Genomic DNA, 57,671 nt, shown 5'->3' on the forward strand with positions numbered 1-57,671 from the left:
CGGCTGGAATGACGCCATCAAAACCTAGCTTGGCCAAGTCAAGTTCATCGACGAAAACGTCAACCACCCGAACCGGATTGGTATCGCTGACATAGTCGTCGAGGCTTTCGGGAAGTAAGGTGCTTTGACCTCGGTGTTCACCCTGGATAAACCGTTTCATGGGCGTCCCTTGCGATGAGATTCTCGGAAATCATAGCAAGGGTTTACCGGGACGTTTTTACACACTCTGGGCCGATAACAGCCCCCCCCTTCACTCCATCCCCCAACCATGACTCACCATCAACGATTGCCCGGTGAGTGCATTACTCGGGAAGGCGGCAAACATTAGCGCGACGCGGGCTACGTCTTCGGTGCTGGTGAATTCGCCGTCTACGGTGTCTTTGAGCATGACCTTTTGGATGACGTCTTCTTCGCTAATGCCCAGCTCCTTGGCTTGCTCGGGAATCTGTTTATCGACCAGTGGCGTGCGGACGAAGCCGGGGCAGATCACGTTGGCGTGAATACCAGCGGAGCCGCCTTCTTTGGCGACTGTTTTGGCAAGGCCGAGTAAGCCATGTTTGGCGGTTACGTAAGGCGCTTTGAGTTTTGAGGCTTCTTTGGAGTGCACCGAGCCCATGTAGATAATGCTGCCGCCACGGCCCTGTGCGTACATGTGTTTGAGGCACGCTTTGGTGGTTAAGAAGGCACCGTCCAGGTGGATGGCGAGCATCTTTTTCCAGTCGGCGTAACTCAGGTCTTGTACCGGCTGAATGATCTGTATCCCCGCATTGCTGACCAGAATATCAATGCCGCCGAAGGCTTTAACCGCCTCCTCAACGCCAGCGTTTACCTGGTCTTCGTCGGTCACGTCGACTTCAATCGCCAACGCCTGCGCGCCGCTGGCTGTGATTTGCGCGGCGGCTTGTTGGGCGGCGTGCAGATTAAGGTCGGCGATGACCACGCTGGCGCCTTCGGCGGCAAACAGTTCAGCGATTTGTTTGCCGATGCCGCTGGCGGCGCCGGTGATAAAAGCAACTTTGCCGGATAATTGCACGGTGTGCCTCCTGCTTTATTGGCGCGAGAGGCCGCTAGCCTGGGCAGCAGCGGCCTGAGTGGGTTGGCAAACAGACGAGGGTTTAAGCGCTCGCAACGACCGCGCGAATATCGCTGGCCAGTTCGCGTACGCGCTGTTCTTCGATGTCCCATGAACACATGAAGCGTGCGCCGCCCGCACCAATAAAGGTGTAGAAGCGCCAGCCTTTGTCGCGCAAGGTTTGCAGTGCCGGCTCGGGCATCTGCAAGAACACGCCGTTGGCTTGCACGGGAAACATCAGGCTGACGCCCGGCACATCGCTGACCAGTTCGGCCAGCAGGCGTGCGCAGCGGTTGGCGTGTTGAGCGTAGTGCAGCCACGCGCCGTCTTGCAGGATGCCGACCCAGGGCGCCGATAAGTAGCGCATCTTCGACGCCAATTGGCCGGCTTGTTTGCAGCGGTAGTCGAAATCTTCGGCCAGGTCTTTGTTGAAGAACAGGATGGCTTCACCCACGGCCATGCCGTTTTTGGTGCCGCCAAAGCACAGCACATCGACGCCGGCTTTCCACGTCAGCTCAGCCGGTGTGCAGCCAAGAAACGCGCAGGCATTGGAGAAGCGCGCGCCGTCCATGTGCAAGTTCAGCCCCAGATCGCGGCAGGTTTCGCTGATGGCGCGCACTTCATCCGGGGTGTACACGGTGCCGACTTCGGTGGCTTGAGTCAGCGTAACAACGCGCGGCTTGGGGTAGTGAATATCCTGACGCTTGAGCGCCACTTCGCGGATCGACTCGGGCGTCATCTTGCCGTTTTCGCTGCTGGCCACCAGCAGTTTCGAGCCGTTGGAGAAAAACTCCGGCGCGCCACACTCGTCGGTCTCAACGTGGGCCGTCTCCGAGCAGATCACGCTGTGGTAACTCTGGCAAAGCGCGGCCAGTGCTAATGAGTTGGCGGCGGTGCCGTTAAAGGCAAAAAACACTTCGCAGTCGGTTTCGAACAATTTGCGGAAGTGGTCGGAGGCGAGTGCCGTCCAGTGGTCGTCGCCGTAAGCGCGCTCGTGGCCGTGGTTGGCCTCGGCCATTGCTGCCCATGCTTCAGGGCAGATGCCGGAATAGTTGTCGCTGGCGAACTGTTGCGTTTTATCGGTCATGCGGGGGTCCTTCAAGCCGTTGCCTATGCGCCCCTCGTGAGGGCCGGCGGGTGCGCTGATTTTACGCGAGGTTGGCGCCTGCAGAACATGTTTGATTGCCCTGTTGGCGATGAATGACTGTTAAGTCAGATTTTAATGGATTCCCTGAATACCTGCGTTACCGCCAGATATCGCAATGGGTTGATGGCTTTTGCAGTGCTGATAGCCGAGCAGGATTTTGCTGAGTGGCTTTGCAAAACAACGTCGCCTGCGCAGTGCGTTGGTGTTTTCAGACATGCGGCGCAGCCGCCACCTCAGCAGACGCGCCACTTAGGCTGATTTACGACATGAGCATGTCGTAAACGAAGTTACCCATGACGTACATAGGCATCTCGCGGGCAGAGCCGAGTCATACCATCGCTGCAAACGGCAACTCGCCGCATCTAACAATAGGCTGCACCGCAGGAGATCAGTGATGTTCAGCAAAAATGACCAAATACAGGGTTACGACGACGAGTTGCTCAGTGCAATGAATCAAGAAGAGCAGCGTCAGGAGCATCATATCGAGCTGATCGCCTCGGAGAACTACACCAGCAAGCGGGTGATGGAAGCTCAAGGCAGCGGGCTTACTAACAAGTACGCGGAAGGCTATCCGGGCAAGCGCTATTACGGCGGTTGTGAGCACGTCGACAAGGTTGAACAATTGGCGATTGATCGCGCCAAGCAGCTGTTCGGCGCCGACTACGCCAACGTGCAGCCACACTCGGGCTCGTCTGCCAACTCGGCGGTGTATCTGGCGCTGCTGCAAGCGGGCGACACCATTCTGGGCATGAGCCTGGCGCACGGTGGCCACCTGACCCATGGCGCTAAAGTCAGCTCATCCGGCAAGCTGTACAACGCGGTGCAATACGGCATTGATACCAGCACCGGCCTGATTGATTACGACGAAGTCGAGCGGTTGGCGCTGGAGCACAAGCCAAAGATGATTGTGGCGGGCTTCTCGGCTTACTCGAAAACCCTCGACTTCCCGCGTTTCCGTGAAATTGCCGACAAGGTTGGTGCTTACCTGTTTGTCGACATGGCGCACGTGGCGGGTCTGGTGGCGGCGGGTCTGTACCCGAATCCGTTGCCATACGCCGATGTGGTCACCACCACGACTCACAAAACCCTGCGCGGCCCTCGCGGCGGTTTGATTCTGGCCAAGGCCAACGAAGAGATTGAGAAAAAGCTCAACTCGGCAGTCTTCCCTGGCGCTCAGGGCGGGCCACTGATGCACGTAATTGCCGGTAAGGCGGTGTGCTTTAAAGAGGCGCTGGAGCCGAGCTTTGTTGAGTATCAGCAGCAGGTGATCAAAAACGCTCAGGCGATGGCCAAGGTGTTTATTGATAACGGTTTTGATGTGGTGTCCGGCGGCACCGACAACCACCTGTTTTTGCTCAGCCTGATCAAGCAAGGCATTACCGGCAAAGACGCTGATGCGGCGCTGGGCCGTGCGGGTATCACGGTTAACAAGAATGCGGTGCCGAACGATCCGCAATCGCCGTTTGTGACCTCTGGCCTGCGCATTGGTACGCCAGCGGTGACCACGCGCGGCTTCAAAGAACCTCAGTGCATTGAGTTGGCGGGCTGGATTTGTGAGTTGTTACAGAACCTCGGCGATGCCGATGTTGAAGCGCAAATCGCGGGACTGGCTGCTGGGCTGTGCGCGGATTACCCCGTTTACCGCTGATGGTTGGAGGCGGCCGCTGAGTCGGCCGCCTGAATCGTCTCGGCTGCAAATTTAGGAGCATCACATGCAACGATATTCTGGCTTTGGCCTGTTCAAACATGCCTTCAGTCATCATGAGAACTGGCAGCGCATGTGGCGCAACCCGACCCCTAAGCCGGTCTACGACGTGATCATCGTCGGCGGCGGCGGTCATGGCTTGGCAACCGCTTACTACCTCGCCAAAGTGTTTGGCGTGAAGAACGTCGCAGTGGTTGAGAAGGGCTGGTTAGGCGGCGGTAATACGGCGCGTAATACCACGATTGTGCGTTCCAACTACCTGTGGGACGAGTCGGCGCAGCTCTATGAGCATGCGATGAAACTGTGGGAAGGGCTCTCGCAAGACCTCAACTACAACGTGATGTTTTCGCAGCGCGGCGTTTATAACCTGTGCCATACGCTGCAAGACATGCGTGACTCTGAGCGTCGCGTCAGTGCCAACCGCCTCAATGGCGTGGATGGCGAATTGCTCGATGCGCGTCAGGTCGCTGAAGAGATTCCGTATCTGGATTGCAGCAAAAACACCCGCTATCCGATCATGGGCTCGACTGTGCAGCGCCGTGGTGGTGTGGCGCGTCACGACGCCGTGGCCTGGGGCTATGCGCGCGCGGCGGATGCCTTGGGCGTGGATTTGTTGCAGCAGACCGAAGTGACTGGTTTCCGTAAGGAAAACGGCGTGGTGATTGGCGTTGAAACCAATCGCGGCTTTATCGGTGGCAAGCGTGTCGGCGTGGTTACTGCGGGTAACTCCGGGCACATGGCCAAGTTGGCGGGCTTCCGTTTGCCGCTGGAGTCACACCCGCTGCAAGCGTTGGTGTCTGAGCCGATCAAACCGGTGATCGACAGCGTCATCATGTCCAACGCCGTGCACGGTTACATCAGCCAGTCGGACAAAGGCGACCTGGTAATTGGCGCCGGTATCGACGGTTGGAACGGCTACGGTCAGCGTGGCTCGTATCCGACAATCGAGCACACGCTGCAAGCCATCGTCGAGATGTTCCCGGTGTTGTCACGCGTACGCATGAACCGTCAGTGGGGCGGTATTGTGGATACCAGCCCGGACGCCTGCCCGATTATCTCGAAAACCCCAGTCCCAAATCTGTTCTTCAACTGTGGTTGGGGCACGGGTGGTTTCAAGGCCACGCCGGGCTCGGGCCACGTGTTTGCCGCTAGTTTGGCCAAAGGTGAAATGCACCCACTGGCAAAACCGTTTGCGATGGATCGTTTCCATACCGGCGCACTGATCGACGAGCACGGCGCTGCTGCCGTGGCTCACTAAGAGGGCTCAGACCATGCTTAATATTTATTGCCCTCACTGCGGTGAAACGCGCTCTGAAGAAGAGTTTCACGCACACGGCCAGGCGCACATTGTGCGGCCGGAAAATCCAGCCGAGTGCAGTGATGAAGAGTGGGGCGACTACATCTTCTTCCGCGATAACCCGCGCGGCATTCATCACGAATTGTGGGTGCACTCAGGCGGTTGCCGTAAGTTTTTCAACGCCACGCGACACACCGTGACGTACGAGATTTATGAAACTTACAAGATCGGTGAGAAGCCCAGCGTTACCGAGACCAGCGTTGCTGCCGCTAAAGCGAGCGCTCAAGGAGTCACGGCATGAGCCAAGTTAATCGTCTAACCAATGGCGGCCGGATTGACCGCAGCCAGCCTTTGAATTTCAGCTTCAATGGCCAGTCGTATCAAGGCTTCGCCGGTGACTCACTGGCCGCTGCGTTACTGGCCAATGGCGTGGATATTGTCGGGCGTAGTTTCAAGTATTCCCGGCCTCGCGGAATTGTTGCGGCGGGCAGCGAAGAGCCAAACGCCATCCTGCAAATCGGTTCGACCGAAGAGGCGCAAATCCCTAACGTGCGAGCGACTCAGCAAGCGCTTTACTCCGGTTTGGTGGCGACCAGCACCAACGGCTGGCCAAGCGTTAATACCGACATGATGGGAATTCTCGGTAAGGTCGGCGGCAAGATGATGCCCCCCGGTTTTTACTACAAAACCTTCATGTATCCGCAGAACCTGTGGCTGACCTACGAGAAGTACATTCGTAAAGCTGCAGGGCTGGGCCGCGCGCCGACAGAAGTTGACCCCGACAGTTACGACTACCTCAATCAGCATTGTGATGTGTTGGTGGTAGGCGCGGGGCCTGCGGGTTTGGCTGCTGCACTGGCGGCGGGGCGCAGTGGCGCGCGGGTGATTCTGGCGGACGAGCAGGAAGAATTTGGCGGCAGCTTGCTCGACACGCGTGAACTGCTCGACGGCAAGCCTGCAGCCGAGTGGGCAGCCGAGGCGCTGGCTGAGCTGCAAGGCATGCCAGAAGTCACCTTGTTGCTGCGCGCGACAGTAAATGGCTATCACGACCATAACTTCTTGACGATTCATCAGCGCATGACCGATCACATTGGTGAAGTCGCGCCGATGGGCATGGTGCGTCAGCGCATGCACCGGGTACGTGCCAAGCGTGTGGTGCTGGCAACCGGTGCGCATGAGCGCCCGCTGGTGTACGCCAACAACGATGTGCCTGGCAATATGCTAGCGGGCGCTGTGTCGACCTATGTGCGCCGTTACGCGGTGCTGCCCGGTCGCAAGCTGGCGCTTTCAACCAACAACGATTACGCCTACCGCGTGGTGCTGGACTGGCTCGATGCTGGCCAGCAAGTGGTTGCCGTGGCAGATGCGCGGTCTAACCCGCGTGGCACTTGGGTTGAGCAGGCGCGCGCACGCGGTGTGCGGATTTTAACCGGCAGCGCCGTGGTTGAAGCGCGCGGCAGCAAGCGTGTTGATGCGGCGCGGATCTGTGCGATCGATGTGGCCAAGCATAAAGTCACCAGCCCGGGTGAAGTTCTTGATTGCGATTTGATCGTCAGCTCCGGGGGCTACAGCCCAGTGGTTCATCTGGCATCGCATCTGGGTGGGCGACCAACATGGCAGGCCGACTTGCTGGCATTTGTGCCGGGCGAAGGCTTGCAAAAGCGTGTGTGCGCCGGGGCGGTAAAAGGCGTTTTTGCATTGGGCGACACGCTGGCAGATGGTTTTGAAGCGGGTGTGATGGCTGCTGCCGAAGTCGGCTTTGACGCCGCTGTTGGCACGCTGCCAAGCGTTGAGCAACTCAACGAGGAAGCGACGCTTGCGCTGTTCCAAGTGCCGCACGATAAATCGACCGCGCGTGCACCCAAGCAGTTTGTCGACTTCCAGAACGACGTCACCGCCGCCGGTATCGAGCTGGCAACCCGTGAAGGCTTTGAGTCGGTTGAACACGTTAAGCGCTACACCGCGCTCGGCTTTGGTACCGATCAAGGCAAGCTCGGCAATATCAATGGCCTGGCGATTGCTGCACGCTCACTGGGCATCAGCATCGAGCAAATGGGCACCACCATGTTCCGGCCCAACTACACGCCGGTTACATTCGGCGCGGTTGCTGGCCGCCATTGCGGTGCGTTGTTTGAGCCAAAGCGTTACACCGCGATGCATGCGTGGCACGTTGCAAACGGCGCTGAGTTTGAAGATGTCGGCCAGTGGAAGCGGCCGTGGTATTTCCCGAAAAATGGCGAAGACCTGCACGCGGCTGTCGCACGTGAATGCCTGGCGGTGCGCAATGCAGTGGGCATTCTGGACGCCTCGACGCTGGGCAAGATCGATATTCAGGGCCCTGATGCCCGTGAGTTTCTCAATCGTGTGTACACCAACGCGTGGACCAAACTGGATGTCGGCAAAGCCCGTTACGGTTTGATGTGCAAAGAAGACGGCATGGTCTTCGACGACGGTGTAACGGCGTGTCTGGCAGACAACCACTTCCTGATGACCACCACCACCGGTGGCGCGGCGCGGGTTCTCGACTGGCTGGAGCTTTATCACCAGACCGAATGGCCGGATCTGAAAGTGTATTTCACCTCAGTGACCGATCACTGGGCGACCATGACGCTGTCCGGCCCGAACAGCCGCAAGCTGCTGGCGGAAGTCACGGATATCGACCTCGATAAAGACGCGTTCCCTTTCATGGCGTGGAAAGAAGGCGAAGCCGGTGGTGTACCGGCGCGGGTTTTCCGGATCTCCTTCACTGGCGAGTTGAGCTACGAGGTCAACGTGCAGGCGGATTACGCCATGGGCGTTTGGCAGAAGATTATCGAAGCAGGCAAAAAGCACGGTCTGACGCCTTACGGCACTGAAACCATGCACGTTTTGCGGGCCGAGAAAGGCTTCATCATTGTTGGCCAGGATACCGATGGTTCGGTTACGCCGGACGACCTCAACATGAGCTGGTGTGTGGGCCGCAACAAGCCGTTTTCATGGATCGGTTTGCGCGGTATGAATCGCCAGGATTGCGTGCGCGAGCAGCGTAAACAACTGGTGGGGTTAAAGCCGGTTAATCCTCAGCAGGTATTGCCGGAAGGTGCGCAGCTGGTCTTTGACCCGAAGCAGGCGATACCGATGACCATGGTCGGCCACGTCACCTCCAGCTACATGAGTGCTGCGTTGGGCTACTCGTTTGCAATGGCGATGGTTAAAGGCGGTTTGCAACGCATTGGCGAGCGGGTGTTTGCGCCCCTGGTCGATGGCAGCGTGATTGAAGCCGAAATTGTCAGCTCCGTATTTTATGACCCGAAAGGGGAACGCCAGAATGTCTAACGTCAATGTCTACCAACAGCGCCCGGCAGATGCCAAGGCCGAGTCGCCGCTGTTTCACGCCAGCCTGCATGAGTTGGTCGGCAAAGGGCCGACCGATGCCGGTGTAACGCTGACTGAGAAAAAACTGCTGGGCCATCTCACCCTGCGTGGCGATGGCAAAGATCCGGCTTTTGCCGAGGCCGTGCACAGTGCTCTGGGTATAGAGTTGCCGGGTGCGCTGAGCGTGGTCAGCCACGGCGGGGCGTCCTTGCAATGGCTGTCTCCGGATGAGTGGCTGCTGATTGTGCCGAGCGGTGAAGAGTTCGCCGCCGAGCAGAAACTGCGTGAGGCGTTGGCGGGGCAACACATCTCGATCATCAATGTCAGCGGCGGCCAAACCTTGCTGGAGCTTCGCGGCAAGAACGTGCGCGAAGTGTTGATGAAGTCGACTTCGTACGACGTCCATCCGGGCAACTTCCCCGTGGGTAAAGCCGTGGCTACACACTTCGCCAAAGCGCAGTTGGTGATTCGTCACAGCGCTGAAGATACCTGGGAGTTGGTCATTCGCCGCAGCTTCTCTGACTACTTCTGGCTTTGGCTGCAAGATGCCAGCGCTGAGTACGGTCTGAGTATCGTCGAATAATCAGTTGTATTGATGCTGTGAGTAATACGCCCTTGCAGGGCCGCCCTAACCGGGTGTGTGCCTTGCAGGGAGTGCTGTTTAGCGCAGGGAGAGTGTAATGAGCCGAACCCCGGATACATGGATTTTGACAGCGCAGTGCCCGAGTGTGCTCGGCACGGTGGACGCGCTGACACGGTTCTTGTTTGAGCAAGGTTGTTATGTCACCGAACACCATTCGTTCGATGACCGGTTGTCGTCGCGGTTTTTTATTCGCATCGAGTTTCGCCAGCCCGATGGTTTTGACGAGCAGGCGTTTCGTGCTGATTTGGCGCAACGCAGTGCCGCCTTCGAGATGCAAACCGAGCTGACTCCGCCCGCGTATCGGGCCAAGGTTGTGCTGATGGTGTCCAAATCGGATCACTGCCTGAATGACTTGCTCTATCGTCAGCGCATTGGCCATTTGTCGATGGATGTGGTGGCGGTGATTTCCAATCACCCAGATTTGGAACCGCTGGCACGCTGGCATGAGATTCCGTATTACCACTTCCCGCTGGACCCCAACGATAAACCTGCGCAAGAGCGCAAAGTGCTGGAGGTTATCGAGCAAACCGGTGCTGAGTTGGTGGTGCTTGCGCGCTATATGCAGGTGCTGTCGCCGGAGTTATGCCGCAAGCTCGATGGCTGGGCGATCAATATTCATCACTCGCTGCTGCCCGGCTTCAAGGGCGCCAAGCCTTATCATCAGGCGTATCAGAAGGGGGTGAAGTTGGTCGGTGCGACCGCGCATTACATCAACAACGACCTCGACGAAGGCCCGATCATTGCGCAAGGCGTTGAGACCGTTGATCACGCGCATTATCCCGAAGATTTGGTTGCCAAAGGCCGTGATATTGAATGCCTGACGTTGGCCAAGGCGATTGGTTATCACCTTGAGCGCCGTGTTTTTCTTAATCAAAACCGCACAGTCGTGCTTTAACGCGGCTGGCACTGTATGGCCCTGCATAAGCAGGTTTCACACTGCCCAGAGGTTCATGTGATGGCACGCTGCGTCGTTACCTGACCTCTTTGTGAATGCTTCATCACCTTAAAGGAGCCTCTGAAAAGCCAGCGACAGGCGCCAAGCCCTTAGATGCGCAATCTCTGGCCGGTAGTTTTTTAGACGTTCCGTAAATGCTCCAGTGCAAGGCTGCGTGGCCGCCGGCTGCGCCTTTGTTCCGACAACAACAAGGAGAGCAAGCGATGTCTGATAATCGTGGTGTGGTGTATCTCGGTGCTGGCAAGGTCGAGGTGCAGAATATCGATTACCCGAAAATGCAGGACCCGCGCGGCAAGAAGATCGAGCACGGGGTCATCCTCAAAGTGGTATCCACCAACATTTGCGGCTCCGACCAGCACATGGTGCGCGGCCGCACTACGGCGCAGGTCGGTCTGGTGTTGGGCCACGAGATTACCGGTGAGGTGATCGAGAAAGGGCGCGATGTTGAGCATTTGAAAATTGGCGATCTGGTGTCTGTGCCGTTCAACGTCGCGTGTGGCCGTTGCCGCAGCTGTAAAGAGCAACACACCGGTGTTTGTTTAACGGTGAATCCGGCGCGTGCGGGTGGCGCATACGGCTATGTCGACATGGGCGACTGGACCGGTGGTCAGGCGAATTACGTGCTGGTGCCTTACGCCGACTTCAACCTGCTGAAACTTCCGGATCGCGACAAGGCGATGGAGAAAATCCGCGATCTGACCTGTCTTTCAGACATTCTGCCGACGGGCTATCACGGTGCTGTTACCGCAGGCGTTGGCCCCGGCAGTACGGTCTATGTTGCCGGTGCGGGGCCTGTGGGCCTGGCGGCTGCGGCGTCTGCGCGTTTGCTGGGTGCTGCGGTGGTGATTGTTGGTGATGTGAATCCGGTGCGGTTGGCTCACGCCAAGGCGCAGGGTTTCGAGATTGCCGACTTGTCCAAAGACACCCCGTTGCACGAGCAAATTGCCGACCTGCTCGGTGAGCCGGAAGTGGATTGCGCAGTCGATGCGGTTGGCTTCGAAGCGCGTGGTCACGGCCATGCCGGCGCGCAGCAGGAGGCACCGGCAACGGTACTCAACTCGCTGATGGGGGTTGTTCGGGTTGCCGGTAAAATTGGTATTCCCGGCCTGTATGTCACCGAAGATCCGGGTGCGGTGGACGCCGCGGCCAAAATTGGCAGCTTGAGCATTCGCTTCGGTCTGGGCTGGGCCAAGTCGCACAGTTTCCACACCGGGCAAACGCCGGTGATGAAGTACAACCGCCAACTGATGCAGGCAATTATGTGGGACCGCATTAACATCGCCGAAGTGGTGGGCGTGCAAGTAATCAGCCTCGATCAGGCGCCACAGGGTTATGGCGAATTCGATGCCGGTGTGCCGAAGAAATTCGTGATTGATCCGCATCGCATGTTCAGCGCTGGCTGATTCAACCCGTAAGCGAACGTAGCTTTTGCAAAGCTCACCCGTGCACACTGCGTGTGAGCTTTGCTTTTTTTAGCGCGGTTGCAGCCCATCACGAATCACGTGAATCCGCGCATCCTTATCGCGCCACAGTTGTGACACCCACTCCTGCATCCATTGGCGAAATTGCTCGTCGTTCTGGTAGTCGCCCTGCCACAAGGCCGGATCCAGTGGATAAGTCTGAATATCGACAATCACCCGTGGCACCTGGCCGCTGATCAACGCCCAGAAGCCCGGCACTTTATCGCCCGGGTAAACCACGGTCACATCCAGCACCGCATCCAGTTGCTCACCCAGTGCGGCGAGTACAAAGGCCATGCCGCCGGCTTTGGGCTTGAGCAGGTATTTATAGGGCGACTGCTGCTGAATCTGTTTGGCGCGGGTGCAGCGCGTGCCTTCCAGATAATTGACGATGGTCACCGGCAGGTCTTTGAACTTCTCGCAGGCACGGCGGGTAATGGCCAGGTCTTCGCCTTTGCGCTCCGGGTGTTTTTCCAGATAAGCCTTGGAGTAACGCCGCATGAACGGATAGTCGAGCGCCCAGAAGGCCAGCCCGAGAAAGGGAATCCAGATGAGTTGCTGCTTGAGGAAGAACTTGAAGTAGGGCGTCTTGCGGTTGAACGCCTGAATCAACGCCGGAATGTCGACCCACGACTGATGGTTACTGATGACCAGATACGAGGTGGTTTTGCGCAGCTCAACCGGGCAACGGATATCCCATTGGGTCGGCAGAATGCAGGCGAATATGATTTTGTTGATCTCCGCCCATGTTTCTGCAACCCACATCACACCGCGCGAGCATGCAGCTTTCAGCGCTGTGCCGGGCAGGAGAAACTTGCCCATGGCGATCAACAGCAACGGGCCAATCAGAATCAAGGTGTTCAGCAGTAACAGCAGGGTGACGGTCAGGCCGGTCAGTAGTCGGCGCATGATGGCTCCTCAAGTGCGGGACCTGTGCATATTAAGCAGACGATTGGCTTCGTCCAAGTTATGCTGAACTATCGGTTAATTGTCGGACGAGCCGTTGGGCATTGCTCCGCTTCAGTCTGTATAAAGTGGTCTACAAAAAACGCTGTTTCGAGAACAGGCAATTATGTTGAAGCGCATATCGGTAGCGGACGTGCGTGTCGGTATGTACATCCAGGCCTTCTGTGGCAGTTGGGTTGACCATCCGTTCTGGAAGAAAAGTTTCTTACTGGAATCCGACAAGGATCTGCAACGTATCTACGCCAGTAAAGTTGAGGAATTGCTGATTGATATCAGCAAGGGACTCGACTGTGCCGCTGCACCTGTCGAAACGCCGCTGCAACAACCCGAACCAGTTGCACTGGCGCCTGTAGCCAAGACCGAGGCAGAAGCAGCACCGGCTACGCAAGACAACGAAGACTACAGCCCGGCGCCGTTCTCCGACGAGATCAGGCGTGCCGCCCTGATCTGTGAGCGTTCCAAGCAGGCGGTTATCGACATGTTCGCCGATGTGCGGATGGGCCGCGCCCTGCAAGCGGAGCAGGCCGATAACCTGGTCAAGGAAATTACCGCCTCGGTTATTCGCCATCCCGGCGCCATTATCAGTTTGGCGCGGCTGAAAAATGCTGACGAATACACCTACATGCACTCCGTTGCCGTGTGTGCGCTGATGGTCGCGTTGGCGCGTCAGCTGAATTTTGAGCTGGATCAGATTCGCGAAGCCGGGCTTGCCGGATTGCTTCACGACATCGGCAAAATGGCGGTCGCGCAAAACGTCCTCAACAAACCGGGAAAACTTTCCGAAGAAGAGTTTGAGGCCGTTAAAGCGCACCCGATTCTGGGCGGCCAGATACTGTTGGAGAACAAGCAGATCAGTGCGCTGGCGCTGGATGTTTGCATGCATCACCACGAGAAATACGACGGCACGGGTTATCCACACGGGTTACAAGGTGAGCAGATCAGTGTAATGGCGCGGATGGGCGCAATCTGCGATGTGTATGACGCCGTCACCTCTAATCGTGCCTACAAAAAGGCATGGGACCCGGCTACCTCAATCAGCCGCATGGCCAGCTGGAAAGGTCACTTCGACGAGATGATGTTCCACGCCTTCGTCAAAGCGGTGGGGATTTATCCGATCGGCTCGCTGGTGCGTTTGCAGAGTGGTCGTCTTGGCGTGGTGCTGGAGCAGGGCGAGGGTTCGCTGCTGGCGCCCAAGGTCAAGGTTTTCTACTCAGCGGAAACCCGGATGCCGATTATCCAGCAAACCATTGATCTGGCTGAGACCCCGGCGCGCGATAAAATTATTAGCCGTGAAGCCCCCGAGAAATGGGGCTTTCGCAACCTTGAAGCACTCTGGTTGGATCTTCCTGCCACTCCTGTCTGAGGCAAAAAAGCTGAACCAATCGAATCGAGACGAGTCCGAAACCGTGAATTTAAGGAGGAGTACTTGGTTTGAGAAGTTTAATTGCATTGATCGCGTTAGTTGCACTGCCAGTGATGGCGAACGAGCCAGCCAGTGACCCAACTTTGTACGGCCGTTACGAGTATGTTGCTGTGCCTCAGGTTGGCCAGACCTTTAAAGCCAAAATGGATACCGGCGCGATGACATCATCGCTCTCGGCCAAGGACATCGAGCGCTTCAAGCGCGATGGCGATGATTGGGTGCGTTTTCGTCTGGCAACAAAAGATGCTGATCCAACCCTTTTCGAGCAACCGCTGACGCGCGTCGCGCTGATCAAGAACCGTGCAGAAGAAGGTGATGAACCCAACAGCAGCCCGACCATGGCTGAGCGGCCGGTGATTGATATGGAAATTTGCGTGGGCAACGAGTCGCGCACCATTGAGGTCAATCTGGCGGATCGCAGTCACTTCGATTATCCGCTGCTGATTGGTGCGGCCGCTATGCGCAAGCTCGGCGCCGCGGTGAATCCTGCGCAGCGCTATACCGCCGAGCGCCCAGAGTGCTGAGTTGAGCGGAGCATTCGATTGGCTTGATCTATTCGGGGCGCTGTCTGATGACCGCGCCCCGATTGTATCCACGGCATTTATGCACGCCGTGAGTGAACTGCTCGCCTGCACGGGTGCCGGATTATTGCTAGGCTCAGATTGATGTTTTGGCATACAAGGATGCTGTGCATGCAATTGGGGTGGCGTATTCACGGCTGGACTAATGGGGGTTGAGTCCGGGCAGGCAGATTGCCTGCGAATCATCTGCTGGCTCCGACTGGCTATTTTGAGTGCTGTGGCAGGTGGCTTGCTCGCATGCACCAATCAGGAAGTCTCACTGCATAAAGTCGCCAAGACCGACATCGACATGGTGCATGACCTGCATTGGAAGACTGTCGATCAGCGGCTCACAGTATTAATGGGTAAGCTCTATGAGCGTAATCCGGATGAGCTGCATAAAACCCCGAACGCGACGATTCTTTCACGGCAAAAACTGCTCTGGAGCACGCCGCTAAATCGTCAGACCTCCTACCTCGGTGTCGATGAACTCAGGGCGATGGATCTGGCGCTTGATCCCAATTTCCCAGGCGACCGCGTGTATGCGGTGATGGCCGGGCTGCGCGGCATGCTCAGCCGTTCCTACGACTATAAAGACGACTTCTACCTTTTCGACACGCTCGACCAACAGGCGCTTTACAACAGCGCGCGTAATGTCGAAATTCTGGTGTGGCGGCTCAAGCACCGGCTGGATGCCAAGGGTGCTCGCCTTCTGTTCACCAACGGTTTTGACAAACCACCTTATAACCTCAGTTATGAGCGTCTTTTCGGCAAGATCATCGCTTATCAGGACATGATGGCAATCATCACCTCCGAGCGTACCCAGCGCGGAATAAATTATGCGACGCACAGCATATTGCGCATGGCTTTCCTGCCGATATAAATCCTAGCGGGCTTTATCCGCGCTGATCAGTGCGGGTCAGCAGGTGGCCGCGTAGCTTTTGTTAGAACCTAACCTATGCCGCGCATGCGTTAAAACATGCATTAAAGTGTTTTGAGGTATCCCCATGACCGCAGTACTCAAGCCGGGTGTGAACCTGCTCGAACGATTTAGCTTTGCCCGGAAGTTTCAATTATTAGCCGTGCTGTTCATTCTGCCGCTGGCCTACGCCTCATGGACGCTCTGGGACGAGTACCGGGCAGGGCAGCAACTGATGGACCGGCAGATCAATGGCCTGCATGACATCAATGCGCTGGCCAAGGTGCAGCGTGAAGTGCTGGCTCAGCGCACGCTTTTAGCACGCTGGAAAGGTACGGACACCCCGGCGCAGGCCTTATTGAGCAGCCGCGAGGCTCAGCTCGATGAAAGCCTCAAGAATGCCAGTGAGCAACTGAACAGTGCTGCGCTGTCGAAGCAGGCGCGCGAGTTGCTGAGCAGTTTGCAGGCGGACCGAAAGGGGATTTCTGTGGCTACGTTGTCAGGTATCTCGCTGCCCGATGCGTTGGTGCAATATCAGAAAACCTTGCAGCAATTAACCGCTTTGCGTGAGCAGATTGCTACCGACAGCGGGCTGATTCTCGATCCGCATCTGGACACCTATCTGATGATGGAACAGCTGACGTTTACCCTGCCGCGGCTGTTGGAAAATCTCTCCAGTTTTGCCAGCCGTGGTTATGGCGCTGTGGTGTCCGAGCACTTCACGTTGCAAAGTCGGGTAGGCATTCGCGATTTGCGCAGCAGCCTCGATGAGTCGAACGCGCAACTGCTCAAGGCGCGAAATTCGCTCGCGCAAATTGCCCCGGAGTCGATGAATACATTGCAAACGCCGTTCAGTAATGTCGAGCAGGGTTTGCAGGTGTTCCTCAAGGAAATTGACCGCGACATGTTCGATGCCAATCCGATGACATTGACGCCTGCGCAATTCATTCAGCGTATCGATGCGCTGGAACAACTGCTGCAAGACCTGCAGCAGGCGCAGTTTGAACAGTCCGAGCAGAGTCAGGGAGCCTATCGCAGCGCCGCGCAAATCAGGATGTTCAACGTGGCGCTGATTTTTGCCCTGCTCACACTGGCCGCGCTTTATGTGCTGGCGTGCCTGAATTGGTCGATTCGTCGTGGTGCGCGCGAGATTATTGAGGCGGCGCAAGGCCTGCGCGACGGCGATATGCGCGTGCACATGCAAACTTATGGCGAGGACGAGCTGGCGCAAATTTCATCTGCGCTGAACACCGCAATCGGACAATTGCGCGGCTCGCTGCAAGGGGTTAATGATGAAACCCAGGGCATTGGGGGAACCGTAAAACTGCTTAATCAGGAGTCTCAAACGGCCTTGCAGGCGGTTGAGCAACAGCAAGGTCAAATGAGCCAGATTGCCGCTGCGGCAACCCAGATGGCGGCTACCGCGCAGAGTGTTGCGCAAAGCTGCGAGGAGGCCGCAGTTGAAGCAGAGCAAACCCGCGAAGTGGCCAACCAGAGTAATCAGCGCAGCGAGCGAACCAGTGCAAGCATGCGCCAACTCAGCTCGCGCCTGGGTGAAAGCTCGGCGACCCTGAAGCAATTGCAGCAGCAAACCGAGCAGATCACCCGCGTGGTGGATGTGATTCGCGGCATTGCCGAGCAAACCAATTTGCTCGCCCTCAACGCTGCAATTGAAGCGGCGCGGGCTGGCGATCAGGGTCGCGGCTTTGCGGTGGTCGCTGATGAGGTGCGCAACCTGTCGCAGCGCACTCAGAACTCCACGCAAGAGATCGCTCAGACGGTTGCGGATTTACACAAAGTGGTTGGCGAGTCGGTGGACATGATGGATCAGGCCGTGGCTCAGGCCGAGGGCGATGTCAGCAGTGTGCTGGCCATGAGTGATGACCTCAATGGGATCGTCGAGTCGGTTCAGCGGGTCAGCGATCGCCTGGCGCAAATTGCCACGGCAGCTGAGGAGCAGGCCGCAACCGCCGATGAAGTCAGCGGCAACATCCAGCAGGTCGATCAGGCGGCCAGTGCCTTGCTCGACGGCGCGCAGGCGGTCAATCAGGCCTCGGAGCAATTGCGCTTGGGCAGTCAGGGCTTGTCGCAAAATACCGGCCGCTTCCGCCTCGGCTAACCCGCCAGCGAACTTGCCAACCTTGGTTTGAGCAGATTGTTTGAGCAAGCTTTAAGCCGGCACGGCGTTGGTTACCGTGCCGGCTCATTTGTGGGCTACTGGCCTGCGCCTCCAATCCGCGCGAGGCGCTCAGTATTCGATAGCTTGGCCTCTGCTTACGCTGGCGGCTGGGACTTGCTTAGGGAGTCACGCTGGCTGACCTCGCTGTACCAGCTTGCGAGTTTGGGGAAACGCTCACGCCATGCCAGTTGCGGTTGGCGGAAATCCAAATAGCCGAGCGCGCAGGCAAGGCTGATCGTGGCGATATCAAATGTGTTCAGTGCGCCTGTATCGGCTTGTGCTTCGAACTCGCCCAGCGCGCGTTCAATTTTTGCTTGCTGGCCTTCGAGCCATTGCGGCCAGAGCAGTTCTTCCGGGCGCAGGGCAGTCTCGTACCGGATCAAAACCGCCGCATCAAGTATGGCGTCTGCCAGCGATGCCAGCGTCAGTCGTTGCCAGCGCTGCGGGCCGTTGCGTGGAATAACCGGCTCGCCGATGTGCTGGTGATCGAGGTAGTCGAGAATCACCCGGCTGTCATGCAGGGTGTCGCCGTTAGCGAGTTGCAGCGCCGGAATTTTGCCTGAGGGATTGCGCGCGACAACGTCGCTGTTCGGGGCGACCGGGCTCAGCTGCACGTTGTGTAAATCCACTTTCTGCAGCTGCCCTGTTTCGTGCAACAGCACCATGATCTTGCGCACGAAGGGCGATGCGGGCGAGTAAAACAGAGTCATGTTGTTGCTGGGCATTTGTTCAACTCCATATTTTTTGAGCGTTGCATCACGTTTCTTGAAGATAAATCGAGCGGCGCCGTATACGACCTTGGTCGAGAGTCTACGCCTACCTTGGCTGCTTGTGCCTCTGCATGCCCCATAAACCGTGAGGCCTGCGCTGCGCCGGGGCGGCACTCGACCAAAGTCTCACTAGCGCTCGCTGTGGGTACTGCTAAGTTTTGACTGTCAAAACAACAAAAACAATTGAGGAGAACCTCACATGTCTGGGTCTAAGGAAGAGGCTGCCAAAGCCTATTGGAAAGATAACCTGCGGCTGATGTTGTGGCTGCTGGTGGTCTGGTTCGTGGTGTCATTCGGCTGTGGTGTTCTGTTCGTGCATGAACTCAACGCCATCCAGTTCTTCGGCTTCCCTCTGGGATTCTGGTTTGCCCAGCAAGGGTCTATCTACGTATTTGTGGCGATGATTTTCTTCTATGTCTGGAAGATGAATCAGTACGACCGCAAGCACGACGTCCACGAAGAATAAGGCGCCGAGAATGGATACCCAAACTCTGATCTATCTGTTTGTCGGCGCAACTTTTGCGCTGTACATCGGCATCGCGATCTGGACCCGTGCCGGGTCTACCAGCGAATACTACGTTGCCAGTAAAGGCGTTCACCCAATCCTCAATGGTATGGCCACCGGTGCAGACTGGATGTCGGCTGCCTCGTTCATCTCGATGGCGGGGATTATCTCGTTCACCGGCTTCGACGGTAGCGTGTACCTGATGGGCTGGACCGGCGGCTATGTACTGTTGGCCATGTGCCTGGCCCCGTACCTGCGCAAGTTCGGTAAATTCACCGTACCGGAGTTCATCGGCGAGCGTTACTACTCGCAGACAGCTCGCGTGGTGGCGGTTATCTGCGTGATCTTCATCTCGTTCACCTACGTTGCCGGCCAGATGCGCGGCGTTGGTATCGTCTTCTCGCGTTACCTTGAAGTCGACATCAACACCGGTGTAATCATCGGCATGTGCATCGTGTTCTTCTACTCCGTACTCGGCGGTATGAAGGGCATTACCTACACTCAGGTTGCGCAATATTGCGTGATGATCTTCGCCTACATGGTGCCTGCGATCTACATCTCGATGCTGATCACCGGTAACCCGATTCCGCAGCTGGGCTTTGGTAGCGAAGTTATCGGCACTGGCCAATCGGTGCTTGAGCGCCTGAATGGTCTGGGCACTGAGCTGGGCTTTGGCGTTTACACCGATGGCAGCAAGTCGACTATCGACGTGTTCTTCATCACCATGGCGCTGATGGTTGGTACTGCCGGTCTGCCACACGTAATTGTGCGCTTCTTCACCACCCCAACCGTGCGTGCAGCGCGTCTGTCTGCCGGTTATGCACTGCTGTTCATCGCGATTCTGTACACCACCGCTCCGGCTGTTGCTGCGTTTGCGCGTACCAACCTGCTGACCAGCATTCCAGGTGTTGAATACGTCAATGCGCCGCAGTGGGTGAAAAACTGGGAGAAATCCGGTCTGATTGCCTGGCTCGACAAGAACGGCGACGGCAAGATCCAGTACGGCCCTGGCGCTCCATTCGCGGGTGCTCCAACCTTCTCGGCTGAAGCCGGTGCTCATGGTGAGCGTCAAGTCACCAACGCGCCGACCGATGCTGCGACTGAGCTCTACGTAGACCGCGACATCATGGTATTGGCCAACCCGGAAATTGCTGATCTGCCGGGCTGGGTAATTGCTCTGATTGCGGCGGGTGGTCTGGCAGCTGCGCTGTCTACCGCTGCTGGTTTGTTGCTGGTTATCTCGACCTCTATCTCGCACGACTTGCTGAAGAGCAATCTGATGCCGAACATCAGCGAGAAGAAGGAACTGCTGGCCGCGCGTATCGCTGCAGGTGTGGCGGTTGTGGTTGCTGGTCTGTTCGGGATTTACCCGCCAGCGTTCGTGGCGCAAGTGGTGGCATTCGCCTTCGGCCTTGCTGCGGCATCGTTCTTCCCGGCCATCGTCATGGGGATTTTCTCCAAGAAGATGAACAAGGAAGGCGCTATCGCCGGTATGGTTGTCGGTCTCGCGTTCACCTTCAGCTACATCGTTTACTACAAGTTCATCAACCCAACTGCCGGTCCTGCTGACTGGTGGTTCGGTATCTCGCCAGAAGGCATTGGTACCCTGGGCATGATCTTCAACTTCGTTGTAGCGGTTGCGGTGGCCTCCGTCACCAGCGCTCCACCAGAGCGTATCCAGCACCTGATCGAAGACATCCGTGTTCCTCGTGGTGCCGGTGCTGCAATCGATCACTAAGTTGTAATGCAGTAAGCACAACGCCCCGATAATCGGGGCGTTGTCGTTTCTGGCGGTTAGTCGCGGGCGTAGTGCTTTAACGCTTCAACAGCGGCCAGCAGCCCAGTAACGCCGGGATTCCCAGACCGACCCAGGCGACGGTATCCCACAGGCCGTCACCCAGTAATGCGCTGATCAAACCTACCGCACTGAGCAGGCCGATAATAAGTGGCAAGGCAAATGTAGATTGACGCCAGTTCATGCGCGCACCTCGACGGCGTTGGCTCGCGCTGCTGAGCCATAGCGTTTTACCCACCACAGATACAGCCCGCTGAGCAGGACAATAATGGTCAGCACGTCGAGCACAGCCCAGAGGATTTGCATGGGGCGGCCGCCGTAGTCGCCGAAATGCAACGGTGACGACAAGGACAGCGCATCCATGTACCAGGGACGCTGGGCGACAGCGGTGACTTCGAGCGTGCGGGCGTCGATCAGAATCGTGGTCAACAGGTGCGACGTGAGGTGCGTGGAGCCTTTCATAAACACGCCGTAATGGTGCTCGCTGGAAAAGCGCGTGCCGGGAAATGCAATGAAGTCGGGCTGCATGCCAGGCGTGGCTTGTTTGGCGATGGCCAGCAAGTTATTGGCGGAAGCGCGTTCGGTCAGCGGCGGCGCATTGCGATAGGGCTCAACCAGCGCGCTCAGGGCATCATTACGCCATGCGCTGATCAGAATATCGGCGCAGGCACTGATGACTCCTGTGGTTCCGACCACAATTGCCCAAGTTAGCGTGACGATGCCGATCAGGTTGTGCAGGTCGAGCCAGCGCGTGCGCGAGGATTTATCGCGGCGTACGGTGGCAAAATCGAGCCGGCGCATAAAGGGTGAGTAGAGCACCGCACCGGATACGCAGGCGATCACAAACAGCAGGCCCATAAAGGCCAGCAGCAATTTACCCGGCAAACCGGCAAACATATCCACATGCAAACGCAGAATAAACATCAGCACGCCACCGTTGGCGGCCGGCATTTCTATGGCTTCGCCTGTGCGTGCGTCGAGCATAAAGGTGTGTGAAGAGTTGGGTTCGGTGCCCGCCGTGGCGGCCATGATGAACACCACGCCATTGCTGTCTTCGTCGTCGTAACCGATGTATTGCACGACTTCGTGAGGGCGTTCGCGTTCGGCTGCTTCCACCAGCTGTTGCAGGCTCAGATGCGGCGTATCCGCCGGCATTTCGCGCAACTCGGGTGCTTCGCCGAGCACGTGTTCAAGTTCGTGATGGAAGATCAGCGGCAAGCCGGTCAGGGCCAGCAGCAGTAAAAATACGGTGCAGATCAGGCTGGTCCAGGTGTGAACCTGTGACCAGCGTTTAATAGTGCGACTGCGCATAACGGGGAGTCCATTGGAGGAGGCGACCCGCTGGCAGCAGGTCGCCACTCAACTCAGAATTCGAGCTGAGCCGAGAAGGTCACGGTGCGAGGGGCGCCCAGGTACGAGCTGTTGAGCCAGTATTCCTTGTTGGCCAGGTTGCTGACATTGGCGCGCAGGGTCAGGTCGTTGTCGCTTGAGAAGGCAGTGCGGTAGCGCATGCCGGCATCAAATGTAGTGACCGATGGCAGGCTGTGGTTGTTGGCCTCGTCGGTGTACATTTTGCCGGTGTAGTAAATCCCACCAGTGAGTGCGACGCCTGGCAATGCACTCAGCTCATATTCGTTGTACATCTTGGCGAATTGGCTGGCGACGTTGACCGGAGTCTGGCCTTCGTTGACGGCATTGTTCGACTCTTTAACTTCGGCGTCGAGCACGGTAAGACCACCGACAACTGTCCACTGCGGCAGTGGTTTGCCGGTAACGCTCAGCTCCAGACCGGTGTTCTCCTGACGGCCGTCCTGGCTGAAGATGCGCGCCGAGTTGGTGTAGCTGTTGGGCTTCTCGATATTAAACAGCGCAGCGGTGAGCAAGACTTCGCCAACGGTGGCTTTAACCCCCAGCTCATACTGCTCACTGACTTCCGGACCGAGTGCCTGGCCAGCATTGAGCGCAGTGCTTGGAGCAATACCGCCTTCCTGAAGGCCTTCGATATAGCTGGCGTAGGTGGTCAGCCAGGGCAACGGCTTGTAGACCAGCGAGAAGTTCGGCGAGGTTTCGCTTTCTTTATAAGTGGTCGCGGTTTCGCCGTAACCAAATGCGTTGGCCCAGACGAAGTCGTTGCTGTAAGTCTCGATGGTGGTGCGGGTCAGGCCGACAATGGTCGACCACTGATCGTTGAAGGTAATGATGTCGCCGATCAGGAAGTTGTCGCTTTTGCTACGGCTGGCGAGGCGCTGGTCGCCGTTGCCAATGCTGTAGTTGGGTTTGTCTACCTGCGGGTGTTCAGTCAGCGGCAGCTCAGGCGTGACTGATTGATATTGCGGCCCCGGAAACGGAACGTGATCTTCGTAGTTGCGCACGCGCGCGACGTTGCCCTGATAACCGACAGTCAGCTTGTGGCCGGTGGTGGCAGTGTTGAACACCGAGTCGAGGAACAGGAAGCCTGAGGTTTCCTCGGTTTCGACCGGGGCGAATGCATACAGCGGCTGCGTGTAGACACCGGCACTGTTAATTTCCGGTCCGGTGTAGGTGTATTCGTTTTCGTACTGGCTGTAACCCAATGCGCCGCGCAGGGTGAAGGTGTCATCCAGACGCCAGTTGAAACGGCTGCCTACGCGGTCGTGCTCGCTGTCGGAGAACGCCCAACGCTGGCTATACAACTCGTCGTTATCCAGTTTGTCGGCATCCGGACGCAGGCCTTGATCGGCAAAATACCAGTAGCTGGTCAGGCCGCGTGTTTCACTTTTCTTGTGCGACGCATCGAACTGGACCAGCAGGTCGTCACTGACATTCCAGTCCAGCGCGAGGGAAATCATCTCGCGACGGTCTTTCTGCATCTCGATGGCGGTTTCACCGTCCTGTCCAAGCACGTTCAGGCGGTAGGCGAACACGCCGGCTTCATCGATCGTGCCGCCGAAGTCGCCGTGCACGTAGTAGTTTTCGCCGCCAGCGTTGCCCAGCGTCACGCTGTTATAGCGCTGATATGTCGGGCGCTTCAGCACATAGTTGACCAGACCGCCGGGGTTGGCCGGGCCATAAAGAAAGCCGCTGAGACCGCTGAGAATCTCTACCTGCTGCATTTCTTCGATGTAATTGCCGCCGTCGTAGCCATTGCTGAAACGCAGGCCATCGTTAGCGATGCTCAGGTTACCGGCGTCGCTGAAGCCGCGCATGCTCACCGAACTGGCATAGCCTGCCGTGGTTGGCGAGCGCAATTGCGTTGATGGGTTGATCTTGAACACATCATCAAGTGAGGTGGCCTGGATATTCTCCAGCAGATCATTGCTGATCACATTGACCGAGTAAGGCGTGTCCTTGAGCGGCAGGCCGCCCAGCGCGCCGACGTTCTGCACGGCGTCATTGCGATAACCATCGGCTTCGCTGCCGGCGGTGAGTTGGCTGCCGGTCACGGTGACATCAGGCAGTGCAGCGGCATCGGTTGCTGCCGGAATTACGCTGTAGCTGCCCGCACTGCTGCGCTGCAATTGCAGGCCGCTGCCTTGCAGGGCGGCGTCCAACGCGGCGGTAGCACTGAACTCGCCCTGTACCGGGCGCGACATCTTGTTGGCGGTGAGCGCCGGATCAACACTCAAGGCAATGCCCGCTTGTGCAGCAATGCTGTTCAGCGTGCTGCCCAGAGGCGCGGCAGGCAATTGATAGTTTTCGGCTATGGCCAGAGAACTGAAACCATTGAGGGCGAAAGCAGCCGCCAACAGGTGACGCTTTTGCAGAGGAGGGCGCAGCATTGTGAATTACTCCCAAAGGATAATCATAATCATTACCTTTGTTACCGAAGCAAAATCAAAAAGTGACAGGGCTGCTGCGCATTTTTTTCAAATTTTTTTAGGGGCGGGTTTGCGTGGCCGGCAGCGGGGCTGCAGGAACGACTTTTACCCACCATTTGCTGTGCTGTTCAATCTGCACCGGCAGGCTTGGAGGCAAGGCGGCCAGTGCCAGATCGGTATTGAACAGCGGAAAACTGCCGCTAATACGCAAGTTGGCAATGCTCGGGTCGACGCTGAGAAAGCCCGAACGGTATTCGCCAAGCGTGTCGAGCAAATCGCTCAGACGCAGGTTGTCTGCCAGCAGCATGCCGTGACTCCACGCATCCGCAGCCAAGGGAGCTGGTGTAGACGAACTGATGCCCTTGGCGTTAATGACGACCTGTTGGCCCTCTTCAATGATGGTGTTGTCGGGCACTGCGGTCGGGGTAACTTCGACGGCGGACTTGAGTACCGTCAGGCGGGTGGTATTGGCGTGCTCGCTGACCAAAAACCGGGTGCCCAGCGCATGCAGGCGGCCTTGCGCTGTTTCGACAATAAACGGTCGCTGATCGCCGTGAGCCGTTTCGATCAGAATTTCACCGTTCAGTAACACCAGGCGCCGTTCCTTTGCCGTGAACTTGATGTCGACTGCGGTGCGGCTGTTGAGAGTCAGGGTCGACTGATCAGCCAATTGCAGCTGGCGATGCTCACCGCTTTGGGTGATTTCGTCTGCCATATAGTCGGTTAACGGGCGCTGCTGGTTGAGCACGCTCAGGCCAAGCGTCACGGCAAGGGTTAAACCAAGCGCTGAAACGGTGATCGTTTTGGACTTTGTCTGGGCCTTCACATGCCCTTCTAGCAAGGTTGCGCGTACCAGTGGCGTGCTGTCGCGGTTGATGTCTTGCTCAATCTGATGCAAACGCACCCACGCTTCTTCGTGCTCGGGATCGGCCTGGCGCCAGACTTCGAAGGCGCTGCGCTGGGCAATATCCAGCTCGCCAGAAGAGAACTCAAGATGCCAGTCAATGGCCTGCTCAAGTGCAGTGCGGCTAACCCTCGTCATTCAGGCATTCCATAGCGGGCGACATAACATTGGCGTAATCCCTGCGCCAGGTATTGGCGAACACGTGATACCGACACGCCGAGCAGATCGGCGATTTGCTGATGCTTGAGGCCGTCTACCTGACTGTAGAGGAAGGCGGCACGCGCTTTGGCGGAGAGTTTGCCGAGTAGCTGGTCGATTCGCAAGAGCGCTTCCAGCGCCATTTGCTGCTCTTCCGGGCTGGGTTGCAGCGGCAATGGCAGCTGCGCCAGCTCACAAAGGTAGGCTTGTTCCAGGCGCTTGCGCCGATGCTGATCAATCACCAGGCCTTTGGCGATGGTGGTGAGCAGGGCGCGGGGCTCCTTGGGCAACTCAAGGTCGGGCTTTGCCAAGAGTCGGACAAAGGTGTCCTGACTGATGTCTTCGGCATGCTGCGGGCATTTCAGGCTCTTGCGCAGCCAGCCGAACAACCAATCTCGGTGGTCAAGGTAGAGCGTGCCTACCAAATGATGATGGGGTGGTCGGGGTGTTGTCACGCAAGGGGCTCTGGTAGGTGTATCGAGAATTATTCGCATATGATCGCAGAGCGGTGCTTGTCTGTGCAATCGCTGGCACGCTGCGCTGTGATGAGCGGTAACTTTCGCGTGTGTTGCCGACATATTGGCGTCATTTGTGCCCGGTTATACGCCGCAGGCAGTGCTTCAGGCTTATTTCGCGCATGCATTCATAGATGCAGATCAATACGCCTGAGTTGTTTAGTACATAAGCTTTGCGGCTGATTTTTTTATGTGTGCCTTGCCATGACTGTTGCTCAAATCACCGAATTGCTGGCGCCCGCTGGCAGCCTGAAAAACATGCGTTACGCCTTTGCCTATGGCGCCGATGCTGTGTATGCAGGCCAGCCGCGCTATAGCTTGCGGGTGCGTAATAACGAGTTTGATCACGCCAATCTGGCCCTTGGCATCAATGAGGCACACGCCCAAGGCAAGCAGTTCTATGTAGTGGTCAATATCGCCCCGCATAACGCCAAGCTGAAAACCTTTCTCAAGGATCTGCAGCCGGTAATCGAGATGGGGCCGGATGCACTGATCATGTCTGATCCGGGTTTGATCATGCTGGTGCGTGAGCATTTTCCTCAAATGCCGATTCATTTGTCGGTGCAGGCCAACGCCGTGAACTGGGCGAGTGTGAAGTTCTGGCAGCAGATGGGCTTGGCGCGGGTGATTCTTTCGCGAGAGCTGTCGCTGGAAGAAATCCGCGAAATTCGCCAGCAAGTACCCGACATGGAGCTTGAGGTGTTTGTCCACGGGGCCTTGTGCATGGCCTATTCCGGACGCTGCCTGCTCTCTGGTTACATGAACAAGCGCGATCCCAATCAGGGCGCCTGCACCAATGCCTGCCGCTGGAAGTATCAGGCTGAGCCGGGCAAGGAAGATGAGCTGGGCAATATAGTCAAAGTGGTTGAGCCAACGCTTGGTGACGGCGCGCCTACTGATCAGGTATTCGTGCTTAACGAGAGCAGCCGACCGCAAGAACAGATGACCGCATTCGAGGATGAGCACGGCACTTACATCATGAACTCGCGTGATCTGCGCGCCGTGCAGCATGTCGAACAGTTGGTGCAGATGGGTGTGCATTCGCTGAAAATCGAGGGTCGCACCAAGTCGCACTACTATTGCGCCCGTACTGCGCAGGTTTACCGCAAGGCGATAGACGATGCGCAAGCGGGCCGGCCATTCGACAAGTCGTTGATGGACACCCTGGAATCACTCGCGCACCGCGGCTATACCGAGGGCTTCCTGCGCCGCCATGTGCATGACGAATACCAGAACTATGAACGCGGCTCCTCGGTGTCGGAGCGCCAGCAGTTTGTCGGTGAACTCACCGGCAAGCGGGTTAACGGTTTGGCTGAGGTGTTGGTCAAGAACCGTTTTGCCGTGGGCGACTCGCTGGAGCTGATGACGCCCAGGGGCAACATGCATTTTATTCTGGAGTTGCTGCACAACAAGCGCGGCGAACCCGTTGAGGTTGCGCCGGGTGATGGCCACGTCATGTATCTGCCGGTACCCGAAGCAATTGAGCTGGAATACGCGCTGCTGATGCGCGATCTCTGATCAACGCTGTACGCGTTATCGCAGCCGCCCAATGAGTCGGTCGCGCTTGTGGATTTAAACCACGGCGCGAGACCGACACATATTCTGCTGCTCTGCTATTTCCCTTCTGCTGCAAACCCACACCCATGGATCAATCATCGTCCGCGGCTCAAGCGCGGCGGTATTCGCTTGTCAGTGTCTCAGGGCTTTGCAGGCAGGCGCGTGAGGAGTTTGTGCGGTGCTGGGTTTATGCTATCAGTTGAAACCATATTTTTTGAATGCTGCTTGATAAATTGCATATTTATGCTTATTTCAATGTGAAAGATTGATTTGATGATTTTTGATTAGTTTGAGCTGAAAGTATATTTGCGTTAGGATGCGCTGATGCTTTTCAATGGATTTACGCTTTTTCCTTCCTTTTTGGGTGTCCACCTCTTGGTCACCTGCTTTTGCGTTGTGGCCTGCGCCGCAACCTTCGTTCCGCCTCGGCGGCTCTCTTGCTTAGTTTTTAGCAAGCAAAAAATGACTGGAGATAACAATGAAACTGTCAATTAAGTTGGCCGGCTGTCTGGCCCTGGGCGTATCTGCTGCTTCGATGCAAAGCTTTGCTGCCCCACAATGTGAAATCGACCGTCCTGTTAATTTTGGTGGCATGGCCTGGGAATCCAACATGCTCATGGTCGAGGTAGAACGCTTCATTCTCGAGCACGGCTATGGCTGCAAAAGCCAAGTCCAACCGGGTGGTTCATTGTCGATCCTTGCAGGTCTTCAGCGCGGTGATGTCGACGTTATCTCTGAAACCTGGAAAAACAGCATCGCCGATGCATGGAAAAAGGCCGAGAAGAGCGGCAAGGTTTCCTCGATTGGTACGGCATTTGTCGGTCAGGAGTCCTGGTATATCCCGGCCTACACCGCCGCCAAATATCCTGAGCTGAAGTCGGTAACCGACCTGCCGAAGTACAGCGACAAGTTTGCTGATCCGGAAGAGCCGGGCAAAGGCCGCTTCTATGGTTGCCCGGCAGGCTGGGGCTGTGATGTCAGCTCGCACAACATTTTCAAAGCACTGAACATGGGTGAAACCTACAGCTACTACTCGCCAGGCACCGCGGCTGCACAGCGCGCTGCAATTACTTCGGCAGTGAAGCGTAAGCGTGACATCGTGTTTTATTACTGGGTGCCAACGCCAATGGTCGGCGAGATGGACCTAGTGCGTCTTGAGATGCCTGAGTACAACGAAACCAACTACCTGTGCATCACCGATCCTGACTGCGTGAAGCCTGTCGCCAGCGACTACCCGCAGACCGAAGTGCTGACCGCCGTGAACAACGAGTTCAAGGCCAAGGCGCCGAAGCTGGTCGAGTTTCTGTCCAAGGTTTCGGTCAAGCCGGATGACCTCAACGCCGTTATGGCTTGGGCGAATGAGAACGGCGCCGAAAGCGATGAAGCCGCTATGCATTACATGAAACAGCACCCGGATGCCTGGAGCAAGTGGCTGCCGGAAGACGTAGCTGCCAGTGTCAAAGCAGCGCTCTAAGCGCTGGTGCAAGTAGGTTGAGCACTGCTGCGGCTTAGGCCGCAGCAGTTGGATTGAACTAGAGAACGTGCTTATGTCTGATAATTTTCCTCAAGTGTTTGATGCCCGCGGCATGCGTCACTCCATCGACCAGTTTGTCGAAGGTCTGGTGACTAACTATGCCGATGTGCTGGAAACCATCTCGGCGCCGTTCCTGCACATGCTGGTATGGATTGAACAACTGCTGCGTACCGCTCCCTGGTGGAGCGTGGTTATCGCGGTTGGAGTTATTGCCTGGCTCGCAAGCCGGCGGATTTTGATGGCGCTGGGTATGGCGCTGATGTTGTGTGTGGTGGGCCTGCTCGGTCTGTGGGATCAGGGCATGCAAACCCTGGCGTTGATGATCATGTCGACGGCCATTTCTGTAATTATTGGTATTCCTGTGGGCATCATGATGTCGCGCTTCAGTTGGTTACGGCGGATTATGCTGCCGGTACTGGATGTGATGCAGACCATGCCCGGCTTTGTTTATTTGATTCCAGTGGTCATGCTCTTTGGTCTGGGCAAGATCCCGGCGATTATCGCCACGGTTATTTATGCAGTACCGCCACTGATCCGCCTCACGGATCTGGGCATTCGACTGGTCGATCAGGACGTACTTGAGGCATCGCGTGCCTTTGGTGCCAACCCTCGCCAGCAACTGTTTGGTGTGCAGCTGCCGCTGGCGCTGCCCAACATCATGGCTGGCATTAACCAGACAACCATGATGGCGTTGTCGATGGTGGTGATTGCCTCGATGATTGGTGCGCGTGGTCTGGGTCAGGAAGTTCTGCTCGGGATTAACCGGCTTGAAGTCGGACGCGGCCTGCTGGCGGGTACTGCGATTGTGGTGTTGGCAATTATTTTTGACCGCATCACCCAGGCCTACGGCAAGCGCCAGACGGCGGGGGGGAACTCATGAGCAAGATTGAAATTCGTGGCATCTACAAATTGTTTGGTGATGACCCCGAGAAGTACCTCGAACAAGCCAAGGCTGGCATGAGCAAAGAGCAGATGCTTGCCGATAACGGCCATACCATTGGCTTGCGCGACATCAGTCTGAGCATTGAAGCTGGCAGCATCTTCGTGATCATGGGCTTGTCCGGTTCGGGCAAGTCAACGCTGATTCGCCACTTCAATCGCCTGATCGAACCGACTGCCGGCGAGATTCTGGTCGATGGCCAGAATGTCATGGAGCTGGGTACGCGTGACCTGGAGACGTTCCGCCAGCAAACCATGAGCATGGTGTTCCAGCGCTTCGGATTGTTGCCGCACCACAGCGTGCTCGACAACGCCGCATATGGCCTGAAGATTCAGGGCATGGGCCGCAAGGAGCGCGAAGAGAAAGCCACGCACTGGCTTGAACAAGTCGGTCTCGCAGGTTTTGAGCAGCAGTTCCCGCATCAGTTGTCGGGCGGCATGCAGCAGCGTGTCGGCTTGGCGCGTGCGTTGGCTACAGATGCTGAAATTCTGCTGATGGACGAGGCCTTCTCGGCGCTCGATCCACTGATTCGCCGCGAAATGCAGGATCAGTTACTGGCGCTGCAAGCCAAGCTCAACAAGACCATCGTGTTTATTACGCACGACCTGGATGAGGCGTTACGTCTGGGCAACCGGATCGCGATTCTTAAGGATGGCGAGCTGGTTCAGGAAGGCACGCCGGAAGACATTCTGCTGCACCCGGCCAACGATTACGTGCAGTCATTCCTGCAAGACGTTAATCGCGGCAAGGTGCTGACAGCATCGCACGCGCTCAGCCGGGGTTCACTGACCCTGACCACGCGCACTCAGCCGGCCAAGGCGCTGCAACTGCTCCAAGAAAAAGCGCGTGATTATGCGCCGGTTCTGGATGGCAAGGCGCTGCGCGGAGTGATCACTGTCGCCTCGGTGCAGAAGGCTCAGGCGGATGGCGCGCGAGACATTGCCAACTACCTTGATGACGTTACCTCGGTGCCCGCCGATACCGGGCTCGATGAGGTGCTCGGGCACATGCTCCGCGAACAGCAGCCGTTAGCCGTAACCGGTGAAAACGGTGAGTTTGTTGGCTGGCTGTCACGCAGCAAAGTCAGCGAACTGGTCAGCCCGACGCCAGAAGAGTCGCAATGATCCGCTGACCTGCAATGAATAAATAACGCCTGATGCTTAATCGCTCAGGCGTTTTTTTGTGGGCGAAGGCCGTGAATAAATCGTCCGTCACCTTCACTCATTCACCCCATTTAACCCGGAGGATGGATAGCCCCTGCGGGGCAATCCGTCAAAGCGATCTACACCTCACCCCTGCAACTAAGCCTGTGCCTCCACCTCAGGCCGAATTGTGTGTCGGCTTCACGGATGAAACTGCTTACGTCGACGATAACCCTCAAGCGCCCCAGTCAACTGGTGCAGGCTGTCCAGCCCGTTCTGGCGCGCCTTGCTGAACATGATCAGCGCCAGCTCGGCCGTCACCATTGCGTCGGCACTGGCGTGATGACGCTGATGCACCTGCAAGCCGAATTGCTCGGCCCACGCCTCAAGACTGCCCCGGCGGGGCGCATTGTCTGGACACAGCAGTGGCGCCATTTCGGCGACATCAAGAAATGGGTGGCGTAACTTGATCCCCAGCGTTTGCTTGAGGGCGCGGCCGAGCATGCGCTTATCGAAGTTTGCATGAAAGGCCAGCAGCGGGCTGTCGCCAAGGAACTCCATAAAACTCAACAGCGCTTCACTCGGATCAATTCCGGCGGCGATATCGAATGGTCGCAGGCCGTGGATGAGAATGCTCGCGTTGATCTTCAGGTCATGGCGCTGGACCACGCATTCGAATTGCTCGCCGAGCACAATTGCGCCCTGATTGATCACCACCGCGCCGATCGACAAGACCTGATCGCGGCGGGTATCAAGCCCCGAGGTTTCCAGATCGAGCACCACAATGCGTTGCTCGGCCAGTGGTGTTTTATCGAGCGCGGCGGGTTTGCCAAGCGCGTCCACGCGCGCCTGTTGCTCAGCGTCGAGTGAGGGTTTTGCGCCAGTAAGCCAGGTTAAAGCATTCATAGTTGGTAGCGTTGTGCGAGGCTGCTTTGCAGGCGCTGAGCCTGGCGGAATGATTCACGCAGGATGCGCCGGTCCAGATGGTTGAGGGTGTCTGGATCAAGGCGGTTGGAGTAGGGCAGGTTTTGTTTGGCTTGCAGTTGGTGTTGCTGCATGCGGGTTTGCTGGATGAAGTGATAGGCCTCTTCATACGCCGCGCCGTCTAGCTCATCAATAACGCCTTTGCGAGTCAGCGCGCGCAGGCGCTCAAGGGTGTTACAGGCGCTTACGCCATTGGCCAGCGCCAGTAGCCGGGCGCCATCGACAAACGGCGTAAGGCCCTGGATCTTGAGGTCGAGGGTGTCCTTTTCGACGCCTTTGCGCGCCACGACGAAATCACGGATCAGCCCCAGCGGTGGTCGGTGACGCAAAGCGTTTTCGGCCATCATGCGTTGAAACAGGGTGTTCTGGGCAATCTTGGCGAGTAACTCTTCGCGCAGTTGCTTGACGCCTTTTGCAGGGCCCCAGACCGCGCGCAAATCAAAATAGATGCTTGAGCGCAGCAGGTGCTCGGGCGTGGTGGTGGCGATGAAACTATCAAAGCGCTGACTCCACTGTTGTTGCGACAGGCACAGCTCAGGGTTGCCGGCCATGATGTTGCCGGTACACAGGGTGAAGCCACAGCGGGCCAGGCGTTGATTGATTTCCTGTGCCAGCGGCAGGAGTTTTTGGCGGATGCTTTCGGCGGCGGCATCAGAGTCGGCGGTGAATACGATGCCGTTGTCCTGATCGGTGAGCAGGGTTTGTTCGCGGCGACCTTCACTGCCAAAGCACAGCCATGTGAATTGCACACCCGGATCGCCGAGATCGGCAATGGTCAGTTCAATCACCCGGCATACGGTCTGGTCGTTGAGCAGGGTAATGATGTGGGTAATTTGCGTCGAACTGGCGCCATGCGCCAACATGCGGTCGACCAGCAGATTGATGTCGCTGCGCAGGGCAATCAGGGTTTCAAGCTTGCTGGCCGTGCGCAGTGTGCGCGCCAGATGCACCAGATCGACCCGCTGTAATGAAAACAGATCGCGCTCCGAAACCACGCCACAGAGTTGCTGGTCCGTGATCAGGCAAACGTGGGCGATGTGCCGTTCGGCCATGGCAATGGCGGCGTCAAACGCGCTGGCTGAGGGCGGCAGTGCAAAGGGATTGGGCGTCATCAGCAGTTCGATCGACTGATCGAGGGATTCGTTGTCGGCGATTACCCGGCGCAGATCGCGCAGGGTAAAAATGCCCAGTGGATGCTGTGCGCTGTCGACTACCACAATGCTGCCGACGTGCTGCTCGTGCATCTGCCGGACCGCATCGCGCAGGCTGCACTCAGCTGTGCAGGTTACGGCTGTGCGCATGGCCAGTTCGCTGAGCGGGGTATTCAGCGAATATTGCTCGCCAAGGCTTTCTGCCGCGCGTAACTGCACCTGCTGATTAACCTGATCGAGCAGGCTGCTGACCCCGCGCAGGGCAAAATTGCGCAATTGCTCAGAAACGCTGAACAACTTGCGGAATGCCGGCTTATCCAGCAACAGGCAGAAGCTGTCTTCGCCTGCCAAGTGCCGCGTGCGCGTGGCGCGTTCACCGATCAATGCGGCCAGCGGGAAGCATTCGCCTGTGGATATCTCGAAGGTGCTCTGTTCAGGTTGCTTGCCTGCGTGCGGGCGTTCGCCCACTACACGACCCTGTTTGACGATATAGAAGAACTCGACCGGGCCATCTTCCGGATTGAGGATGGTTTCGCCCTGTGCATAAAAGCGCAGCTGACAGTGCTCAACCAGATAGGCCAGATGCGCCATGTCCATCTGGTTGAATGGCGGGAATTGCTGCAGGAAGGCCATAGTGCCTTGAATGTTTTGCAGCACCGCGCTCTTGCCGGTTTCAGTAAAGGTGTTGTCAGCCATAGCCGGGCCCTGGTTATTAACCTGTATTTTTTAGCCAGTGTGCGTTGGCAGGCGACTAGCGCCCATTGGACGTAAGTCTAGGCGGCCGGGCTGAATCGCAGGCAAAAAAGACCGCCCCGGAGGGCGGCCGTTTTCTTCAGCGGTTCACGTCAAAGGCGAGTTACAGGCCGTTGGCAGCCTTGAACTCACGACGACGACGGTGCAGAACCGGCTCGGTGTAGCCGTTTGGCTGCTTGGCACCTTCGACGACCAATTCCAGCGCAGCCTGGAAGGCGATGTTGCTGTCGAAGTCCGGTGCCAGTGGGCGGTAGGTCGGATCGTTAGCGTTCTGACGGTCAACCACCGGCGCCATGCGCTTGAGGCTGGCGACAATCTGCTCTTCGGTGGCAATGCCGTGGCGCAGCCAGTTAGCCAGCAACTGGCTCGAAATACGCAGTGTGGCGCGGTCTTCCATCAGGCCGACATCGCTGATGTCCGGCACTTTCGAGCAACCGACGCCCGCGTCGATCCAGCGCACTACATAACCCAGAATGCCCTGCGAGTTGTTGTCCAGTTCGTTCTGGATTTCCTCGGCAGACCAGTTGGTATCAGCGGCCAGTGGGATGGTCAGAATGTCATCAACCGACGCAGGCGTGCGGCTCTTGAGTTCTTCCTGACGGGCGAATACGTCAACCTTGTGGTAGTGCAGCGCGTGCAAGGTGGCAGCAGTCGGCGATGGAACCCAGGCGGTGTTGGCGCCGGACATCGGGTGGCCGATTTTCTGCTCAAGCATCGCGGCCATCAGGTCAGGCATGGCCCACATGCCTTTACCGATTTGCGCACGGCCTTGCAGGCCCGTTGCCAAACCGGCATCGACGTTGTTGTTTTCGTAAGCGCCAATCCACTTCTCGGCTTTCATGGCCGCTTTACGCACAACGGCGCCAGCTTCCATCGAAGTGTGGATTTCGTCACCGGTACGGTCGAGGAAGCCGGTGTTGATGAACACCACGCGCTCGCTGGCCGCTTTGATGCACGCCTTGAGGTTGACGGTGGTGCGGCGCTCTTCGTCCATGATGCCGACTTTCAGCGTGTTAACCGGCAGGCTCAGCACCTGCTCTACACGGCCGAACAGTTCGGTGGTGAAGGCGACTTCTTCCGGGCCGTGCATCTTCGGCTTAACGATGTAGATCGAACCGGTGCGGGTGTTACGGCGGCTGGTGTTGCCGTTGAGGTTGTGGATGGCGATCAGGCTGGTCAGCAGACCGTCCATGATGCCTTCCGGCACTTCAAAGCCGTCTTTGTCGATGATCGCGTCGATGGTCATCAAGTGGCCAACGTTACGCACGAACAGCAGTGAACGGCCATGCAGGCTCAGTTCGCCGCCATCAACCTGGGTGTAAACGCGATCCGGGTTCATGGTGCGGGTGAAGGTGGTGCCACCTTTGGAGACTTCTTCAGCCAGGTCGCCCTTCATCAGGCCGAGCCAGTTGCGATAGATCACGACTTTGTCGTCGGCATCTACGGCGGCTACCGAATCTTCGCAGTCCATGATGGTGGTCAACGCCGATTCCATCAGCACGTCTTTAACGCCGGCGGCGTCAGTGCTGCCGACCGGAGTGTTGGCGTCGATCTGAATTTCGAAGTGCAGGCCGTTGTGCTTGAGCAGCACGGCTACCGGAGCGCTTGCGTCGCCCTGGAAACCGATCAGCTGTGCGTCGTCTTGCAGGCCGGTGTTGCTGCCGCCTTTGAGGCTGACAATCAGCTTGCCGCCTTCAATGCGGTAGCCGGTCGAGTCAACGTGCGAGCCTGCAGCCAAAGGCGCTGCCTGATCAAGAAACGCGCGAGCGAAGGCAATAACCTTGTCGCCACGAACCTTGTTGTAGCCCTTGCCCTTTTCGGCGCCATTCTCTTCGCTGATCGCGTCGGTGCCGTACAGCGCATCGTAGAGCGAACCCCAGCGCGCGTTCGAGGCGTTCAGGGCGAAGCGTGCGTTCATGACCGGCACTACAAGTTGCGGACCCGCCAGACGCGCGACTTCTTCGTCGACGTTCTGGGTGGTCGCGGCGAACTCGGCCGGTTCAGGCAGCAAGTAACCGATTTCCTGCAGGAAAGCCTTGTAGGCCACTGCATCGTGAGCCTGGCCGGCGCGAGCCTGATGCCAGCCGTCGATTTGCGCTTGAATAGCGTCGCGCTTGGCGAGCAGAGCGCGGTTTTTTGGGGCCAGATCGTTGATCACAGCCTCAGCGCCTGCCCAGAACTTGTCGGCAGCAATGCCGGTACCGGGGATGGCTTCGTTGTTTACGAAGTCGAACAGCACTTTGGCAACCTTCAGGCCACCTACTTGAACGTGTTCAGTCATCACTTGCCTCACTCTGTTCAGCTTTACTCAATAGCCACGACGGACTGCCGGAAACAGTCTTGTAGTCCACGGCGCGGCATACTACATCAAGATCTTGGGAAAATCAGTCGCAAGCGCGTCGTACTCCGACCGAAAGTCGATTTCTAGTCACGCAAGGAATGTTGTGTGTGCAAAGAAGGTCAATATTGTTTCATAAAAGTGCGGAAACGGTACACGATTAATTGCTTCTAGATTCTATACGTTCGTCGATCTTGCTTTGCCCACCTATACTGAGATGGAACTGAACAGGAGCTCCTCGATGCATATAGAGCAGGCGAAGCTTAGCGATCTGGATGATTTAAACCCACTTTTTTCAGCCTATCTGCACTTCTATGGGGTCGAGAAAAGCGCGCAGCAGGTCAGCGATTTTTTGCATGACAGATTGCTACAAGGTCAGTCGATCATCTTCATCGCCCGCGACGTAAGCACTAAAACCCTCGGTTTCGTCCAGCTCTATAAGTTCTTCGCATCCTTGCATCTGGCGCCTGCGTTGTTGCTCAGCGACTTATATGTCGCGCCCCATGCGCGCCGTCAGGGAGTTGGGGAGGGGTTGATGAATGCTGCCCGCAACTACGGCGAAAGCACGGGTGTCTGCGGTTTGCAGCTTGAAACAGCCAAGGACAACACGGCAGGCCAAGCACTTTATGAGCGCCTGGGTTATTGCCGCGACAATGCCTTCTACACCTATTGGCTAGGCTTGCCTGCGCGAGCAAACAGTTAGTTTGAATGGGCGCAGACACTTGCGGTCCTATGTCTATCTCCACAAACGCGAGGCTCACAATGGAACATTTAGTCGTCACGGTAATTGCTCAGGATCAGCCGGGGTTGGTCGAGCGTGTTGCGCAGTGCATCGCTGATCACGGCGGTAACTGGCTTGAGAGCCGGATGTCACGCATGGCCGGCCAGTTTGCCGGGATTCTGCGCGTGGCCGTGCCTGCCGAGTCGCATGCCGAGTTGGTCGAGGCGCTGCAGGGGCTGAGCATTAACGGCATTCGTATTCTGCTGGCGCCGAGCGGTGATGAGCCGTCGTGTGTGGCCAAGCCGGTGCTGCTGGATTTGGTCGGCAATGACCGGCCAGGCATTGTGCGCGACATCACCCGTCTGTTGACCGAGCTTGGGGTCAACGTCGAAAGCCTGATCACCGATGTTATGCCGGCGCCGATGAGCAGTGAGCCGCTGTTCCACGCCGAAGCCATGCTGGCAGTGCCTGTGTCGCTGACCCTTGATGCGCTGAAAATCCAGCTGGAGACCCTGGCGGATGATCTGATGGTCGAGCTGAATATCCGCGCCGAAAGCTAGTGCTGAGGTTTGTGTAGCGGCGTATATGGCGCTACATACAACTATCCAAGTTCTGCGTGCGTAGGCCTGTGGATAAACTGGGGAGACCCGCTTGCGCTCTTAGTGCTGCAAGGTTTTGTCAGGATTGATCAAAAAACACTCAGGCCTTTTCAGCTTGTGCACAACGGCTGGGGATGCCTCTGTGGATAAGTTTGGGATGAGTCGATGCAGGCCATGAGCGCTATGGGTTGCATTGACCTGAGTGTTTTTTGATCAGAATTTAAGCCGTCGCCACAGCATTGCGGCGATGGTCCTGGTCAGGCTTGCGGTTCGATGGGCGGGCGGCGACGCAGTGTGAGCCACGCATCGACGCTGTAAATCAGCAACCCGGCCCAGATACAAATGAAGGCCAGCAGTTTGCTCGAATCGAATGTCTCGCCGAACAGGAATACGGCCTGCAGCAATACCAGCGTCGGTGCCAGGTATTGCAGGAAACCCAGTGTGGTGTAGGGCAGATGCCGCGCCGCTGCGTTGAAGCACACCAGCGGCACCAAGGTAATTGGCCCGGCGGCGATCAGCCAGAACGCCTCGGAAGTTGTCCAGAATTCAGGGTTGCTGCTCATCGCGCTGGGGTTGAGTACGATCCAGCCAATCGCCAGCGGCAACAGTATCCAGGTTTCAACAACCAGACCAGGCAACGCTTTAACCGGCGCCTGCTTGCGGATGAGGCCGTAGAAACCGAATGTCAGGGCCAGTACCAGCGATACCCACGGAATACTGCCGACCTGCCACAACTGCTGGAGTACCCCGAGCGCGGCAAGGCCAACTGCAATCCACTGCAAGCGGCGCAGGCGCTCACCGAGAATCAGCATGCCCAGCAGAACGTTGATTAATGGGTTGATGTAATAGCCAAGGCTGGCCTCAAGCATGCGCCCATGATTGACCGCCCACACGTACACCAGCCAGTTACTGGCTATCAGTACGCCGCTCAGCGCTAGAACCGCAAACTGCTTGGGGTTGGCGCGCAGTTCGCGCAGCCAGCCGGGGTGTTTCCACACCAGCAAGAGCAGGGCACCAAAAATTGCCGACCACACAGCGCGGTGGACAATGATTTCGAGTGCAGGCACTTCGGCGATGGCCTTGAAGTACAGCGGGAATAAACCCCAGATCGTGTATGCCGTGAGGCCGAGAATATATCCGCGCTGCGGATTGGCGGTGGCCATGAGAGTCCTTGCTTAGGGTGCTAACGAAAGTGCCAATTCTAGTCTGCGCTGCACTTTTTGTCTGGTTGTTCAGCTTTATTGTCGGCCCGCGGCCACACAAAAACGTAAGCCTTTTTTTACATCGGGGAACGCCTATTCGCATTGTTGTCATATGAGTGCATGCAAAATGCACCGGCACTCGCGATTCCTATCTTTTTTGCGGGTGACATTCAGATTTTTTACCGAGTACTTCGGTGCTTTAAATGAGTTGGGACGGGTCTTTTGAAAAGCAGTACTTCGATTTTTAGTCAGCTCAAATCCTGGTGCGTGCTGCATCCACGTAAAGCCGCTCTGGCTGGTGTGTGCGCAGCGGCGTTGGTGCTCACGGCTGCTTCAGTATTACGGGTAAAGGAGCGTATCTACTTCAACTGGGTCGACATGGCGCAAGCCAGCACACGCATAGATAACGCAATCTGGCTGCCCGATTACCGCGTTGATCTGCAGGCGTTGCCGGTGGCGGGCGTTCCGGATGACTTGTCGGGCATTACCTATGATTACGATCAGAACCGTTTGCTGGCCATTACCAACTCCGGGCCGATGCAGATCGTCGCGATGGATAAGTCCTCCAACGTGCTGGCGAGTTATCCACTGATTGGTTTCAAAGACACCGAAGACATTACCTATATGGGCGATGGCTTGGTGGCCGTTGTCGAGGAGCGCAGCCACAGCATCAGCTTTTTGACGATGCCCGCGACGCCTGGACCGATTAACCGCAACAATGCGCGCAACGTGACCTTGGGCCTTAATCAGTCGGACACCGAAAACAAAGGCTTGGAAGGCATTGCCTACGACGCGGTTGAGGATCGCCTGTATGCGGTTAAGGAGCGTGATCCGCGCCAGCTGTTTGCAATCACCGGCGTGCGTGAGTCCCTTGCCGGCAATCTGCAACTGGAGGTTCGCGATTTGAGCGAGTGGCTCGACCGCAGCGTTTTTTCGACCGACTTGTCGGCGGTGCATGTTGATCCCGTGACCGGGCATTTGCTGCTACTCAGCGATGAGAGCAAGGCGCTGTTCGAATTGAATAGCGACGGGGACCTGGTCAGCAGCCGCACATTCTTGAGCGGCCTCAGCGATGTCAAAGAAAGCGTGCCGCAGGCCGAAGGTGTGACGATGGACACCTTGGGCAATCTATACGTGATCAGCGAACCGAACCTGTTTTATTCGTTCAGCAAAAAGCCCGTCACAGTCGCTCAGCATTAATCGCTGGGGCTGTGTACGGGCTTGCAAGCGCGGCCTGTGCTCAGAATAGTTTCAGCGGTTCTTCATTGAGCGCGGCCATTTGCTCACGCAGCATCAGGATTTGCTCGCCCCAATAGCGCTCGCTGCCAAACCAGGGAAAGCTGTGCGGGAACGCTGGATCATCCCAGCGCCGCGCCAGCCAAGCGCTGTAATGCATCAGGCGGAGTGCGCGCAGGCCTTCGATCAGCGGCAGTTCGCGCGGATTGAAATCGTGGAATTCCTGATAGCCGTCCATGAGTTCCGAGAGTTGCCCGAGGCGTTCATGGCGCTCACCGGCCAGCATCATCCACAGGTCTTGCACGGCGGGTGCGGTGCGGCAGTCGTCGAGGTCGACCATATGGAAGGTGTCGTCACGGCACAGCAGGTTACCCGGGTGACAGTCGCCGTGTACCCGAATGGCGTTTACTGGATTGTTGGCGAACAGTTCATCCAGACGTTTGAGCAAATCGCGCGCGACCGACTCATAGGCCGGCAGCAGGCTTTTGGGTATGAAGTTGCCTTCCAGCAAGGTGGCCAGTGAGGCGTGACCGTAGTTGCTGACAGCCAAGGTGTCGCGGTGCTCAAAAGGTTTGGTCGAACCCACGGCGTGCATGCGCCCAAGCAATTGCCCTAGCCGGTAAAGCTGATCGAGATTACCCGGCTCTGGCGCGCGGCCACCCCTACGCGGGAACAGGGTGAAGCGATAACCGGCATGCTCGAACAGGGTCTCACCGTTTATCGCCAGCGGCGCAACCACCGGCACATCGCATTCCGCCAACTCGAAGGTGAAGCTGTGCTCTTCGCGAATGGCTGCGTCTGTCCAGCGATCTGGCCGGTAGAACTTGGCGATCAGCGGCGTCTCATCCTCAATACCCACTTGATAAACCCGGTTCTCATAACTGTTGAGCGCAAGGATGCGCGCATCGCTCAGAAAGCCGATGCTTTCAACTGCATCCAGTACCAGATCGGGTGTAAGTGCAGCAAATGGGTGAGACATGACCGCTCCTTCGCGCAGCTGGCTGCTGCGATTAGGCGGCCATGGTAACGCAGGCGCGGGTGGCGCGTATTACGCAAGCGCTGAAGAAGTATTGCGGCACATATTGGCGCCCTGCAAACAGGCTCTGGACGCCCACTTGCAGCGGCTGGTCCTTGCTGTTTGCGCCGCTCAATCGCGACCTTTCTCAGTGGCGCTAGTGCTACTTTCAACTGCCGATGATCCCGCCATCTTCGCGGCGTATGGCGATCACCGAGGAGCGGGGTGTGCCGTTGGGTTGGTAGTCCGGAAAGGTCGAGGTGCCTTTTTCGCCTGGATGCTGGATACCGACAAATAGCGTGCGTTGGTCTGGAGTGAAGCTGATTCCGGTGACCTCGCAGCCGACCGGGCCGACCATAAACCGGCGGATTTCACCGCTGGCCGGATCGGCGCAGAGCATCTGGTTATTGCCCATGCCGGCAAAGTCGCCGCTGTTGCTGCTGTCGCCATCGGTGAGAATCCACAAACGTCCCGCCGCATCGAAACTCATGCCGTCCGGGCTGTTGAACATGTTCTGCGCCGTGATATTGCCGGAGCCCGCCTGCGGCGAACCTGCATGCTGTTGCGGGTTGCCGGCAATCAGGAACAAGTCCCAGACCAGTGCGGTGGAGGCGTGGTCGTCGTTGGCTTCGCGCCAGCGCAGGATTTGGCCGTAGATATTATTGGCCCGCGGATTCGGACCGCCCACTGGCTGGCCTTCATTGCCGCGCTTGGCGTTGTTGGTCAGCGTGCAGTAAACCTTGCCATCAGTCGGGCTGACCACGATCCACTCCGGGCGATCCATGCGCGTGGCATTAACGATGCTGGCAGCGAGGCGCGCATTGATCAGCACCTCGGCCTGGCTGTTAAAACCGTTGGCGGCGATGAGGCCGTTCTTGCCGTGGCGCAGTTCGACCCAGCTACCATGACCTTTCGGGTGATTCTTGTCGTTGTCTCCGGCATCAAATTGCGCGACATACAGGCTGCCGTTATCCAGCAGGTCTTTGTTGGCTTTGGGGTTCTTGCGGTTGATCTTGTCCCGGCTGATGAACTTGTAAATAAACTCGCCACGTTCATCGTCGCCCATGTAAATCACGGCGCGGCCGTCCTTGGTTTCGGCAAAGGCTGCGTTCTCGTGCTTGAAGCGTCCGAGTGCTGTGCGCTTGACCGGAACAGACTGCGGGTCGAATGGGTCGATCTCGACAATCCAGCCGTGACGATTCAGTTCATTGGGATGCTTCGCCAGATCGAAGCGCTCATTGTGCTGATGCCAGTTGATGTCTTCGCTTTCAACACTTACGCCATAGCGCTGCTGGGCCGGGGTGAACGCCTGCCGGGCATCGCTGCTGCCAAAGCAATCGGTAAAGTTCTCTTCGCACGTCAGGTAGGTGCCCCACGGCGTTTGACCGTTAGCGCAGTTCTGGAATGTGCCGAGCACCTCGATACCGCTGCTGTCGGCTGCGGTTTTCAACCAGTCGTGACCCGCCGCCGGGCCGCTTACGCGGATCGGGGTATTACCGTGGATGCGACGATTGAAGGACGAGCCCTGCACGAACTGCCAGGATTGGCCGCGGCGCTCGACCTCAATGATCGAAACACCTTCACTGGCCAGCGCCTTGCGCACATCTTCCGCGGACTGCGGCGCTTTGCCGTGGGCGAACAGGAAGCGGTAGTCCGTGGCCTCGTTATTGATCGCCAGCAGTGCCCGATTCTCGTCGTCGGGCATGGCAAACAGGCTCATGCCATCGTTGCTGTCACCGAACTGTACTTCCTGATCGCTCGCCGTGTTTTTGCCGTGCGGGTCAAAGGCCGGGCCATCCTTCTGCAGCGGCTGGCCCCAACTGATCAATACCGACGAGGTGTAGCCAGCGGGCAAGCTGATGGTATCGGCGGTACTCGCGGCAATATTGGTAAAACCGAGCAACGCACTGGAACCGGCAGTTGTGGTTGCTGCCATCACGCTGCGGCTGAGCAGATTGCCGCTGAGGAACAGCGCGGCGCCGCAGGCTGCACCGGCCCCGATAAAGCGGCGGCGGCTGAGTCGGGTCAGGTTTTCAAAGTCGCTGGATTGCAGGTCGTCTAACAGCTTCATGGCAGGCTCCTTGCCGGTGGTGCAGCCACCATAGAGACCCTGTGTGAAGTTATTGTTGCAGTTGTGTTACGCAATTGGCGCTTAAATCGGGGTGCCCAACAAAACATTGCTCGGCGCGCACTGCACCTGCACAGCGCTTCCTGTTCTGAGTGCCAGCGCTTGCAAGTGATCGTGCTGGGCCAGCGCGCAGAGGGTCTGCTGATTACTCAGGCGGATGCGTACTTCGGTGGGGCCATCTTCGGCATCAAGGATCTCGCTGACCTCCCCGGTCAGGCTGTTGTTGCCCGGTATTGCCGGTGCATCGACGGGGTGCAGTTCAAGCCAGCCGGCCTTGATCAGCGCCAATACCGGCGCGCCCAGTTGCAGTTCAAGGGTGTGCGTGCTGTCGCGGGTAATTTGCGCGGTTAACGTCAGCCCGCCTGCGAGTTCCAGCGTAATCAGGTCATTGTGGCCAAGGCTGTCGATTTGCCGGATTCGCCCATGCAACTGGTTGCGAGCGCTGGTGCGCAGCATCAGGCGACTGAGCAGATCGAGGTCGTCTGCATCTTCTGCGGCTTCGAGAATCTGGCTTTGCAGCAATTGCAGGCGCTGATACAAACGCAGCACGCGTTCGCCTTCGGCAGACAATCTGGCGCCGCCACCGCCTTTGCCACCCACGCTGCGCACGACCAGCGGTTGGTTGGCCAGGTTGTTCAACTCGTCAATCGCATCCCACGCGGCCTTGTAACTCAGGCCGGCGCTTTTTGCTGCCCGCGTGATCGAGCCTTGCTCGGCAATGTGCTGGAGCAGGGCGATGCGCTGTGGGCGGCGCACGATGTACTGGGCGAGCAGGCTGGGTAAAGACATGGGTATTCTGTTGACTGAGGCGGTTGTCGGGCAAAGTGGCGTTTAGGCTGGCGTAAGTCAAGCTGCGCATAGCGAGGCACGCTCAAGTGCTATCACCCGGTTTCGGCGTGCGTGCCAAGCAGTAAACATCGACCCGCGTAGCGCCCGCACGCAACAGCAGGCGGGCAAGGGTGTCGGCTGTGGCGCCGGTGGTGAGCACATCATCAACCAGGGCCAGATGCAAACCGTTGACCGAGGCATCTGGGTGCAGGTTAAAGGCGTGGCGCAGGTTGCGTTTACGCGCCTTGGCATCAAGTTGCTGCTGCGCGGGGGCGTCGGCGGTGCGGATCAGTACGTCTTTTAATGTGTCGATATGCAGCTGTCGGCTCAACCACTGGCTGAGCATCTGCGCCTGATTGAAGCCGCGCTGGCGTTGTCTTGTTCGCGATAAAGGTACCGCAATCAGGCCGTCCGGCCTCGGCAGGCCCTGATCCAGCGCGTGCTGCACATGCTGCGTGAGCAAATCCGCCAACAGTCGCCCAAACGGCATATCAGCCCGGTGTTTGAAACGATTTATCAGGCTCGCCACCGGAAACTCATAGCGCCAGGGCGCTTCTACCCGTGCAAAAAACGGCCGGCGTTTCAGGCATTCACCGCATGTAAGGCCGTGATGAGTGAGCGGTAACGCGCATACCAAGCAATGCGCACCGAGCCACGGCAGATCAGCTTCGCAACCGCTGCAGATAGCTAACGGCGGATTGTCTGCGTTGGCATCGCAAAGCAGGCACCTGCCTGACGCCCGCCAGCTCAAGGCGCGCAGCATCCGCTCGGATAGCGTTTTCAGCGGGCTCATGGCGACTCCTTGTTGGGTGTGTGTGCTGTGCCTTGATGGGAGTGATGGTCGTTCGCGGTAGATCAATAATTGAACAGATGTAAACCTGTGTCTTGTTCTGGGTTGACAGCGTCAATACACAACTTATGATGCCTTAAGCCTGAATTGCGGCGCTTTGGCCGTTATCCCTGACAACAGACGCCGCCAAGCGTCGAAGGAACTCTTTCATGAATGCAACCGCATCTATCGCAACGCGTCACGACTGGTCGCTAGCTGAAGTCAAAGCACTGTTCGAGCAGCCTTTCAACGACCTGTTGTTTCAGGCGCAGACCGTGCACCGCGAGCATTTCGATGCCAACCGCGTGCAGGTCTCAACCTTGCTTTCGATTAAAACCGGCGCCTGCCCGGAAGACTGCAAGTACTGCCCGCAGTCCGGCCACTACAACACCGGCCTGGAAAAACAAAAACTGCTGGAAGTACAGAAAGTCCTGCAAGCTGCTGCCGACGCCAAAGCCATCGGCTCGACTCGTTTCTGCATGGGCGCGGCCTGGAAACATCCTTCAGCTAAAGACATGCCCTACGTGCTGGAGATGGTCAAAGGCGTCAAGGCGCTGGGCCTGGAAACCTGCATGACACTGGGTAAGCTGGACAAAGAGCAAACCGCTGCGCTGGCTGATGCCGGTTTGGATTATTACAACCACAACCTCGACACCTCGCCGGAGTTCTACGGCAACATCATTACTACGCGCACCTACGCGGATCGCCTGGAAACACTGGCCTATGTGCGTGATTCCGGCATGAAAATCTGCTCCGGCGGGATTCTCGGTCTTGGCGAGTCGCTGGATGACCGGGCGAACCTGCTCATCCAACTGGCCAACTTGCCTGAGCATCCGGAGTCGGTGCCGATCAACATGTTGGTCAAGGTCAAAGGCACGCCGTTGGCTGAAGAGAAGGACGTTGATCCATTCGACTTCATCCGCACGTTGGCGGTTGCGCGGATCATGATGCCGAAATCGCATGTGCGCCTTTCTGCCGGCCGTGAGGCGATGAATGACCAGATGCAGGCATTGGCGTTCTTCGCCGGCGCCAACTCGATTTTCTATGGCGAGAAACTGCTGACCACGGTCAACCCGCAAGCCAACAAGGACATGGAGCTGTTCGCGCGTTTGGGCATCAAGCCGGAAGAGCGCGAAGAGCACGCCGATGAAGTGCATCAGGCCGCTATCGAGCAAGCCCTGATCGAACAAAAGAGCAGCGAGCAGTTCTACAACGCCGCGGTTTGAGCCGTTGCTGTGAACGGTGCCAGTTAAGTTGCTCATGCTCTTGAGCCTGCTGGCGCCCGTAATCGTTTGCCTGCCTTGTTACTGCAATCACTTTAGCCGCTACAGGTTTTAGTGATTGCGCACCTTCGGGACTGCCATGCCATTTGATCTCGCCACACGCCTAGCCGAGCGCCGCGCCGCGTATCTGTACCGTCAGCGTCCCTTGCTGGAGTCGCCGCAAGGCCCTGTGGTGCAGGTTGATGGCCGCGAGTTGCTGGCGTTTTGTTCCAACGACTATCTGGGCCTTGCCAATCATCCTCAGGTGATCGAAGCCTGGCGCGCGGGTGCTGCGCGCTGGGGTGTTGGCGGCGGCGCCTCGCACTTGGTAATTGGCCACAGCACGCCGCATCACGAGTTGGAGGAGGCGCTTGCCGACTTCACCGGGCGTCCGCGCGCGCTGCTGTTCTCCACGGGCTACATGGCCAATCTTGGCGCGGTTACCGCGTTGATTGGTCAGGGCGACACGGTTCTGGAAGACCGCCTCAATCATGCCTCCCTGCTCGATGCCGGCTTGCTCAGCAATGCCCGTTTCTCGCGCTATTTGCACAACGATGCGGCCAGCCTTGCCAGTCGCCTGGAGAAGGCCGCGGGCAACACGCTGGTCGTCACCGACGGTGTGTTCAGCATGGACGGCGATACGGCTGACCTGCCAGCGCTGTGCGCCGAGGCCAAAAAACGTGATGCCTGGGTGATGGTTGATGATGCCCACGGGTTTGGGCCTGTGGGCGCAACCGGTGGCGGCATTGCAGAACACTTCGGGTTGGGCGTTGACGCCGTGCAGGTGTTGGTCGGTACGCTGGGCAAGGCCTTCGGCACAGCTGGTGCATTTGTTGCCGGCAGCGAGGAATTGATCGAAACCCTGGTGCAATTTGCCCGGCCCTACATTTATACAACCAGTCAGCCACCCGCGCTGGCCTGCGCCACGCTGAAAAGCCTTGAGTTGCTGCGCCGCGAGCATTGGCGGCGCGAACACCTGGATGCGCTGATTCAGCGTTTTCGTGCAGGGGTCGGCAATATCGGCCTAGAGTTAATGCAGAGCTCCACGCCGATTCAGCCAATTGTGATCGGTGACAGTGACCGCGCCATGCGCTTTTCGCAGCTACTGCGCGATCGCGGCATTCTGGTCACGGCCATTCGCCCGCCAACGGTGCCGGCTGGCAGTGCGCGGCTGCGGGTAACCTTGTCGGCGGCGCACAGTGTCGAACAGCTCGATGTGTTGCTTGAGGCGTTGGCGGACTGCAACGCAATAATGGAGGCCGAGCATGCGTAATCGCCTGGTTCTATTGGCCGGTTGGGGCTTGGGCACGGCGCCATTGCAGCCGTTGGCAGATGCCTTGCGCGGACTCGATGAGCGCTTGCACGTCGAAATTGAACCGTTGCCAGAATTGCTTGGCAGCGACCCGCAAGCCTGGCTCGAAGAACTGGATGACCGACTGGCCGACAATGCCTGGCTGGGTGGCTGGTCGCTTGGCGGCATGCTTGCGGCCGAACTGGCGGCCTATCGCGGTGAACGTTGTCCTGGCTTGGTGACATTGGCCAGTAACAGCAGTTTCATTGCGCTGGACGACTGGCCGTGTGCGATGGCGGGTGAAACCTTCGATGCCTTCCGTCAGGCCTGCGCGACCGAGCCTGCAACTATTCTCAAGCGTTTTGCGCTGCTCTGTAGTCAGGGCGCGGAAGATGCTCGCGGGCTTTCGCGGTTGCTGGTCGGTGGCGCTCCGCATTGTCCGCCAGCAGCCTTGTTGGCTAGCCTGGATTTACTCGCGTCACTGGATACCCGCGAGGCGCTGCAGGGTTATGCCGGCCCGCAACTGCATCTGTTCGCAGGCAGCGATGCACTGGTGCCGGCGACGGCTGCCGGGCAATTGCTCGAGTTGTTGGCGGATGTCGAAATCGGACTGATCGACAACGCCAGTCATGCTTTTGTGCTGGAGCGCCCGCACGAAGTGGCGGCAGCGATTGATGCATTTTTGACCGAGGTTAGCGATGTCTGAATATATCCAGGCGTCTTTGCCCGACAAACGCCAGGTTGCCGCCTCGTTCTCGCGTGCGGCGGGCAGTTACGACAGCGTCGCTGAATTGCAGCGTACTGTGGGTCATCAGTTGTTGCAGCAAGTGCCTGACGACTTGCAGCCACAACACTGGCTCGATCTGGGTTGCGGCACCGGTTATTTCAGTCGCGTGCTGGCGCCGCAATACGCCGGGGCAAGCGGCTTGGCGCTGGACATTGCCGAGGGCATGTTGGCACACGCTCAGCCTCAGGGCGGGGCTGAGCATTTCATCGCCGGTGACGCCGAAAAGCTGCCGTTGCGCAGTGGCTCGGTCGATCTGATTTTTTCCAGCCTGGCGCTGCAATGGTGCGCGGATTTCTCCAGCGTGCTCAGTGAGGCCGCTCGCGTATTGCGGCCCAACGGTGTGCTGGTATTCAGCAGCTTGTGCGTGGGCACGTTGTGTGAGCTGCGGGACAGCTGGCAAGCGGTAGACGGCTTTGTGCACGTCAATCCCTTCCGTCAGTTCGACGATTATCAACGGTATGCGGCAAGCAGCGGCTTGCAGCTTTTGAGCCTGCAAACCCGCCCTGAAACCTTGTATTTCCCGGATGTGCGCAGCCTTACCCATGAGCTCAAAGCGCTCGGGGCGCATAACCTCAATCCGGGGCGTCCCGGTGGCCTGACTGGCCGCGCGCGCGTGCAGGCCTTGCTCAAGGCTTATGAGCAGTTCCGTCAGCCGCAAGGTTTGCCAGCGACCTATCAAGTCGTTTACGGCGTTTTGCGCAAAGCAAGCGCCAGCGAGGTACCTGTATGAGCGCAGTATTTTTTGTCACCGGCACCGATACCGAAATCGGTAAAACCACCATTGCCTGCGGCTTGCTGCATGCCGCACGCCTGGCTGGTTACTCAACCGCCGCGGCCAAGCCGGTTGCATCCGGCTGCCATAAAACCCGTGAAGGCCTGCGCAATGAAGATGCGCTGGCGCTGCTGGGCGAGTGCACCTTGGCACTCACTTACGATGAAGTTAATCCACTGGCTTTCGAACCGGCGATTGCCCCGCATCTGGCCGCCCGTGAAGCTGGAGTCGAATTGAGTGTTGCCAGCCTGCGCGGGCCGGTGCAGGCAGTGATAGATAAAGGGGCTGACTTCACACTGGTCGAAGGCGCGGGCGGTTGGCGCGTGCCCTTGGCGGGACAGGCTTCGATTTCCGATCTGGTGATCAGCCTCAAGTTGCCGGTGGTTTTAGTGGTCGGCGTGCGCCTGGGCTGCATCAATCACGCGGTGCTGACCGCCGAAGCCATCGCCCGTGACGGCCTGGAGCTGGCAGGCTGGGTCGCCAATATCGTCGATCCAGACACTTCGCGCCTTGAAGAAAATCTCGCCACGCTGGCCGAGCGCTTGCCTGCGCCTTGTCTGGGTCGTGTGCCGCGTCTGGCACAACCGACTCCAGCGGCCGTTGCCCAGCATCTCGAGTTCAGCCTGATCGAAGAAACGCTCTAGGCGCTGGTCCGTCGCGGGTTGAGCTAATGGGCGTTTCAGCGTGTTGAACCGTGCTGGACGCCTGATCCTGCGACTGCGCGCCTCGCAATCACCAGGCGGATAGCATTGTCGTATGTAATTTCAGCTTTAGTCCCAAAGCTGAAATTACTGGGTTCACTCATCTGAATCCGATAGACGGCTGCGCCACTCATCCAGCCCATCGCGCCATTTCTGATACGCCCGTAAACCTTCAAACCGCAATTCCTGCTTTATGCCGCGCAGCGAATGCCCTGGTTTACGGGCCCCACATACGTTAACAGTCGCTGTTTCATCACTGCATCTCGCGAACCCGCATGCGCCATTTTTGAGCATCGCGCTGCCGATAATGCGCGGGCGAGGGATATTTGCATCTGGCTGATTGAGGTGCTTGACAAGGCGGGGGCGTAAACGTATGTTTCAAACACCTGTTTGATTGTGGCGTTTCGTCGCGGTCAGACATGCGGGATTCACCCGTAATCGAACCCTTTTATTCGGTCATCCATACCGACCACCGCAGAGGTTATTCGCTATGCCTGATTACAAGGCCCCCTTGCGTGATATTCGCTTCGTACGTGACGAGCTGCTCGGCTATGAAGCGCATTACCAGAGCCTCCCCGGCTGCCAGGACGCCACGCCAGATATGGTTAGCGCCATTCTTGAAGAAGGCGCCAAGTTCTGTGAGCAGGTGCTGTCTCCGCTGAACCGTGTGGGTGACATCGAAGGCTGTACCTGGAGCGAAGAGGGCGTAAAAACCCCGACTGGCTTCAAAGAAGCTTACAAGCAGTATGTTGAAGGCGGCTGGCCGAGCCTGGCCCATGACGTCGATCACGGCGGCCAGGGCCTGCCTGAGTCGCTCGGTCTGGTTATCAGCGAAATGGTTGGCACTTCCAACTGGTCGTGGGGCATGTACCCGGGCCTGTCGCACGGTGCAATGAACACCATCGCTGCCCACGGTACCGACGAGCAGAAGCACGCCTACCTGGACAAGCTGGTAAGCGGCGAGTGGACTGGCACCATGTGCCTGACCGAGCCTCATTGCGGTACTGACCTGGGCATGCTGCGCACTAAAGCAGAGCCACAGGCTGACGGTTCCTACAAAGTTTCCGGCACCAAGATCTTCATCTCGGCCGGTGAACACGACATGGCCGACAACATCGTCCACATCGTGCTCGCACGTCTGCTAGATGCACCTGCGGGTACCAAAGGTATCTCGCTGTTCATCGTGCCTAAGTTCCTGCCGAACGCTGAAGGCGGCGCGGGTGAGCGCAACGCGGTTACCTGTGGCTCGCTTGAGCACAAGATGGGTATCCACGGTAACGCGACCTGTGTGATGAACTTCGACGGCGCTACTGGCTTCCTGATTGGCCCGGCCAACAAAGGCCTGAACTGCATGTTCACCTTCATGAACACTGCGCGTCTGGGTACTGCTCTGCAGGGCCTGGCTCACGCCGAAGCCGGTTTCCAGGGTGGCTTGAAGTATGCGCGTGAACGTTTGCAGATGCGTGCTCTGACTGGCCCGAAAGCGCCGGAAAAAGCCGCTGACCCGATCATCGTTCACCCAGACGTGCGCCGCATGTTGCTGACCATGAAAGCGTTCGCCGAAGGCAATCGCGCAATGGTTTACTTCACTGCCAAGCAGGTCGACATTGTCAAGTACAGCCAGAACGAAGAAGAGAAGAAGCAGGCAGACGCACTGCTGGCCTTCCTGACTCCAATCGCGAAAGCATTCATGACCGAAGTTGGTTTTGAAGCGGCGAACCACGGCGTGCAGATTTATGGCGGCCACGGTTTCATCGCCGAGTGGGGCATGGAGCAGAACGTTCGCGACAGCCGTATCTCGATGCTGTACGAAGGCACTACCGGTATTCAGGCACTCGACCTGCTGGGTCGTAAAGTTCTGATGACTCAGGGCGAAGCACTCAAAGGCTTCACCAAGATCGTGCACAAGTTCTGCCAGGCTAACGAAGGCAACGAAGCGATTAGCGAGTTCGTTGCGCCGCTGGCCAAACTGAACAAAGAGTGGGCTGATGTGACCATGAAGGTCGGCATGGCTGCGATGAAAGATCGTGAAGAAGTGGGCGCTGCATCGGTTGATTACCTGATGTACAGCGGTTACGCCTGCCTGGCTTACTTCTGGGCTGACATCGCGCGTCTGGCTGCTGAGAAATTGGCTGCCGGTACCAGCGAAGAAGCGTTCTATAAGGCCAAGCTGCAGACTGCGCGCTTCTACTTCGCCCGCATCCTGCCGCGTACCCGCACTCATGTTGAAACCATGCTGTCGGGCGCCAACAACCTGATGGACATGAGCGAAGAGAACTTCGATCTGGGCTATTAATCAGCCCGCCGGAAACTGCGCCGTAATGCGTTAGTTTCCGGGTTCATCGCAGGTACAAAAACCGCTGCCGTTAAACGCAGCGGTTTTTTTTCGCCTGCCGTTTGTCGCGCTCATTTATGCAGGTGCATTCAGCAAGGCGAGTTCTGTTGTTCCCGTCGCTCACACGCAGTAGCGTAGGGACATTATTGCGCGCCCCCTAAATTAGGTGCCATACGCGCCTGCTAACGGAGAATGAATATGCCTGACTACAAAGCACCGATGCGCGACATGCGCTTTCTGGTCGATGAAGTTTTTGATTTTCACTCAAGCTATGCCGCGCAGGGCGCAACCGATGCCACGCCAGACATGGTCAGCGCCATCCTTGAAGAAGGCGCCAAGTTTTGCGAACAAGTGCTGGCACCGATCAACCGCACCGGTGACGAGCAGGAGTGCCAGTTCAACAACGGTGTCGTCACTACGCCTGAAGGGTTCAAGGAAGCCTTCGCGCTGTATGTCGAAGGCGGCTGGAACGGCCTGGCGGCGGACCCAGCCTATGGCGGCCAGGGCCTGCCAAGCTCGCTGGGGCTGATGGTCAGCGAAATGGTCGGCGCCAGTAACACCTCATGGGGCATGTATCCGGGCCTTACGCATGGCGCCATGTCGGCGATTCATGCGCACGGCAGCGAGGAGCAGAAGCAGACCTACCTGACCAAGCTCACCGAGGGTACGTGGACCGGCACCATGTGCCTGACCGAAGCGCATTGCGGTACCGACCTGGGCATCATCAAGACCAAGGCCGTGCCACAAGCCGACGGCAGCTACGCGGTGACGGGCAGCAAGATTTTCATCTCGGCTGGCGAACATGACATGAGCGAGAACATCGTTCATCTGGTCCTCGCCAAACTGCCGGATGCACCCGCTGGCACCAAAGGTATTTCGCTGTTTATCGTGCCCAAGTTCCTGCCGGATTCGGCGGGTAACGCCGGAGAGCGCAACGGCGTTTCGTGCGGCTCGATCGAGCACAAGATGGGCATCAAGGCATCGGCTACCTGTGTGATCAACTTCGACAGTGCCCGCGGTTATCTGATTGGCGAACTCAACAAGGGTCTCAACTGCATGTTCACCATGATGAACCATGCGCGTTTGGGCACCGGCATGCAGGGCTTGTGTCTGGGCGAAGCCAGCTTCCAGGGCGCCATCAAATACGCCAACGACCGTCTGCAAATGCGTTCGCTGACCGGGCCAAAAGCGCCGGATAAAGCGGCTGATCCGATCATTGTGCATCCCGATGTGCGCCGCATGTTGCTGACCATGAAGGCCTTCAACCAGGGCAACCGTGCGCTTGCCTACTTCACGGCGCAGTTGCTTGATCAGGCTCACCACGGTGTCAGTGACGAGGCGCGTGAGGAGGCTGAAAACCTGCTGGCGCTGTTGACGCCAATCTGCAAAGCCTTCATGACCGAAACCGGCCTTGAAGTGACTAACACTGGCATGCAGGTGTTCGGCGGCCACGGCTACATTCGCGAGTGGGGCATGGAGCAGCTGGTGCGTGACTGCCGGATCTCGCTGATCTATGAAGGCACCAACGGCATTCAGGCGCTCGATTTGTTGGGTCGTAAGGTGTTGGGCAGCCAGGGCAAATTGCTCCGTGGGTTCACCAAGATTGTGCACAAGTTCTGCGAGGCGCAGGCTGATAACGCCGAGTTCAAACCTTACGTTGCGCAGCTCGCCGGCTTGAATAAGCAGTGGGGCGAACTGACCCAGCAGATTGGTATGGCCGCCATGAAGAATCCGGACGAGGTCGGCGCGGCATCGGTCGATTATCTGATGTTCTCGGGCTACGTGATTCAGGCGTACCTGTGGCTGCGTATGGCACTGGTTGCTTCGGAAAAACTGGCCGCTGGAACCGATGATGCCGAGTTCTACAAAGCCAAGTTGGCGACCTGCGAGTTCTTCTTCAAGCGCCTGTTGCCACGTACCACTTCGCACCTGGCTGCCGCTCAGGCGGGCAGTGATTGCATGATGGCCATGAGCGCTGAAAGTCTCGCTCTCTGACGAACGGCTTAACGTTTACAGACCCGCCATTCGGCGGGTCTTTTTATTTCAATAATCTGCGAACATTTCGTGGATATTCAGTCACAACTCGACCCTATGTGTCGGTAATGTTGTTCGGGTACACTCGAAAGTCTGTTGCAAATCTGTTTTTCATGTTTGAGGAATGACCCATGGCGGATTACAAAGCTCCCCTGCGCGATATGCGCTTTGTGCTTAACGAAGTATTCGAAGTATCTAAGCTGTGGGCCGAATTACCGGCTCTGGCCGAAGTGGTGGATGAAGACACCGCCAATGCAATTCTTGAAGAAGCGGGCAAAGTTACTGCCGGCATCATCGCGCCACTTAATCGCAGCGGCGACGAAGAAGGCTGCACCTGGACCAACGGCGCGGTGAAAACCCCGGATGGTTTCCCAGCGGCTTACAAGACCTACGCTGAAGGCGGCTGGGTTGGTGTGGGTGGCGACCCTGTGTTCGGCGGCATGGGCATGCCGAAAGTAATCTCGGCGCAGGTCGAAGAAATGGTCAACTCGGCCAACCTGTCGTTCGGCCTGTACCCGATGCTGACTGCCGGTGCGTGCTTGTCGATCAACGCTCACGCCAGCGAAGAACTCAAGGAAAAGTACCTGCCTAATATGTACGCCGGTACGTGGGCGGGTTCCATGTGCCTGACCGAACCGCACGCAGGTACCGACCTTGGCATCATCCGCACCAAGGCCGAGCCTCAGGCTGACGGCAGCTACAAGGTCAGCGGCACCAAGATCTTCATCACCGGCGGTGAGCACGATCTGACCGAGAACATCATTCATCTGGTTCTGGCCAAGCTGCCAGACGCGCCAGCAGGCCCTAAAGGTATCTCGCTGTTTCTGGTACCGAAGTTCATGGTCAACGCTGATGGCTCGCTGGGCGAAGCCAACAGCCTGTCGTGCGGCTCCATCGAACACAAAATGGGCATCAAGGGTTCTGCGACCTGCGTAATGAACTTCGACGGCGCTACCGGCTACATCATCGACGCGCCTAATCGCGGCCTTGCAGCCATGTTCACCATGATGAACTACGAGCGTCTGGGCGTGGGCATCCAAGGCTTGTCGACTGGCGAGCGTTCTTACCAGAGCGCGATTGAATATGCCCGTGAGCGTATTCAGAGCCGTGCGCCGACTGGCCCTGTGGCGACTGATAAAGCTGCCGACCCGATCATCGTGCATCCCGATGTTCGTCGTATGCTGTTGACCATGAAGTCGCTGAACGAAGGCGGTCGCGCTTTCTCCAGCTACGTTGCCATGCAGCTCGACACCGCCAAGTTCAGCGAAGACCCAACGACCCGCAAGCGTGCCGAAGAGCTGGTTGCATTGCTCACGCCAGTGGCCAAGGCCTTCCTGACCGACGCAGGGCTGGAAACCACTATTCACGGCCAGCAGATCTTTGGCGGTCACGGTTTCATCCGTGAGTGGGGCCAGGAGCAGCTGGTTCGCGATTGCCGTATCACTCAGATCTACGAAGGCACCAACGGCATTCAGGCGCTTGATCTGGTTGGCCGTAAGGTCATCGGTAGCGGCGGTGCGTTCTACAAGCACTTCGCTGACGAGATCAAGGCATTCACTGATTCTGCCGACGCATCGCTGGCCGAATTCGTTGAGCCGCTGAAGGGCGCAATCAGCATCCTTGAGCAGATGACTGCTGACCTGCTGGAACGCGCCAAGAGCAACCCGAATGAAATCGGTGCGGCTTCTGTTGAATACCTGCATGCCTTCGGCTACACCGCTTACGCTTACATGTGGGCACTGATGGCGCGCACTGCGCTGAGCAAGCAAGGCGAAGATGATTTCTACGTCAGCAAGCTTGGCACTGCACGCTTCTACTTCGCTCGCGTGCTGCCGCGTATTCACTCGCTGAGCGCCTCGGTCAAAGCCGGTAGCGAAAGCCTGTACCTGCTCGATGCAGAGCAGTTCTGATAGCCGGGCCGCGCGGCTGTTCAGCGCGGCTTAAGCTGTATCAAGGAAACGCCCCGACTGATTGAGTTCAGCTCGGGGCGTTTTCGTTGTGGGCTTGCGCGGCTTGTTCGATCCCATTGTCCTCCTCAGCTATGGTCGCCGATGAGCCGGTGATCAAACGCTTTAACCTGCGTACGCAAACCCGCACCACACGCGTAACCCGCCGTGACTATGACTTTGAAAAGCCCAGCACAAAGCTTGAAAGCGCTGCAGAAACCACCTTCATGCCCGACCTTGAGGATTACGATTATCCGGGGCGCTTTACTCAGCAAGAGCACGGCAAACAACTCACCAGTAGGGCTCTTGAACGCCAGCGTAGTGACTATGAATTGGTTGAGGGGCGCAGTGATCAGCCGAGTCTGGTAAGTGGCCACTTTCTTGCTCTGAGCAATCATCCAAAGTCTGAGTGGAATGACTTGTGGCTGATCAATGAGGTGCGCCATGAAGGCAAACAGCCGCAAGTTCTCGAAGAGTCAGTGAGCAGCGATACGACCCAGCTCAAGGATGACTTCGACCACGGCTATCGCAATGTCTTTATTGCTACGCCCTGGGCGGTGATTCATCGGCCCCCTTTGCGCCACCCCCGACCGCGCATTCTCGGCAGCCAAAGCGCAGTGGTTACCGCAATCTCTCGATATCGATTAGGTATGGGGCCAATTAATTTATTGTTGCTAGGGCTTGGCGTTTCTTATTTTTATGCTTGGTGGAAACAAGCTACACCCGTGCAAAGATTCTTGGCTGGTTGTTGTTGGTCGAGGCTCCGGACTATCAAATATGAGATAATTACACCCAATGAACAAGTTAGTGAACTTGAGGAATTATTAAATCTGCTCTACACCCCGCGTGTCAGCATTGAAACTAGCGGAAGCCTGCTGGGTTCATCCAGTTATATTAGCCAGTTGAGTATAGATCTACCCAGCGCGGTACCCACAACCGCACGTTTGGCTTTCGCTCTAGCGGGCAACCCAGTGTATATGCCCGCTTCTCATGGGCAATCATTGTTTGGCGGTGGTCGGATGATTGACATTGGTGCTCAGTGGCTAAGTACCAGTGAATGCACGTGGATCCCTGCGGATGAAGGTCAGGGGTTACGCTTAACTGGACCATTCTTGATTAATGATCTGTTCGGTTCCCAACCAAGCAAAGTCTCAATGCGTTTGGGTTATCACAGCCCTATCGCCACCTTAGCAGGTGTTGAACCCATTGTTGGAGGGATTCATGGCTTGGCGTTCACTGTAGATAGTGATGGCGAAATAATCGAATTACGCTCAACGGAACTGCCAAGCGAATTAATCCAAGCAACCATTCACCCCCTTGGTAACGCTGAGTGTTCAATATATCTGCAACCTAAAGGTCATCCATGAGTACCCCACAAGCGGGATCAAGTAAAAAGGGCTTCATGTCACGAGATGACTATCT

At 57.5% G+C, this 57,671-nt stretch carries 46 protein-coding genes and 2 pseudogenes (1 of these 48 running past the window's edge); 30 read left to right on the plus strand and 18 right to left on the minus strand.

Annotated elements, in window-relative coordinates; genetic code table 11:
• The 3 genes and pseudogenes from FEZ62_RS20155 to FEZ62_RS20165 form a co-directional block, all read right to left on the minus strand.
• Positions 1-160 (minus strand): annotated as a pseudogene (locus FEZ62_RS20155) (IS5/IS1182 family transposase); the annotation flags it as partial.
• A gap of 90 nt (positions 161-250) precedes the next feature.
• Entirely contained in the window at positions 251-1,033 is a 783-nt protein-coding gene (locus FEZ62_RS20160; protein WP_172929584.1) for a 3-hydroxybutyrate dehydrogenase, read from the minus strand.
• Positions 1,034-1,115: 82 nt separating this feature from the next.
• Entirely contained in the window at positions 1,116-2,159 is a 1,044-nt protein-coding gene (locus FEZ62_RS20165; RefSeq protein WP_069898185.1) for a low specificity L-threonine aldolase, read from the minus strand.
• A gap of 454 nt (positions 2,160-2,613) precedes the next feature.
• On the opposite strand from FEZ62_RS20165, the gene glyA reads away from it, so the two are divergent.
• The 7 genes from glyA (at position 2,614) to fdhA (ending at position 11,576) form a co-directional block, all read left to right on the plus strand.
• The gene (gene glyA, locus FEZ62_RS20170; protein WP_172929585.1) at positions 2,614-3,867 is read left to right on the plus strand and encodes a serine hydroxymethyltransferase; all 1,254 of its coding nucleotides are present in this window, start codon (positions 2,614-2,616) and stop codon (positions 3,865-3,867) included.
• 64 nt (positions 3,868-3,931) lie between these two features.
• A complete protein-coding gene (locus tag FEZ62_RS20175) occupies positions 3,932-5,182 on the plus strand; it encodes a sarcosine oxidase subunit beta (protein ID WP_069898183.1) in 1,251 nt (416 codons plus the stop codon).
• 13 nt (positions 5,183-5,195) lie between these two features.
• Positions 5,196-5,522, plus strand: a complete 327-nt coding sequence (locus tag FEZ62_RS20180) for a sarcosine oxidase subunit delta (protein WP_172929586.1) — start codon at positions 5,196-5,198, stop codon at positions 5,520-5,522.
• Positions 5,519-8,536: a sarcosine oxidase subunit alpha gene (locus FEZ62_RS20185; protein ID WP_172929587.1), complete on the plus strand. Its 3,018-nt coding sequence runs from the start codon at positions 5,519-5,521 to the stop codon at positions 8,534-8,536. Before FEZ62_RS20180 ends, FEZ62_RS20185 begins: the two co-directional genes overlap by 4 nt.
• Complete coding sequence (gene soxG, locus FEZ62_RS20190; RefSeq protein ID WP_172929588.1) at positions 8,529-9,158, plus strand: sarcosine oxidase subunit gamma family protein; 630 nt, start codon at positions 8,529-8,531, stop codon at positions 9,156-9,158. Before FEZ62_RS20185 ends, soxG begins: the two co-directional genes overlap by 8 nt.
• A gap of 97 nt (positions 9,159-9,255) precedes the next feature.
• Positions 9,256-10,113, plus strand: coding sequence for a formyltetrahydrofolate deformylase (gene purU / locus FEZ62_RS20195; RefSeq protein ID WP_172929589.1), 858 nt, complete (start codon positions 9,256-9,258; stop codon positions 10,111-10,113).
• 263 nt (positions 10,114-10,376) lie between these two features.
• Positions 10,377-11,576 carry a formaldehyde dehydrogenase, glutathione-independent gene (fdhA, locus tag FEZ62_RS20200; protein WP_069898178.1) on the plus strand — a complete coding sequence of 400 codons (1,200 nt, stop codon included), beginning with the start codon at positions 10,377-10,379 and terminating at the stop codon, positions 11,574-11,576.
• A 69-nt stretch (positions 11,577-11,645) separates the two neighbouring features.
• Here the strand turns inward: fdhA and FEZ62_RS20205 are convergent, their stop codons facing one another.
• On the minus strand, positions 11,646-12,542 hold the full coding sequence (locus FEZ62_RS20205) for an acyltransferase (protein WP_172929590.1): 897 nt from the start codon (positions 12,540-12,542) through the stop codon (positions 11,646-11,648).
• Positions 12,543-12,705: 163 nt separating this feature from the next.
• Here FEZ62_RS20205 and FEZ62_RS20210 point away from each other — a divergent pair, with 163 nt between their 5' ends.
• The 4 genes from FEZ62_RS20210 (at position 12,706) to FEZ62_RS20225 (ending at position 17,620) form a co-directional block, all read left to right on the plus strand.
• Positions 12,706-13,962, plus strand: a complete 1,257-nt coding sequence (locus FEZ62_RS20210) for an HD-GYP domain-containing protein (RefSeq protein ID WP_172929591.1) — start codon at positions 12,706-12,708, stop codon at positions 13,960-13,962.
• Between the two features lie 68 nt (positions 13,963-14,030).
• Positions 14,031-14,546, plus strand: a complete 516-nt coding sequence (locus tag FEZ62_RS20215; RefSeq protein ID WP_069898175.1) for an ATP-dependent zinc protease — start codon at positions 14,031-14,033, stop codon at positions 14,544-14,546.
• 202 nt (positions 14,547-14,748) lie between these two features.
• Complete coding sequence (locus FEZ62_RS20220; RefSeq protein ID WP_172929592.1) at positions 14,749-15,465, plus strand: hypothetical protein; 717 nt, start codon at positions 14,749-14,751, stop codon at positions 15,463-15,465.
• 124 nt (positions 15,466-15,589) lie between these two features.
• On the plus strand, positions 15,590-17,620 hold the full coding sequence (locus FEZ62_RS20225) for a methyl-accepting chemotaxis protein (protein ID WP_172929593.1): 2,031 nt from the start codon (positions 15,590-15,592) through the stop codon (positions 17,618-17,620).
• Between the two features lie 155 nt (positions 17,621-17,775).
• On the opposite strand, the gene FEZ62_RS20230 is transcribed toward FEZ62_RS20225, so the two are convergent.
• A complete protein-coding gene (locus FEZ62_RS20230) occupies positions 17,776-18,405 on the minus strand; it encodes a glutathione S-transferase (RefSeq protein ID WP_172929594.1) in 630 nt (209 codons plus the stop codon).
• A 244-nt stretch (positions 18,406-18,649) separates the two neighbouring features.
• On the opposite strand from FEZ62_RS20230, the gene FEZ62_RS20235 reads away from it, so the two are divergent.
• Both FEZ62_RS20235 and FEZ62_RS20240 read left to right on the plus strand, forming a co-directional pair.
• Entirely contained in the window at positions 18,650-18,916 is a 267-nt protein-coding gene (locus FEZ62_RS20235; RefSeq protein WP_069898171.1) for a DUF4212 domain-containing protein, read from the plus strand.
• A 10-nt stretch (positions 18,917-18,926) separates the two neighbouring features.
• Entirely contained in the window at positions 18,927-20,693 is a 1,767-nt protein-coding gene (locus FEZ62_RS20240) for a sodium:solute symporter family protein (protein WP_172929595.1), read from the plus strand.
• A gap of 76 nt (positions 20,694-20,769) precedes the next feature.
• Here FEZ62_RS20240 and FEZ62_RS20245 read toward each other — a convergent pair whose 3' ends face one another.
• The 5 genes from FEZ62_RS20245 to FEZ62_RS20265 form a co-directional block, all read right to left on the minus strand.
• Positions 20,770-20,934, minus strand: coding sequence for a hypothetical protein (locus tag FEZ62_RS20245; RefSeq protein WP_170827712.1), 165 nt, complete (start codon positions 20,932-20,934; stop codon positions 20,770-20,772).
• Positions 20,931-22,061: a PepSY domain-containing protein gene (locus tag FEZ62_RS20250; protein WP_172929596.1), complete on the minus strand. Its 1,131-nt coding sequence runs from the start codon at positions 22,059-22,061 to the stop codon at positions 20,931-20,933. Before FEZ62_RS20250 ends, FEZ62_RS20245 begins: the two co-directional genes overlap by 4 nt.
• 53 nt (positions 22,062-22,114) lie before the next feature.
• The gene (locus tag FEZ62_RS20255; protein WP_172929597.1) at positions 22,115-24,508 is read right to left on the minus strand and encodes a TonB-dependent receptor; all 2,394 of its coding nucleotides are present in this window, start codon (positions 24,506-24,508) and stop codon (positions 22,115-22,117) included.
• A 97-nt stretch (positions 24,509-24,605) separates the two neighbouring features.
• The gene (locus FEZ62_RS20260; protein ID WP_172929598.1) at positions 24,606-25,589 is read right to left on the minus strand and encodes a FecR family protein; all 984 of its coding nucleotides are present in this window, start codon (positions 25,587-25,589) and stop codon (positions 24,606-24,608) included.
• Entirely contained in the window at positions 25,586-26,104 is a 519-nt protein-coding gene (locus FEZ62_RS20265) for a sigma-70 family RNA polymerase sigma factor (RefSeq protein ID WP_345940459.1), read from the minus strand. Before FEZ62_RS20265 ends, FEZ62_RS20260 begins: the two co-directional genes overlap by 4 nt.
• A gap of 264 nt (positions 26,105-26,368) precedes the next feature.
• Between FEZ62_RS20265 and yegQ the strand changes: the two genes are divergently transcribed.
• From yegQ to FEZ62_RS20285, 4 genes are all read left to right on the plus strand, one after another.
• On the plus strand, positions 26,369-27,682 hold the full coding sequence (gene yegQ / locus FEZ62_RS20270) for a tRNA 5-hydroxyuridine modification protein YegQ (protein ID WP_069898165.1): 1,314 nt from the start codon (positions 26,369-26,371) through the stop codon (positions 27,680-27,682).
• Positions 27,683-28,199: 517 nt separating this feature from the next.
• Entirely contained in the window at positions 28,200-29,195 is a 996-nt protein-coding gene (locus FEZ62_RS20275) for an ABC transporter substrate-binding protein (protein WP_172929600.1), read from the plus strand.
• A 112-nt stretch (positions 29,196-29,307) separates the two neighbouring features.
• Positions 29,308-30,135, plus strand: a complete 828-nt coding sequence (locus tag FEZ62_RS20280) for a proline/glycine betaine ABC transporter permease (RefSeq protein ID WP_079235525.1) — start codon at positions 29,308-29,310, stop codon at positions 30,133-30,135.
• Complete coding sequence (locus FEZ62_RS20285; RefSeq protein ID WP_172929601.1) at positions 30,132-31,319, plus strand: glycine betaine/L-proline ABC transporter ATP-binding protein; 1,188 nt, start codon at positions 30,132-30,134, stop codon at positions 31,317-31,319. The genes FEZ62_RS20280 and FEZ62_RS20285 overlap by 4 nt, the downstream gene beginning before the upstream one ends.
• A 219-nt stretch (positions 31,320-31,538) precedes the next feature.
• Here FEZ62_RS20285 and FEZ62_RS20290 read toward each other — a convergent pair whose 3' ends face one another.
• The 3 genes from FEZ62_RS20290 to FEZ62_RS20300 all read right to left on the minus strand — a co-directional run bounded on the left by FEZ62_RS20290 (position 31,539) and on the right by FEZ62_RS20300 (position 36,506).
• Positions 31,539-32,243, minus strand: a complete 705-nt coding sequence (locus tag FEZ62_RS20290) for a 3'-5' exonuclease (RefSeq protein WP_172929602.1) — start codon at positions 32,241-32,243, stop codon at positions 31,539-31,541.
• The gene (locus tag FEZ62_RS20295; protein WP_172929603.1) at positions 32,240-34,168 is read right to left on the minus strand and encodes a putative nucleotidyltransferase substrate binding domain-containing protein; all 1,929 of its coding nucleotides are present in this window, start codon (positions 34,166-34,168) and stop codon (positions 32,240-32,242) included. Before FEZ62_RS20295 ends, FEZ62_RS20290 begins: the two co-directional genes overlap by 4 nt.
• Positions 34,169-34,328: 160 nt before the next feature.
• Entirely contained in the window at positions 34,329-36,506 is a 2,178-nt protein-coding gene (locus tag FEZ62_RS20300; protein ID WP_069898159.1) for a malate synthase G, read from the minus strand.
• 298 nt (positions 36,507-36,804) lie between these two features.
• Here FEZ62_RS20300 and FEZ62_RS20305 point away from each other — a divergent pair, with 298 nt between their 5' ends.
• Complete coding sequence (locus tag FEZ62_RS20305; RefSeq protein ID WP_172929617.1) at positions 36,805-37,266, plus strand: GNAT family N-acetyltransferase; 462 nt, start codon at positions 36,805-36,807, stop codon at positions 37,264-37,266.
• 59 nt (positions 37,267-37,325) lie between these two features.
• The gene (locus FEZ62_RS20310; RefSeq protein WP_172929604.1) at positions 37,326-37,844 is read left to right on the plus strand and encodes an ACT domain-containing protein; all 519 of its coding nucleotides are present in this window, start codon (positions 37,326-37,328) and stop codon (positions 37,842-37,844) included.
• A 296-nt stretch (positions 37,845-38,140) separates the two neighbouring features.
• Here the strand turns inward: FEZ62_RS20310 and rarD are convergent, their stop codons facing one another.
• The gene (gene rarD, locus FEZ62_RS20315) at positions 38,141-39,046 is read right to left on the minus strand and encodes an EamA family transporter RarD (RefSeq protein WP_172929605.1); all 906 of its coding nucleotides are present in this window, start codon (positions 39,044-39,046) and stop codon (positions 38,141-38,143) included.
• Positions 39,047-39,307: 261 nt separating this feature from the next.
• On the opposite strand from rarD, the gene FEZ62_RS20320 reads away from it, so the two are divergent.
• Complete coding sequence (locus tag FEZ62_RS20320; protein ID WP_172929606.1) at positions 39,308-40,285, plus strand: SdiA-regulated domain-containing protein; 978 nt, start codon at positions 39,308-39,310, stop codon at positions 40,283-40,285.
• A 40-nt stretch (positions 40,286-40,325) separates the two neighbouring features.
• Here the strand turns inward: FEZ62_RS20320 and FEZ62_RS20325 are convergent, their stop codons facing one another.
• From FEZ62_RS20325 to FEZ62_RS20340, 4 genes are all read right to left on the minus strand, one after another.
• Positions 40,326-41,300 carry a serine/threonine protein kinase gene (locus FEZ62_RS20325; RefSeq protein ID WP_172929607.1) on the minus strand — a complete coding sequence of 325 codons (975 nt, stop codon included), beginning with the start codon at positions 41,298-41,300 and terminating at the stop codon, positions 40,326-40,328.
• A 205-nt stretch (positions 41,301-41,505) separates the two neighbouring features.
• Positions 41,506-43,407, minus strand: a complete 1,902-nt coding sequence (locus FEZ62_RS20330; RefSeq protein WP_172929608.1) for a PhoX family phosphatase — start codon at positions 43,405-43,407, stop codon at positions 41,506-41,508.
• An 81-nt stretch (positions 43,408-43,488) separates the two neighbouring features.
• Entirely contained in the window at positions 43,489-44,253 is a 765-nt protein-coding gene (locus tag FEZ62_RS20335) for a TOBE domain-containing protein (RefSeq protein ID WP_172929609.1), read from the minus strand.
• 82 nt (positions 44,254-44,335) lie between these two features.
• Complete coding sequence (locus FEZ62_RS20340) at positions 44,336-45,055, minus strand: ComF family protein (protein WP_172929618.1); 720 nt, start codon at positions 45,053-45,055, stop codon at positions 44,336-44,338.
• A 236-nt stretch (positions 45,056-45,291) separates the two neighbouring features.
• Between FEZ62_RS20340 and bioB the strand changes: the two genes are divergently transcribed.
• The 10 genes and pseudogenes from bioB to FEZ62_RS20390 all read left to right on the plus strand — a co-directional run.
• Positions 45,292-46,347: a biotin synthase BioB gene (bioB, locus tag FEZ62_RS20345; protein WP_090509445.1), complete on the plus strand. Its 1,056-nt coding sequence runs from the start codon at positions 45,292-45,294 to the stop codon at positions 46,345-46,347.
• A 136-nt stretch (positions 46,348-46,483) separates the two neighbouring features.
• Positions 46,484-47,656, plus strand: coding sequence for an 8-amino-7-oxononanoate synthase (gene bioF / locus FEZ62_RS20350; RefSeq protein ID WP_172929610.1), 1,173 nt, complete (start codon positions 46,484-46,486; stop codon positions 47,654-47,656).
• Positions 47,649-48,380, plus strand: coding sequence for an alpha/beta fold hydrolase (locus FEZ62_RS20355; protein WP_172929611.1), 732 nt, complete (start codon positions 47,649-47,651; stop codon positions 48,378-48,380). The genes bioF and FEZ62_RS20355 overlap by 8 nt, the downstream gene beginning before the upstream one ends.
• Positions 48,373-49,191, plus strand: a complete 819-nt coding sequence (bioC, locus tag FEZ62_RS20360) for a malonyl-ACP O-methyltransferase BioC (RefSeq protein WP_172929612.1) — start codon at positions 48,373-48,375, stop codon at positions 49,189-49,191. Before FEZ62_RS20355 ends, bioC begins: the two co-directional genes overlap by 8 nt.
• The gene (gene bioD / locus FEZ62_RS20365; protein ID WP_172929613.1) at positions 49,188-49,877 is read left to right on the plus strand and encodes a dethiobiotin synthase; all 690 of its coding nucleotides are present in this window, start codon (positions 49,188-49,190) and stop codon (positions 49,875-49,877) included. Before bioC ends, bioD begins: the two co-directional genes overlap by 4 nt.
• Before the next feature lie 547 nt (positions 49,878-50,424).
• Positions 50,425-52,230, plus strand: coding sequence for a phenylacyl-CoA dehydrogenase (locus FEZ62_RS20370; protein WP_172929614.1), 1,806 nt, complete (start codon positions 50,425-50,427; stop codon positions 52,228-52,230).
• Positions 52,231-52,467: 237 nt separating this feature from the next.
• Positions 52,468-54,264: an acyl-CoA dehydrogenase C-terminal domain-containing protein gene (locus tag FEZ62_RS20375; protein ID WP_172929615.1), complete on the plus strand. Its 1,797-nt coding sequence runs from the start codon at positions 52,468-52,470 to the stop codon at positions 54,262-54,264.
• A gap of 170 nt (positions 54,265-54,434) precedes the next feature.
• Positions 54,435-56,213 carry an acyl-CoA dehydrogenase C-terminal domain-containing protein gene (locus tag FEZ62_RS20380; protein WP_090509460.1) on the plus strand — a complete coding sequence of 593 codons (1,779 nt, stop codon included), beginning with the start codon at positions 54,435-54,437 and terminating at the stop codon, positions 56,211-56,213.
• Between the two features lie 86 nt (positions 56,214-56,299).
• Positions 56,300-56,875: pseudogene (locus tag FEZ62_RS20810) on the plus strand (contractile injection system protein, VgrG/Pvc8 family); the annotation flags it as partial.
• Positions 56,876-57,612: 737 nt separating this feature from the next.
• Positions 57,613-57,671, plus strand: the beginning of a protein-coding gene (locus FEZ62_RS20390) for a hypothetical protein (protein ID WP_242455007.1). Its footprint extends 913 nt past the window's final position; only the first 59 of its 972 coding nucleotides appear in the window; it begins with the start codon at positions 57,613-57,615; its stop codon lies beyond the right edge, outside the window.

It is taken from the genome of Pseudomonas sp. MS19 (assembly GCF_013277615.1).
Taxonomy (GTDB): Bacteria; Pseudomonadota; Gammaproteobacteria; order Pseudomonadales; family Pseudomonadaceae; genus Aquipseudomonas; species Aquipseudomonas marincola.

What these genes read in the sequence shown, in the direction of transcription:
- FEZ62_RS20165 (WP_069898185.1), bottom strand. Translation starts at nt 2,159, where the DNA reads ATGACCGATAAAACGCAACAGTTCGCCAGCGACAACTATTCCGGCATC.
- glyA (WP_172929585.1), top strand. Translation starts at nt 2,614, where the DNA reads ATGTTCAGCAAAAATGACCAAATACAGGGTTACGACGACGAGTTGCTC.
- FEZ62_RS20175 (WP_069898183.1), top strand. Translation starts at nt 3,932, where the DNA reads ATGCAACGATATTCTGGCTTTGGCCTGTTCAAACATGCCTTCAGTCAT.
- FEZ62_RS20180 (WP_172929586.1), top strand. Translation starts at nt 5,196, where the DNA reads ATGCTTAATATTTATTGCCCTCACTGCGGTGAAACGCGCTCTGAAGAA.
- FEZ62_RS20185 (WP_172929587.1), top strand. Translation starts at nt 5,519, where the DNA reads ATGAGCCAAGTTAATCGTCTAACCAATGGCGGCCGGATTGACCGCAGC.
- soxG (WP_172929588.1), top strand. Translation starts at nt 8,529, where the DNA reads ATGTCTAACGTCAATGTCTACCAACAGCGCCCGGCAGATGCCAAGGCC.
- purU (WP_172929589.1), top strand. Translation starts at nt 9,256, where the DNA reads ATGAGCCGAACCCCGGATACATGGATTTTGACAGCGCAGTGCCCGAGT.
- fdhA (WP_069898178.1), top strand. Translation starts at nt 10,377, where the DNA reads ATGTCTGATAATCGTGGTGTGGTGTATCTCGGTGCTGGCAAGGTCGAG.
- FEZ62_RS20205 (WP_172929590.1), bottom strand. Translation starts at nt 12,542, where the DNA reads ATGCGCCGACTACTGACCGGCCTGACCGTCACCCTGCTGTTACTGCTG.
- FEZ62_RS20210 (WP_172929591.1), top strand. Translation starts at nt 12,706, where the DNA reads ATGTTGAAGCGCATATCGGTAGCGGACGTGCGTGTCGGTATGTACATC.
- FEZ62_RS20220 (WP_172929592.1), top strand. Translation starts at nt 14,749, where the DNA reads ATGGGGGTTGAGTCCGGGCAGGCAGATTGCCTGCGAATCATCTGCTGG.
- FEZ62_RS20225 (WP_172929593.1), top strand. Translation starts at nt 15,590, where the DNA reads ATGACCGCAGTACTCAAGCCGGGTGTGAACCTGCTCGAACGATTTAGC.
- FEZ62_RS20230 (WP_172929594.1), bottom strand. Translation starts at nt 18,405, where the DNA reads ATGCCCAGCAACAACATGACTCTGTTTTACTCGCCCGCATCGCCCTTC.
- FEZ62_RS20235 (WP_069898171.1), top strand. Translation starts at nt 18,650, where the DNA reads ATGTCTGGGTCTAAGGAAGAGGCTGCCAAAGCCTATTGGAAAGATAAC.
- FEZ62_RS20240 (WP_172929595.1), top strand. Translation starts at nt 18,927, where the DNA reads ATGGATACCCAAACTCTGATCTATCTGTTTGTCGGCGCAACTTTTGCG.
- FEZ62_RS20245 (WP_170827712.1), bottom strand. Translation starts at nt 20,934, where the DNA reads ATGAACTGGCGTCAATCTACATTTGCCTTGCCACTTATTATCGGCCTG.
- FEZ62_RS20250 (WP_172929596.1), bottom strand. Translation starts at nt 22,061, where the DNA reads ATGCGCAGTCGCACTATTAAACGCTGGTCACAGGTTCACACCTGGACC.
- FEZ62_RS20255 (WP_172929597.1), bottom strand. Translation starts at nt 24,508, where the DNA reads ATGCTGCGCCCTCCTCTGCAAAAGCGTCACCTGTTGGCGGCTGCTTTC.
- FEZ62_RS20260 (WP_172929598.1), bottom strand. Translation starts at nt 25,589, where the DNA reads ATGACGAGGGTTAGCCGCACTGCACTTGAGCAGGCCATTGACTGGCAT.
- yegQ (WP_069898165.1), top strand. Translation starts at nt 26,369, where the DNA reads ATGACTGTTGCTCAAATCACCGAATTGCTGGCGCCCGCTGGCAGCCTG.
- FEZ62_RS20275 (WP_172929600.1), top strand. Translation starts at nt 28,200, where the DNA reads ATGAAACTGTCAATTAAGTTGGCCGGCTGTCTGGCCCTGGGCGTATCT.
- FEZ62_RS20280 (WP_079235525.1), top strand. Translation starts at nt 29,308, where the DNA reads ATGCGTCACTCCATCGACCAGTTTGTCGAAGGTCTGGTGACTAACTAT.
- FEZ62_RS20285 (WP_172929601.1), top strand. Translation starts at nt 30,132, where the DNA reads ATGAGCAAGATTGAAATTCGTGGCATCTACAAATTGTTTGGTGATGAC.
- FEZ62_RS20290 (WP_172929602.1), bottom strand. Translation starts at nt 32,243, where the DNA reads ATGAATGCTTTAACCTGGCTTACTGGCGCAAAACCCTCACTCGACGCT.
- FEZ62_RS20295 (WP_172929603.1), bottom strand. Translation starts at nt 34,168, where the DNA reads ATGGCTGACAACACCTTTACTGAAACCGGCAAGAGCGCGGTGCTGCAA.
- FEZ62_RS20300 (WP_069898159.1), bottom strand. Translation starts at nt 36,506, where the DNA reads ATGACTGAACACGTTCAAGTAGGTGGCCTGAAGGTTGCCAAAGTGCTG.
- FEZ62_RS20305 (WP_172929617.1), top strand. Translation starts at nt 36,805, where the DNA reads ATGCATATAGAGCAGGCGAAGCTTAGCGATCTGGATGATTTAAACCCA.
- FEZ62_RS20310 (WP_172929604.1), top strand. Translation starts at nt 37,326, where the DNA reads ATGGAACATTTAGTCGTCACGGTAATTGCTCAGGATCAGCCGGGGTTG.
- rarD (WP_172929605.1), bottom strand. Translation starts at nt 39,046, where the DNA reads ATGGCCACCGCCAATCCGCAGCGCGGATATATTCTCGGCCTCACGGCA.
- FEZ62_RS20325 (WP_172929607.1), bottom strand. Translation starts at nt 41,300, where the DNA reads ATGTCTCACCCATTTGCTGCACTTACACCCGATCTGGTACTGGATGCA.
- FEZ62_RS20330 (WP_172929608.1), bottom strand. Translation starts at nt 43,407, where the DNA reads ATGAAGCTGTTAGACGACCTGCAATCCAGCGACTTTGAAAACCTGACC.
- FEZ62_RS20335 (WP_172929609.1), bottom strand. Translation starts at nt 44,253, where the DNA reads ATGTCTTTACCCAGCCTGCTCGCCCAGTACATCGTGCGCCGCCCACAG.
- FEZ62_RS20340 (WP_172929618.1), bottom strand. Translation starts at nt 45,055, where the DNA reads ATGCTGCGCGCCTTGAGCTGGCGGGCGTCAGGCAGGTGCCTGCTTTGC.
- bioB (WP_090509445.1), top strand. Translation starts at nt 45,292, where the DNA reads ATGAATGCAACCGCATCTATCGCAACGCGTCACGACTGGTCGCTAGCT.
- bioF (WP_172929610.1), top strand. Translation starts at nt 46,484, where the DNA reads ATGCCATTTGATCTCGCCACACGCCTAGCCGAGCGCCGCGCCGCGTAT.
- FEZ62_RS20355 (WP_172929611.1), top strand. Translation starts at nt 47,649, where the DNA reads ATGCGTAATCGCCTGGTTCTATTGGCCGGTTGGGGCTTGGGCACGGCG.
- bioC (WP_172929612.1), top strand. Translation starts at nt 48,373, where the DNA reads ATGTCTGAATATATCCAGGCGTCTTTGCCCGACAAACGCCAGGTTGCC.
- bioD (WP_172929613.1), top strand. Translation starts at nt 49,188, where the DNA reads ATGAGCGCAGTATTTTTTGTCACCGGCACCGATACCGAAATCGGTAAA.
- FEZ62_RS20370 (WP_172929614.1), top strand. Translation starts at nt 50,425, where the DNA reads ATGCCTGATTACAAGGCCCCCTTGCGTGATATTCGCTTCGTACGTGAC.
- FEZ62_RS20375 (WP_172929615.1), top strand. Translation starts at nt 52,468, where the DNA reads ATGCCTGACTACAAAGCACCGATGCGCGACATGCGCTTTCTGGTCGAT.
- FEZ62_RS20380 (WP_090509460.1), top strand. Translation starts at nt 54,435, where the DNA reads ATGGCGGATTACAAAGCTCCCCTGCGCGATATGCGCTTTGTGCTTAAC.